Annotated in this window: 44 protein-coding genes and 3 pseudogenes (2 of these 47 running past the window's edge); 26 read left to right on the top strand and 21 right to left on the bottom strand. The window is 69.0% G+C overall.

All coding sequences use genetic code 11. The annotated features are described in order from the left end of the window. The 4 genes from AC07FV_RS24815 to AC07FV_RS24800 form a co-directional block, all read left to right on the top strand. Positions 1 to 630, top strand: the final stretch of a protein-coding gene (locus tag AC07FV_RS24815) for an acyltransferase domain-containing protein (RefSeq protein WP_479089442.1). Its footprint begins 657 nt before the window's first position; only the last 630 of its 1,287 coding nucleotides appear in the window; its start codon lies beyond the left edge, outside the window; the stop codon is at positions 628 to 630. A 44-nt stretch (positions 631 to 674) separates the two neighbouring features. After that, entirely contained in the window at positions 675 to 5,441 is a 4,767-nt protein-coding gene (locus tag AC07FV_RS24810; protein ID WP_479089441.1) for an SDR family oxidoreductase, read from the top strand. Between the two features lie 66 nt (positions 5,442 to 5,507). After that, entirely contained in the window at positions 5,508 to 8,321 is a 2,814-nt protein-coding gene (locus tag AC07FV_RS24805; RefSeq protein ID WP_479089440.1) for an acyl-CoA dehydrogenase family protein, read from the top strand. Between the two features lie 59 nt (positions 8,322 to 8,380). Further along, on the top strand, positions 8,381 to 9,370 hold the full coding sequence (locus AC07FV_RS24800) for a hypothetical protein (protein WP_479089439.1): 990 nt from the start codon (positions 8,381 to 8,383) through the stop codon (positions 9,368 to 9,370). A gap of 37 nt (positions 9,371 to 9,407) precedes the next feature. Here the strand turns inward: AC07FV_RS24800 and AC07FV_RS24795 are convergent, their stop codons facing one another. Together AC07FV_RS24795 and idi are read right to left on the bottom strand one after the other, a co-directional pair. Then, on the bottom strand, positions 9,408 to 10,160 hold the full coding sequence (locus AC07FV_RS24795) for an HAD family hydrolase (RefSeq protein WP_479089438.1): 753 nt from the start codon (positions 10,158 to 10,160) through the stop codon (positions 9,408 to 9,410). Beyond that, a complete protein-coding gene (idi, locus tag AC07FV_RS24790; protein WP_479089437.1) occupies positions 10,148 to 10,741 on the bottom strand; it encodes an isopentenyl-diphosphate Delta-isomerase in 594 nt (197 codons plus the stop codon). The genes AC07FV_RS24795 and idi overlap by 13 nt, the downstream gene beginning before the upstream one ends. Before the next feature lie 1,136 nt (positions 10,742 to 11,877). Here idi and AC07FV_RS24785 point away from each other — a divergent pair. Further along, a pseudogene (locus AC07FV_RS24785) lies at positions 11,878 to 12,518 on the top strand (transposase); the annotation flags it as partial. Positions 12,519 to 12,961: 443 nt separating this feature from the next. Further along, positions 12,962 to 13,702: an SDR family NAD(P)-dependent oxidoreductase gene (locus AC07FV_RS24780; protein ID WP_479089436.1), complete on the top strand. Its 741-nt coding sequence runs from the start codon at positions 12,962 to 12,964 to the stop codon at positions 13,700 to 13,702. A 79-nt stretch (positions 13,703 to 13,781) separates the two neighbouring features. On the opposite strand, the pseudogene AC07FV_RS24775 reads toward AC07FV_RS24780, so the two are convergent. The 5 genes and pseudogenes from AC07FV_RS24775 to AC07FV_RS24755 form a co-directional block, all read right to left on the bottom strand. Beyond that, positions 13,782 to 14,747: pseudogene (locus AC07FV_RS24775) on the bottom strand (IS110 family RNA-guided transposase); the annotation flags it as partial. Between the two features lie 1,364 nt (positions 14,748 to 16,111). Beyond that, positions 16,112 to 17,482, bottom strand: coding sequence for a cytochrome P450 (locus AC07FV_RS24770; RefSeq protein ID WP_479089435.1), 1,371 nt, complete (start codon positions 17,480 to 17,482; stop codon positions 16,112 to 16,114). Positions 17,483 to 17,770: 288 nt separating this feature from the next. Continuing rightward, positions 17,771 to 19,540, bottom strand: coding sequence for a phosphatidylglycerol lysyltransferase domain-containing protein (locus AC07FV_RS24765; RefSeq protein ID WP_479089434.1), 1,770 nt, complete (start codon positions 19,538 to 19,540; stop codon positions 17,771 to 17,773). 163 nt (positions 19,541 to 19,703) lie between these two features. After that, a complete protein-coding gene (locus AC07FV_RS24760) occupies positions 19,704 to 21,236 on the bottom strand; it encodes an MFS transporter (protein ID WP_479089433.1) in 1,533 nt (510 codons plus the stop codon). After that, positions 21,233 to 21,784, bottom strand: coding sequence for a TetR/AcrR family transcriptional regulator (locus AC07FV_RS24755; RefSeq protein ID WP_366252551.1), 552 nt, complete (start codon positions 21,782 to 21,784; stop codon positions 21,233 to 21,235). The genes AC07FV_RS24760 and AC07FV_RS24755 overlap by 4 nt, the downstream gene beginning before the upstream one ends. A gap of 200 nt (positions 21,785 to 21,984) precedes the next feature. On the opposite strand from AC07FV_RS24755, the gene AC07FV_RS24750 reads away from it, so the two are divergent. The 6 genes from AC07FV_RS24750 (at position 21,985) to AC07FV_RS24725 (ending at position 29,099) form a co-directional block, all read left to right on the top strand. Next, positions 21,985 to 23,160, top strand: a complete 1,176-nt coding sequence (locus tag AC07FV_RS24750; RefSeq protein WP_479089432.1) for an FAD-dependent oxidoreductase — start codon at positions 21,985 to 21,987, stop codon at positions 23,158 to 23,160. 97 nt (positions 23,161 to 23,257) lie between these two features. After that, positions 23,258 to 23,812 (top strand): TetR/AcrR family transcriptional regulator, encoded by a 555-nt coding sequence (locus AC07FV_RS24745; protein WP_479089431.1) that lies wholly within the window; start codon positions 23,258 to 23,260, stop codon positions 23,810 to 23,812. Positions 23,813 to 24,291: 479 nt separating this feature from the next. Then, positions 24,292 to 24,969 (top strand): TIGR00266 family protein, encoded by a 678-nt coding sequence (locus AC07FV_RS24740; protein WP_479089430.1) that lies wholly within the window; start codon positions 24,292 to 24,294, stop codon positions 24,967 to 24,969. Between the two features lie 639 nt (positions 24,970 to 25,608). Continuing rightward, complete coding sequence (locus AC07FV_RS24735; RefSeq protein ID WP_479089429.1) at positions 25,609 to 26,964, top strand: flavin monoamine oxidase family protein; 1,356 nt, start codon at positions 25,609 to 25,611, stop codon at positions 26,962 to 26,964. Between the two features lie 369 nt (positions 26,965 to 27,333). Continuing rightward, on the top strand, positions 27,334 to 28,551 hold the full coding sequence (locus tag AC07FV_RS24730; protein WP_479089428.1) for an FAD-dependent monooxygenase: 1,218 nt from the start codon (positions 27,334 to 27,336) through the stop codon (positions 28,549 to 28,551). 92 nt (positions 28,552 to 28,643) lie between these two features. After that, entirely contained in the window at positions 28,644 to 29,099 is a 456-nt protein-coding gene (locus tag AC07FV_RS24725) for a TIGR02611 family protein (protein WP_479089427.1), read from the top strand. Between the two features lie 97 nt (positions 29,100 to 29,196). On the opposite strand, the gene rraA (AC07FV_RS24720) is transcribed toward AC07FV_RS24725, so the two are convergent. Then, positions 29,197 to 29,688 (bottom strand): ribonuclease E activity regulator RraA, encoded by a 492-nt coding sequence (rraA, locus tag AC07FV_RS24720; RefSeq protein WP_161325943.1) that lies wholly within the window; start codon positions 29,686 to 29,688, stop codon positions 29,197 to 29,199. Between the two features lie 189 nt (positions 29,689 to 29,877). Here rraA (AC07FV_RS24720) and AC07FV_RS24715 point away from each other — a divergent pair, with 189 nt between their 5' ends. From AC07FV_RS24715 to AC07FV_RS24695, 5 genes are all read left to right on the top strand, one after another. Then, positions 29,878 to 30,756, top strand: coding sequence for an FCD domain-containing protein (locus AC07FV_RS24715; RefSeq protein ID WP_469643446.1), 879 nt, complete (start codon positions 29,878 to 29,880; stop codon positions 30,754 to 30,756). Between the two features lie 147 nt (positions 30,757 to 30,903). Continuing rightward, positions 30,904 to 33,546, top strand: coding sequence for an aconitate hydratase AcnA (acnA, locus tag AC07FV_RS24710; RefSeq protein ID WP_479089426.1), 2,643 nt, complete (start codon positions 30,904 to 30,906; stop codon positions 33,544 to 33,546). A gap of 105 nt (positions 33,547 to 33,651) precedes the next feature. Beyond that, positions 33,652 to 34,818: an ABC transporter substrate-binding protein gene (locus tag AC07FV_RS24705; protein ID WP_479089425.1), complete on the top strand. Its 1,167-nt coding sequence runs from the start codon at positions 33,652 to 33,654 to the stop codon at positions 34,816 to 34,818. A gap of 54 nt (positions 34,819 to 34,872) precedes the next feature. Continuing rightward, entirely contained in the window at positions 34,873 to 36,642 is a 1,770-nt protein-coding gene (locus tag AC07FV_RS24700; protein WP_479089424.1) for an ABC transporter permease, read from the top strand. Then, positions 36,635 to 37,774, top strand: a complete 1,140-nt coding sequence (locus AC07FV_RS24695) for an ABC transporter ATP-binding protein (protein WP_479089423.1) — start codon at positions 36,635 to 36,637, stop codon at positions 37,772 to 37,774. Before AC07FV_RS24700 ends, AC07FV_RS24695 begins: the two co-directional genes overlap by 8 nt. A gap of 12 nt (positions 37,775 to 37,786) precedes the next feature. Here the strand turns inward: AC07FV_RS24695 and AC07FV_RS24690 are convergent, their stop codons facing one another. Continuing rightward, on the bottom strand, positions 37,787 to 38,239 hold the full coding sequence (locus AC07FV_RS24690) for a cupin domain-containing protein (protein WP_479089422.1): 453 nt from the start codon (positions 38,237 to 38,239) through the stop codon (positions 37,787 to 37,789). A 238-nt stretch (positions 38,240 to 38,477) separates the two neighbouring features. Beyond that, the gene (locus tag AC07FV_RS24685) at positions 38,478 to 39,773 is read right to left on the bottom strand and encodes a CitMHS family transporter (protein WP_393505952.1); all 1,296 of its coding nucleotides are present in this window, start codon (positions 39,771 to 39,773) and stop codon (positions 38,478 to 38,480) included. Between the two features lie 363 nt (positions 39,774 to 40,136). On the opposite strand from AC07FV_RS24685, the gene AC07FV_RS24680 reads away from it, so the two are divergent. The 8 genes from AC07FV_RS24680 (at position 40,137) to AC07FV_RS24645 (ending at position 47,410) form a co-directional block, all read left to right on the top strand. Next, positions 40,137 to 40,850: a FadR/GntR family transcriptional regulator gene (locus tag AC07FV_RS24680; protein WP_161331508.1), complete on the top strand. Its 714-nt coding sequence runs from the start codon at positions 40,137 to 40,139 to the stop codon at positions 40,848 to 40,850. 241 nt (positions 40,851 to 41,091) lie between these two features. Next, complete coding sequence (locus AC07FV_RS24675; RefSeq protein WP_161331509.1) at positions 41,092 to 41,784, top strand: aspartate/glutamate racemase family protein; 693 nt, start codon at positions 41,092 to 41,094, stop codon at positions 41,782 to 41,784. Further along, positions 41,781 to 42,617, top strand: coding sequence for a sugar phosphate isomerase/epimerase family protein (locus AC07FV_RS24670; RefSeq protein WP_469643463.1), 837 nt, complete (start codon positions 41,781 to 41,783; stop codon positions 42,615 to 42,617). The genes AC07FV_RS24675 and AC07FV_RS24670 overlap by 4 nt, the downstream gene beginning before the upstream one ends. A 30-nt stretch (positions 42,618 to 42,647) precedes the next feature. Beyond that, positions 42,648 to 43,727: an isocitrate/isopropylmalate dehydrogenase family protein gene (locus AC07FV_RS24665; RefSeq protein ID WP_478691773.1), complete on the top strand. Its 1,080-nt coding sequence runs from the start codon at positions 42,648 to 42,650 to the stop codon at positions 43,725 to 43,727. A 92-nt stretch (positions 43,728 to 43,819) separates the two neighbouring features. Continuing rightward, a complete protein-coding gene (gene otnK / locus AC07FV_RS24660) occupies positions 43,820 to 45,082 on the top strand; it encodes a 3-oxo-tetronate kinase (protein ID WP_469643469.1) in 1,263 nt (420 codons plus the stop codon). Continuing rightward, a complete protein-coding gene (otnC, locus tag AC07FV_RS24655; RefSeq protein WP_469643472.1) occupies positions 45,079 to 45,723 on the top strand; it encodes a 3-oxo-tetronate 4-phosphate decarboxylase in 645 nt (214 codons plus the stop codon). The genes otnK and otnC overlap by 4 nt, the downstream gene beginning before the upstream one ends. Before the next feature lie 49 nt (positions 45,724 to 45,772). After that, a complete protein-coding gene (gene rraA / locus AC07FV_RS24650; protein WP_469643474.1) occupies positions 45,773 to 46,264 on the top strand; it encodes a ribonuclease E activity regulator RraA in 492 nt (163 codons plus the stop codon). 3 nt (positions 46,265 to 46,267) lie between these two features. Continuing rightward, positions 46,268 to 47,410, top strand: coding sequence for a DUF475 domain-containing protein (locus AC07FV_RS24645; protein WP_479089421.1), 1,143 nt, complete (start codon positions 46,268 to 46,270; stop codon positions 47,408 to 47,410). 204 nt (positions 47,411 to 47,614) lie between these two features. On the opposite strand, the gene AC07FV_RS24640 is transcribed toward AC07FV_RS24645, so the two are convergent. Next, positions 47,615 to 47,923, bottom strand: coding sequence for a type II toxin-antitoxin system death-on-curing family toxin (locus AC07FV_RS24640; RefSeq protein WP_469643988.1), 309 nt, complete (start codon positions 47,921 to 47,923; stop codon positions 47,615 to 47,617). A 90-nt stretch (positions 47,924 to 48,013) separates the two neighbouring features. Here AC07FV_RS24640 and AC07FV_RS24635 point away from each other — a divergent pair. Continuing rightward, positions 48,014 to 48,153 (top strand): annotated as a pseudogene (locus tag AC07FV_RS24635) (IS1380 family transposase); the annotation flags it as partial. A 10-nt stretch (positions 48,154 to 48,163) separates the two neighbouring features. Here the strand turns inward: AC07FV_RS24635 and AC07FV_RS24630 are convergent. The 10 genes from AC07FV_RS24630 to AC07FV_RS24585 all read right to left on the bottom strand — a co-directional run. Next, positions 48,164 to 48,676, bottom strand: coding sequence for an HNH endonuclease (locus AC07FV_RS24630; RefSeq protein ID WP_479089420.1), 513 nt, complete (start codon positions 48,674 to 48,676; stop codon positions 48,164 to 48,166). Continuing rightward, complete coding sequence (locus AC07FV_RS24625) at positions 48,651 to 49,631, bottom strand: hypothetical protein (RefSeq protein WP_479089419.1); 981 nt, start codon at positions 49,629 to 49,631, stop codon at positions 48,651 to 48,653. Before AC07FV_RS24625 ends, AC07FV_RS24630 begins: the two co-directional genes overlap by 26 nt. A gap of 531 nt (positions 49,632 to 50,162) precedes the next feature. Next, a complete protein-coding gene (locus AC07FV_RS24620) occupies positions 50,163 to 50,879 on the bottom strand; it encodes a DUF4839 domain-containing protein (protein ID WP_479089418.1) in 717 nt (238 codons plus the stop codon). A 336-nt stretch (positions 50,880 to 51,215) separates the two neighbouring features. Further along, positions 51,216 to 52,175, bottom strand: a complete 960-nt coding sequence (locus AC07FV_RS24615; protein WP_479089417.1) for a tyrosine-type recombinase/integrase — start codon at positions 52,173 to 52,175, stop codon at positions 51,216 to 51,218. A gap of 185 nt (positions 52,176 to 52,360) precedes the next feature. Beyond that, the gene (locus AC07FV_RS24610; RefSeq protein ID WP_079080635.1) at positions 52,361 to 52,567 is read right to left on the bottom strand and encodes a helix-turn-helix domain-containing protein; all 207 of its coding nucleotides are present in this window, start codon (positions 52,565 to 52,567) and stop codon (positions 52,361 to 52,363) included. A gap of 1,090 nt (positions 52,568 to 53,657) precedes the next feature. Then, positions 53,658 to 54,374, bottom strand: a complete 717-nt coding sequence (locus AC07FV_RS24605) for an HAD family hydrolase (protein WP_479089416.1) — start codon at positions 54,372 to 54,374, stop codon at positions 53,658 to 53,660. Further along, the gene (locus AC07FV_RS24600) at positions 54,371 to 55,870 is read right to left on the bottom strand and encodes a helix-turn-helix domain-containing protein (RefSeq protein ID WP_479089493.1); all 1,500 of its coding nucleotides are present in this window, start codon (positions 55,868 to 55,870) and stop codon (positions 54,371 to 54,373) included. The genes AC07FV_RS24605 and AC07FV_RS24600 overlap by 4 nt, the downstream gene beginning before the upstream one ends. A 261-nt stretch (positions 55,871 to 56,131) precedes the next feature. Beyond that, positions 56,132 to 56,887, bottom strand: coding sequence for a hypothetical protein (locus AC07FV_RS24595; RefSeq protein ID WP_479089415.1), 756 nt, complete (start codon positions 56,885 to 56,887; stop codon positions 56,132 to 56,134). Positions 56,888 to 56,920: 33 nt separating this feature from the next. Beyond that, the gene (locus AC07FV_RS24590) at positions 56,921 to 57,313 is read right to left on the bottom strand and encodes a helix-turn-helix domain-containing protein (RefSeq protein WP_479089414.1); all 393 of its coding nucleotides are present in this window, start codon (positions 57,311 to 57,313) and stop codon (positions 56,921 to 56,923) included. A gap of 6 nt (positions 57,314 to 57,319) precedes the next feature. After that, positions 57,320 to 57,671, bottom strand: the 3' portion of a protein-coding gene (locus tag AC07FV_RS24585; RefSeq protein WP_109296535.1) for an NUDIX hydrolase. Its footprint extends 92 nt past the window's final position; the window shows 352 of its 444 coding nt (coding positions 93–444); its start codon lies beyond the right edge, outside the window; the stop codon is at positions 57,320 to 57,322.

The raw sequence follows: 57,671 nt of genomic DNA, 5'->3' as shown, positions 1-57,671 counted from the left end.
GCCAGGGCTCGCGTCTACTCCCCCATCGAGGGCCGCTTCTACCGGGACGACGACGACTACGCGGCGCTGCTCCCCACCCACCTGTTCCGCCCGGTCCGGTTCGTCGACGCGATACGAGAGCTATTCGCGGCGGGCTACGACGAGTTCACCGAGTGCGCTCCGGTCGCGACGCTGTCGAAGCTGGTGGGCCTGACGCTCCCGCGCGTGGCCACCGGCACGGTAGGTGAGCCCGCCGCCGACGCGCCGGACACCGACGAGATCACGGCGGCCGACCCACTCGACGCCGGCCGGCCGGCCGACAGGCCCGCAGAAGCGGACGCAGTCAGCAACGACACCGGAGACAGCACTGGCGTCGGCGACCCCGGCCGGGAAACGGTCCTCAAGGAGCTCCGGCAGTTCTACGCCGACGAGCTGGGTTACCCCGAGGACGTGATCACTGAGGATGCGGACCTCGAGGCCGAACTCGGCGTGGACTCCATCCAGCAGACGGAGTTGTTCGTACGCACCGCCGCGCGGTACCACCTCGGTGACGCCGGTGAGCACGTCAATATCACCGAGTACCCCACCCTGGCCGCACTGGCCGATTTCGTGGTGCAGCGGATGAGCCGGGAATCGGAGGCCACGAAGTGAGCCACCAGGATGCCGCGCGACCCCTGGAAGGGCAGGTGTGCCTGGTGACTGGCGGCACCAAGCAGGGCGGCGCCGCGATCGCCAGGAAGCTCGCCGAACAGGGCGCCCACGTCGTCCTGAACTACTTCCACGACAAGGCGGCAGCGACTAGGACCCTGGAGGAATTCCGGGCCGCCGGGCTGTCGGCCGAGACCTACCGGGCCTCTGTCGCACGACCGCAGGACGTCGACCGGATGTTCACCTGGGTCGAGGAGGCGTACGGCAGGCTCGACGTCCTGGTGAACAGCGCCGTGTACGGCGTGTTCAAGCCGTTCACGGAGATCTCCGATCGCGAGTGGAAGCGCACCGTCGCGACGTGCTTCGACGGCGCCCGGCTGTGTTCCCGGCGGGCCCTTCCGCTCATGCGCGGCGGCCATGCGTCGATCGTCAACATCTCCTCGCTCGGCGCGGAGATGGTGGTGGGCTACTACGCGGGCGTGGGTCCGATGAAAGCCGCCGTGGAGGCGCTGACTCGCTACCTGGCCGTAGAGTTCGCCCCGCACGGTGTCCGCGTCAACGCCGTGTCGTGCGGCCTGTTCGACGGTGCGTGGACGCACAGGTTCCCCGGCTCCGCGGAAATGCTGCGGGTCACGCGGGAGGCGACGCCACTGGGCAGACTGTCCAGCGCGCAGGACCAGGCGGAGGCCGTCGCCTACCTGGTGTCGGAATCCGCACGGTGGATCACCGGCCAGACGCTGACCGTGGACGGGGGCGTCAGCACCGGCTTCTACGCGCTGTCCCCGCCGGACTACCCCCGCAGGAGCCCTGCGTCCGAGCCGGCGCCGCACGGCGCGCCGGTGGAAGGCGGCTTTGCCGCACCGTCGGGCGACCGCACGGCGCGCCGTGACGGTCCCTCCCCCAGGGGACGGCACCACACCCCCTCGGACGAGAACGGGGAAGTGGCCATCGTCGGCGTGGGGCTACTGGCCCCCGGCATCGGCTCGGCCGACGACCTGTGGGAAGTGCTGGGCAAGGGCGAACCGCAGTACTCAGACGATCCGCCGGGCCTGGACCTCGCGCGATTCTCAGGGGCCGGTGGCGAGGACAAGACGGCGGCGAGGGCTTCGGGGCTGCTGCACGGCAGCCCACTGGTTGCCGTGCCCCATACCCCGGAGACGGAGCCCCGTCTCGGCTCCACCGACTGGGACATCCGTACCTGGATCCGGCACGCCGTCGCACAGGCCCTCTCCACCTGCTCGATCGGCACCGGGCACCGGGCCTACGTGGCCCTGGGGCTGGTCCCCGAGGCCGGGCGACAGTTGGAGGAGTCCCTGGTGCGCGATCAGGTCGTGCGCCTCCTTGGCGGCAAACCGAGCACCGCGCTGTCGCGGCAGCTCGACCGCGCCCTTCCACGCTCCCAGGGCATCCTCGGGGCCCTGCCGCACCACGTGGCCCGTGGCGCCGTGCAAGGGCTGTTACCGCCCGGCACCAGGATCGACACGGTCGACGCCGCCTGTGCCTCCGCCCTCTACACCATCGACTCCGCCACGGATGCGATCCTGCATGGGGAGGCCGACATCGCCCTGTGCGGCGGCGCCTTCGCGACCTCTCCGCGCTACATGGTCCTCTTCGACGCGATGCACGGGCTGAGCCGGTCCGGGCGGCTGAAGGCGTTCGACGCTCATGCGGACGGCACCGTGATCAGCGATGGCTCGGTGGTGCTGGCGCTGAAGAGCCACCGGCGTGCCCGGCGCGACGGTGACACGGTCTTCGGTCTGGTCCTGGGCTTCGGCGGGGCCTGCGACGGACGCGGAAAGGCGATCAACGCCTCGGATCCGCGAAGCCAGCGCTTGGCCCTGGACCGCGCCCTGACCCGGAGCGGGACCAATCAGGACGAGGTCGACTGGGTTCTCGCCCACGCAACCGGCACCCGGGCCGGTGACCGGTCGGAGCTGTCGATGCTGCGGGGTGCCGCGCCCGATAAGGGCTGGACCGTGTCGGCGAACAAGTCGCTGATCGGTCACACCGGGCCGCCCTCCGGTGGCGTCTCGGTCGTGCAGGCACTGCTCGGCCTGCGACACCACCGCATCCCCGCCCAGCGCCCCGCGACGACGCCGGCCGGCGACATCGCACCCCTGGTTGTACCCCGCGCGGACACGCCCTGGTCGCCGAGGCCGGACCGGCCGCGCAAGGCCGCGGTGGCCGCCTACGGCATCGGCGGAGCCAACGCGTTCGTGGTCCTCGGCGAACCGCATCCGGCGTCCCCTCCCCCGGCCCTGCGGCACCTCGACGACGATCCCGTCGTTGTCGTCGCATGGAGCGCGGACCTACCCGGTGAGCCGGGTCCCCCTCAGGTGGAGGACTGGCTGCGTACCGGCTCGTACCCGTGGCCGCTGTCCTACGGCGACGACTACCGGTTCGACGGTGCCGCTTTCCGGATGCCCAGGCGTGCGGTGCAGACGGTTGACCGGACACAGCCGATGGCTCTGCGCTGCGCCGACGGACTCGCCACTGCGCTGGGCCCCGCCCTGGCCGCTCTCCGTGACACGACCGGTGTGGTCTACGCCTCCTCCGGTCCCACCCGTGCCTACGCCGAGAACGCCCTGCGGTGCTACCTGGACCAGCTTGCGACAGCCCTGGACTCGGAGGTCGTCTCCGCGCTGTCCGCGGATGTCCGGAAATCGGTTCCGCCCACCAACGAGGACTCGCTCACCGGGGGGATGGCCAACATCCCCGGCGGTCGCGCCGCCAGCCACCTCGACGTGAAGGGGCTGAGCGTGCGCTTCGACGCGGGCCGTGACTCCGCGCTGGCCGCGCTGGCCGCGACCCGGCGCTTCCTGCGCACGGGCGATCTCGACCTGGTGCTGCTGCTCGGCGCCAACGGAGTCGTCTCACCCGCTCTCGCCGAGGCGATCTGTTCCGGCGACGCGCCGACCAGCATCGCCGAAGGCGCCTTCGGGCTGGCGCTGACCCGCCGGTCGGTCGCCCGCGAGCACGACCTCCCGGTGCTGGCGACCCTCACCTGGCCCGGCCTCGACGACCTGACGACGACGCACTCGGATCCGGATGACGCGACACCACGCGCGCGGTCATGGCTGGGGGCCGACGCCGCGGTCGACGTGCTCGGCGCGGTCGTCCGTGGCGAGCGCCGGCTGGTCACGCCGGTGGAGGACCTCGGGCAGCCGGCCGTGTTCGTCGCACCGGCCGGGCGCGACGCCGTCCGGTCCGACGCGGACCGCCCGGAACGGGCTGCCGGTACGCCGCCCTCGCCGCCGCCACGGATCAGACGGCACACGTTGTCCTGGGTCACCGACCAGGGCACGCGGGGGACGACGTCGGCGCTGGAGGCCCTTCCCGCCGACTGCACGCTCGTGACGAACGTCTGCCTGGAGGGAATCGCCTCCCCACGGCGCGCGGTGATCTGCCCGGCCTCGTACGGGTCGGCACCGTCGGACGCGGTGCGTGTGGATGCCGCCGAGCTGGACAAGGTGGTCCTGGGCGGTCGGCAGAAGCGCCACCTGCGGGTCTTGGTGGACCTCGCCGCCGGCGAGGACGAGGTACTGGCCATCCACGAACTGGTCTTCGCGGCCGTACGCGGGTCCGTCGGCGAGCTGAGCGACGGCGGGTCGTGCGTCGTCGTGGTGTTCAATGCCCGCGGCAGTGCCACGTCCAGCGCGTGCGAGGGCATGTTCACCGGCATGGTGAAGAGCATGGCGCTCGAGCTGCCGGAGTGCCTGAGCCTGTGCGTCGTGAGCGACACCGACCGTCCGCGCGAGGCACTGGCGCTCGTCGGACGCGAGTCGGGCAGGGGGCGCCCCCTGCCCGCGGTGCGCTACGTGGGAGGGGTCCGCCGGACGGAGCGATGGCTGGCGGACAGCGCGGACGGCCCGGACGACACGACACAAGGCCTGGAGCTCGACGGCGATTGCGTTGTACTCGCGGTCGGAGGCGGCCGGGGTGTCACCCGGGTCCTGACCGAAGCGCTCGCTCGCCGGTGGCGCCCGCACCTGTGGGTGCTCGGGACCACCAGGCCGTACGACATTCCCGCCGCCGAACTCGCCGCAAGCCCGCCGGACAGGCGGGAGTACATCGCCGCGCGCCTGCGTGAACGGCCCGGCACACCGCTCACGACTGTCACGGCCCGCTATGAGGCGGTGCAGCGCGCCCGGATGGTGCAGGAGGCACTGACGACCTACCGCCAGGTGTGCGGTGAGGATCGCGTGCACTACCGGGCTTGCGACATCACGGACCGCGTGGCGGTTTTCGACGTGGTCAACCGCATCGTCAACCAGCATGGGCGCGTCGACCTCGTCCTCCAGGGCGCGGGGATCAGCCGGTCGGGCCGGATACCGAGGAAGACACTCGCCGAGTTCACCCGCGTCCGCGACATCGTCGTCCGCGGCCACCGCAATCTCGTCGACGCACTCGTCCCCGTACCGCCCCGGCGGTGGCTGAACGTCGGGTCCTTCGTCGCCCTTGTCGGTTCACCGGGCGCGATCGACTACGCCAGTGCCCACGGCTACCTCCTGACGTCGGCCGAGCACGCCCGCGCCCGGCACGGCTGGCCGATGACCACCGTCGCCTGGCCGTACTGGACCGACGTCGGACTGGCGGCGTCACCGATCCACCGGCAGGCACAGCAGCGGCGTGCCGTCTTCACCGGCATCGACAACACCGAGGGCGCCTCCCTCCAGATGGCCGAACTGCGGACCTCTGGCGACGACCCCGTCGTCATCCTCGCGGGCGACGCCGAACTGCGCTCCTCGCCCGGTACCCGGCCGTCGTCTGCGGCGGACGAGCCACAGCGGACCGTGCCCCCTGTGAAGTCGTGACAGCGGACCCGGCACGCATCTGGAACCAGTCCGTGCTCACACCCCACGACGAAGGCGTCGATGACGATGAACGGGAAAATTGACCCGAGCGGGAAGACCGTCGAGGACCTGGCGCGGCTGCTCCACGGAGAACGTCCCGCCGAGATCCACCGACGACTGTCCGCCGCGCTGTCGGACTCCCTGTTCGAGCCTCAGGAGGGCCTGACCAGCGGCGAACGCTGCGAGTTGTCCTACGCCCGGCTGCGCGCCCTGGGCCGCCACCTGCCCTCGGCGGTATCGGTCGCCCAGGATCCGCGGATTCTCTTCGCGCTCCTGGACGCCACCGCGACGGTGGACACCACGATGGCCGCGCTCGCCGCCATCCACTACAACCTGTGCCTGGGAACCCTGCTCGACCACGTCGCCGACCAGCCCAGCCTGCAGCCGTACATCGACGAACTCGACACACTGGACTCGGTGGGCGTGTTCATGGCGACGGAATTGGGATACGGCAACAACGTCAAGGCACTTGAGACGCAGGCCGTGTTCGATCCGCGCACCGGCACGTTCACCCTAAGCACGCCGACGCCGCGATCCCAGAAGTACATGCCCAACACCGCCGTCGCCGTGCCGAAGATCGCGGTGGTGCTCGCACGGCTCGTCGTGAAGCAGCGCGACCACGGGGTCTTCCCGTTCGTGGTGCGGATACGGGACTCCGCCGGACCGTGCCCCGGCGTCCGGATCGTTCCGCTCCCGGAGAAGCCCGGCCTTGCCCTCGACAACGCCATCACCGTCTTCGAAGGGGTGCGCCTCCCCCGCGACGCCGTCATGCTGGGCAGCCACTCCCGCCTGGCCTCGGACGGAACCTTCCACAGCAGTCTCGGACCGCACCAGCGCTTCCTGGACGCCATGAAGCGAGTGGTGCCGGGAAAGCTCGGCCTCACAGGCGCACACATGGCGTGCGCCAGGGCAGCGGTGTCGATCACCAGCAGGTACAGCACACAGCGGCTGACCTTCGCGCCCGGGAAGTCGTCGGTACCGCTCATCGAGCACCAGGCCCACCGTCGCGCCCTGGTCGGCGCCCTGGCGCGGACCTACGCCATGTCGCTGCTGGTCAACCGGGCCCGCCGGGAACTGGACGCCCACTCCGGTCAGGCCACCTCGGCGGTCGAGCGGCTCGTCGCTGTGATGAAGGTCAACGCCAGCCGGGCCGCCGAGCGGGTGGTGCTGGTCTGCCGGGAGCGGTGCGGCGCGCAGGGATTGTTCAGCCGCAACCGCATCGCCGACTACATCGCGTTCGGCCATCTTGTTGTCACTTCCGAGGGTGACAACGACGTGATCGCCCTCAAGGCCGCCCAGCAGATGGTGATGAGGTCGGGCTACCGGCCGCCGACTGACACCCCCAGGACCAGCGGTGACCTTCGGGAGATCGGGTTCCTGACATGGTGCCTGCGCCAACGCGAGCGGCGACTGCACGAGCACCTGGCGCGGCATGTCACGGCCGGGTTCGAGAAGGGGACCGGCAGCTTCGCCCTGTGGAACGCCGTCGCCGGCGACCTGCTGGCCCTCACCCGCGCGCACGGCCTGCGCATGGCCGGTGAGGAGCTGCAGTCCGCCCTCGACGGCGCCGCCGCAGACACACGGAGCGCGCTACTCCCGGTGTCCACCGTCTTCGCCCTCCAAGAGATCGCCGTTGATGCCCACTGGTACCTCACGGAGAAGATCCTCACGGCCGAGCAGGTCCGGCAGATTCCGACGCTCCTCGACAGCCTGTGCGGTGACGCCGCCTCCTTCCTCGACACACTCGTGGACGGCCTCGATGTGCCGCTGCGCCGCCTGCGGGCACCGATCGCCGGGGACTACCTGCACGCCTACGACTGTCTGTCCGATCCGTCGCCCGCTACCCCGCGGCCGGTCCCGGACGGGACCGCAGAATCGGGCGCGAGGCGCGCCGGCTTCTACGTCGACACGGCGGACCCCCGGGACGGTTGGGGCAGAGAACTCGACTCACGCCTGGACGCAAACCTGCTCGACCACCGCGTCAAGGGCCGGCCGACCCTCCCGGGTTCGCACATGCTCGAGATCGCGGCGGAAGCCGCCGCCGGCGTCGTCCCCGGCCTCGCGGTGATCCGCTTCAGCGACGTGCGCTTCCACGCGTTCCTCCGCATGGACCCCCAGCAGCCGTCCCGATTCCGCGCCGAGGTCGGCGACGTCAGGGAGGAAGCGGGCAGCCGGCAGGTCACGGTCCGCGTCCTGTCCGACGTGGTCCACTCCTCCGGGCGCGTGCTGCGCCATGGACGTCTGCACGCCGAGGCCACCGTCCACCTGGCGCCCGAGGCGGCCAGGCCGGCCCCACCGCCCTGTTCGTCCAATACGGCAGCAGCCGGCACCCGCGTGGTCGACCCGTACTTTCTTCCTGCCGTACCGATGACGCTGCTCGGCGTCTACGACAACACCCGCGGGTGCCGCCTCGGGCCCATGGGCAGCGCCACCGAGCTGGACCTGGGGCGCACGGCGGGCGACAGTGCGTTCACGCGGTTCACCATCCCCTGCCTTGCCGTCGACGCACTGACGCGCGTGCCCTTCCCCGACCCGGACAACGCGCCGCGCGTCGGCGTGGCCGTTCCTCTGGGGTACGGGGGGCTCGACCTGTACACGGGATTCAACGACATCGGGCTGTTCGACGCGTATGGCATCGGCCTGACCCTGCTGCAGGAGCCGATGACTGCCACGAACCCCGCCTTCCACCTAGTTTCCGCGGCCGGCGAGGTCCTCGTCCGCATGACACGGCCGCATCTGCGGGTCGTGGCCTGGGTCCCGGACACCGCCTTGCGGGGCAAGCCCGTCACCCCGGAACAGGTGGTCGCAGCGGTGCCCGCTTCCACACCGGCCGCTCCCTGAACGGTTGTACCTCGGAGGTCCTCAGGTGCGAACCCGCCCGCCGGGGCCTGGGTTGCCGAATGGCGTCGCTGCGCTACGACCGCACCACGGTCACCCACTGGCTCGCGGGCTCCCGTCCCAGGGGGGCGGTCCCGTACTTCGTGGCGGAGGCGTTGACGCGCAGGATCGGTCGTCCGATCAGCGTGGCGGAGACCGGCCTGGCCGGGCGTACGGAGGAGGAAGAGGACCACGGGCCAGGCGCAGTCTGGCGCGGGCGGCCGGACAGCGACCCCGTGAGAAGTCTGATCGCCCTGGCCAGGACGGACGCCGATCCTACGCGTAGCTGGCGGCTGCTACGTCCTGTCTTCCAGCAGTTGCCGGTGCCTGACGGTGAGGTCTTGGGCTGGCAGCAGGCCAGTGACCGCAGCGGATCCCGTGCCGTGATCGGCGACGCCGACATCGAAAGGGTCCGGTTCATGCTCGACCAGTTCGCCGCGAACTGGTCGAGGTTCGGCGGCGGCCACGCCCGTGCCCTGGCCGCCTGCTACCTCGGCGACGACGTCGGGCGGCTGGTGGTGCGGCCGGCGCCGCCGGCCCTGCGCCGTGACCTGCTGACGGTGACGGCGCAAGTCGCTCATCTGCTGGGGGAGAGGTCCGTCGACGCGGGCCGTCATGGGCTGGCCCAGCGCTATTACTTCGCCTCCCTGCGCACCGCTGCCGCGGCCGGCTGGTCCTACAGCAAGGGGCGGGTGCTGCACCATCTGGGAGACACACAGGCTGCCCTGGAGGCGCTGCGACACGCGGCGGGGGGACGCCCTGCCCACGACCACCGCGGGACAGCCATCAGCCAGGCGCGGGTGGCTCTCGTCCTCCTCGACCTGGGCCTCGTCGAGGAGGGGTGTTTCCACGGTCGCCTCTTCGTGAACGGATGCATACCACTGCGCTCCCACCACGCCGCGGTGCTGCTGAGAGAGTTGCAGGCACGGCTGTTGCGCTTCCCGCGGGTTCCCGAGGCCGTCGTCCTCGTTCACCGGATATCGCACCTCACGTCCACTCCACGCTCCCCGTGAGAGTCAGACCGCGCGAGTGCAGGCCCTGGCCATGACATCACAGGCCATCGCCCTCGCGGCCAGGGGCGGCACTCTGGCAACGTGGCATCGCGCCCACACAGGCCCGCTCGGCGGTGGTGCGGTCGACCGCGGGCCAGCCGTGGCGACGGGCGAGCACGGCAAGTTCAGCATCCGGCTCGAAGGCGATCGGGTGGCCCACGGCCGCGAGCAGTTCGGCGTCGGCCAGGCTGTTGCCCAGGGCGACGGAACGGGCGAGGTCGAGCGGCTGACGCTCGCCCAGGTCGTGCAGACAGCGAATCTTCTGCCCGAGACGTCCTGGCGCACGGAGCAGACGGGCACGACAGCGTCCCTCGACCGTCTCCGCCCGGGCTCCGTAGCCGTGGGCGATGCCCAGGTCCGCCACTGCCCGAGCCACCGCTTCCTCGGGACTGCCAGAGACGACGACCGTGACGTAGCCACATCTGGCCGCTGCGGACAGCACCGGCCGTACGAACGGGAACACGCCGGCCCGGCACTCCCGCCAGGCGCGGTGAGCAGCCTCCTCGAGGACTTGGTGAGGCAGCCCGCCGATCGCGGCCGCATAGTGCGCGTAGACCGTCTCGACCGTGTCGCGAAAGGATTGTGGGGCCGCGTCGCGGTCGGCCACAGCCGCCAGGGCCGCACCGACTGCGTCGTCTCGGACGGCCTGCGCCCCAACCAGCTCGCGCAAGACGGCGGCCCCGAGGGTGCCGGAGTGGATCGTGCCGTCCAGGTCGAACACGAAGGCCGGGCGCCGGTTCAGTCCCGGCATTGCAAAGCGGAGGGAAGGTCCCGCACGTCCACGACGGTCCAGTCCCGGGGACGCGGACCGAGGCGGCGCAGGCGCTCGATCGTAATGACGCTCCACGGGGAGAGTTCCAGGCGGTGCTGGTCCACTTCCGCCAACACCACGTCCCACGGCGCCCACCGCACGCAGTCGACTTCGTCGGAGTTCGGGGCGAGCGGAGCCGCCTGCAGTACCCGTACGGCTGGTCCCACCTCGTTTTCGACGATGCCGTTGTCCATCGTGGCCCGGTAGCGCACCGCACCCAGCACGGGGTCGATGCGCTCCGCCGTCGTTCCCAGTTCTGCCCGGAGCCTGCGTCGTACCGCGTCCACCAGCGACTCGCCGGGGACGGGGTGCCCGCACAGGCTGTTGGTCCACACGCCGGGCCACGTGTGCTTCGACAGGGCCCTGCGCGTCAGCAGGAGCCGGTCGGCCTCGTCGAAGATGTAGGCGGTGAAGGCGAGATGCAGCGGCGTGTTCCGGTGGTGTGCCCGCACCTTCGGAATGCTGCCCACCGCGTTCCAGCCGTCGTCGAGCAGTACGACATGCTCGTTGTCACCGGTCATCGTGCCTCCGAGGTCTTCCCGGGCAGTGATTGACCAGGCGCTTCCCGGAGGGGCCTCTTGCGCGGGCTGCCGGGCGCCCGGAGCCGCCTCTCGCCGTACGAGGGCGGCGACGTGGTCGAACAAAGGGTCGTCCATGGACGTCAGGGAACGTCGACGGGCAAGGGACCGGACATGTCGGTGGACCAAGTGCCACACACCCCAGGAGACCGAGGTTGAGTGATGACGATCGTGTGTCCCGCGCAGTCACCTTGGGTGATCGGGCCGGTCGTGACGAGAACCGTCATGCCGTCGGGCCGGAGCGTCAGGGAACTGGTGAAGGCGACCCCGGGGGCTGCCTGCTGGGATCGGCCCGGAGGATCTGACCGGTGCCGGCGCTGCCGCCTCGATGCAGTTGAGGTCGCCGCTCCGGAGGAAGGTGTACGTCCCCGCGGCGTGGTGGAGGTCCGGGCGCGACGCAGGGGCCCAAGGTGCCGGAGGAACACACGTCGGCGTGTGAAGGGGGCGTTGTGAGCATGGGGCGGGGCGCGTGGGAGGTGTTCGGCATGGCCAAGAGACAGCTGACGACACCGCTGCCATCCGCGGCAGTCGCAGCCGTCGCGGCCGCCGCAGGCAGGCGAGCGGAGGCGCCGGGCGCCGAGGCGGCGACGAACGAGACGATGGCTCTACACATGGCACAGACCGTCCTTCGACGACGGGGTCCGGTGCGGACCTGGACTCGGCGCGAGCCAGTGCGTGGAGCGGCTCGGCGTGCTTTTTCCAGCGGACCGCCGGCCTGAGCCGACGCGGTCGGTAACCGCCATGTGGCGGCATACCTGGACCGGGCGCTGAGGACTCATGGTGTCCGCTGCCGTATCTGGCTGTGCCAGGTAAGCGCACGACCGAGCACCTGTACAACACCAACGCCGTCACTTTCATCGCGTTCACGCCTTACTGCGCCCCGGCGCCATCCGTCCTGGCCACCCAGCGGTGAGCCCCCGGCTCCGCCCGCATCCTGCTGCGGGTGCGGCCCCTTGACCCGCGGACGGCGGACGCCAATGGTCACGTTCAGCAGACGGGGGCCGCTCACAGCTAGTAGCGCTTCGCTCTGCTGAGTGATCACCGCTGGTGGTGGGCAGCCTTCCTGGGTGAAGCTCAGGGAGTGTTATCTGCGGGGCCTGATGCTCGACGGCTGACGGAAGTCGATACAGCCGATGGCGGAGCGTCTGCCGGACGGGAACATTTGCAGGCCCTGCAGCACTTCGTGAACCAGTCACCGTGAGATCCGCTGCCGGTGCGGCGGCGGATCGCCGAGCGGCTCTCCGAGGTGATGGCGCCCGAGGTTCGGGGGGTCGACGATGTGTCGTTCCCCAAGTGCGGGCGGGCGTCGGCCGGGATCGCCCGCCCGTACTGCGCTGCGGTCGGGAAACGAGCGAATTGCCAGGTCGCAGTCAGCGTCCACGAGGCCACCGATACGGCGTCCCGCGGCGGCCGCAACCACTGGAACGGCATGCTGCCCACCCGGACACGTCTGGTCGAGTGGCCGGACGGCCAGGACGCCCCAATGGACTACTGGATATCGAACCTGACCGCCACGACTTCGGTCGCCGACCTGGTCCGGTGGGCGAAGATGCGTTGGCGCATCGACCACGACTACCGCGAACTCAAGCACGGCCTCGGCCTGGACCACTTCGAGGGCCGCACCTGGCGCGGCTGGCACCATTACGTCACCCTCGTCACCGCCGCCCAGGCATTCCTCACCCTCCGGCGGCTCGACCCAAAAGTCCCTACACCGGCCTGACCCTCTACCAAGTCCTCGACGCTCCACAGGACCTGCTGAGGTGCTGGACCAGTACCTGCACCACCTGCGGACGACCCCTGCCCGGCCGCCGGAGCAGCCGCAGACAGCGCAGAACCTCACGGGCACTACTAGGGCGCGTATCGAGTCGTGATCAATCTGCGGGAATTGCCCTCACTGCAGCCTGGATCGGTAGATCTCGTGCATCACGCAACGTAACTGACCAAGCGAGTGGGAGAGCTCGGCGAGCCGTAGCATCCGGCGCTGTTGGGGTCGGCCGGAAACGGCGGCCCGGACAAGCCGCCTTCCGGTCGCTATGACCACGACCACCCGCATAAAGGCCGCACCTCGGGAGCTGGGGGCGGGGGTTGATGGGGAAACCGTATGAGTAGAGTGATGTTTGATCGATCATCGATCATTTATCTATCCAGCTCAGAGGAGCGGACATGGTGGAACAAGGAGAGCGGCAGCAGGTGACCGTGGTCACCGGTGGCAGCCGAGGCATCGGCGCGGCGATCTGCTTGCGGCTGGCGGCCGAGGGACACGACGTCGCCGTCGGCTACCGGTCGGACGCCGAGGCGGCCGAGAACGTGGCCGAAGGAGTGCGCGCGCTGGGCCGGGCAGCCGTCACGGTCGCGGTCGACACCGCCGACGCGGCGAACGTGGACCGTCTGTTCGACACCGCTGCCGCGCAGCTCGGCCCGGTCACCGGACTGGTGAACAACGCCGGGGTGAGTGGGCCGGTCGGGCCACTGGCCGGTGCCGACCCGGAGGGGATGCGGCAGGCCCTGGAGGTCAACATCCTGGGCTACCTGCTGTGCGCCCGCCGGGCCATCGGCGACATGACGGCGGGCGGGGCGATCGTGAACATCTCCTCCGCCGCCGCGACCCTCGGCAGCCCCGGCACCTACGTCCACTACGCGGCAGCGAAGGCCGCCGTGGACGCCATGACGGTCGGGCTGTCCAAGGAGGTGGCGGCCGACGGCATCCGGGTCAACTGCGTCGCCCCCGGTACGATCTGGACCGACTTCCACGCCGACCCGCAGCGCCCCGCCAAGATCGCGGCACTCGTCCCCATGGGCCGCGCCGGCCAGCCCGAGGAGATCGCTGGAGCGGTCGCCTGGCTGCTTTCGGACGACGCCTCGTACGCCACCGGCACGGTGATGAGGATCGCCGGCGGAATGTGAGCGCAGGCGGCTCCCCCGTTCGGGGGGTGCCTCTATGTCTTTCGTCAAGGCACCTCTGTCGCGTTCGGGGTTGCTGGGGTCATGCGGCGAGCTCGACGTCCTTCGGTGTTCGGGATTCGTAGAAGGTGCCGTCGCGGAGCATGGCGAACAGGACGCTGATGCGGTGGCGGGCGAGGCGGAGGAGGGCCTGGGTGTGGGTTTTGCCGCGGGCTCGGCAGCGGTCGTAGTAGGTGCGGGAGGCGGGATCGTGGAGGGCTGCGAAGGCGGAGAGGAACATCGCCCGTTTCAGCTGCCGGTTGCCGCCTCTGGGGGCGTGCTCGCCGTGGATCGACGTGCCGGACTGCCGGGTTGCCGGGGCGAGGCCGGCGTAGGAGGCCAGGTGGGCGGCGGTGGGAAAGCTGCTGCCGTCGCCGACGGTAGCCAGCAGGACTGCGGCGGTCCTGACGCCGATGCCGGGCATCGAGGTCAGGACCTGGGAAAGAGGGTGGGCCTCCAGCAGGGCTTCGATCCGGGTTTCCAGGGCTCGGCGCTGTTCGTGGACGGCGGCCAGCGACTTCGCCAGCGACGGGACGATCACGTCGAGGGTGCCGGTGCCCGGGACGACGGCGGTCTGCTCGTCGAGCGCGGTGAAGATGTCGTCGACGAGCCGCTCGGCCATGCGTGGTGCCCGGGGCCGAACAACTTCGACCAGCTTGCGGCGGCCCGCTTTGCGGAGTGCTTGCGGGGATCCGTAGCGCTCGAGGAGCCAGGTCACTGCCGGATGGTCCAGGCGCGGGCCGAGGACGCGTTCCAGGCTGGGGTGGAACTGGGTGAGCAGGCCGCGGATGCGGTTGGAGGTGCGGTTGGCCTCGCCGGCGAGGTCCTGGTCGAAGCCGACCAGCATGGCCAGTTCCGCGGTGACCTCATCGGTCAGGTCGAGGGTGCGCAGGGTGTGGGGCATGGTGCGGGCGGCGTCCGCGATGACCACGGCGTCCTTGGCGTCGGTCTTGGCCTCGCCGGGGTAGAGGTCGGCGATCCGGCGCATCGCCAGTCCGGGCAGGGATGCCGTCCATGGAGAAGAGCGCATCGGCGGACGCGATTCCCCGCTCCACCGCAGCCGTTCGAGGCACCGCATCCCCCGTGCTCATCTCCGCTCCCACGTACCTTGCCACTCCCTGCGACACAAGGTAGCGAGGCCAGCGCAATCAGCACACGTCCCATCCGAGACCTGTCGCCGTATGACCCAAGCCCAAAGAACAGACCTAACGCGCTACTCGACGGGTTGAGGCCGCCAAGTCGATTGACCCGCGCCATCTGGTCCAGAAAGACCACCTCACACACTCCGTCAGAAACAGCGTCAAACGAGCGTCAAGACATTTCCCGAACCCGTCTCTGACGGAGTTGAGCAGAGCGTTCTGGACTCATGCTCCCGCTGCGAAACCGCAGGTGAGCCACGTGGCGGCTACCTACAACATGCTCCACGCGGTGAGCTTCCGGAAAGAGGTCGAGCACCACCGGCCACATCTGGAAAACACAAGAAAGCCGCAGGTCAGAGTCCCTTTGCAGTAGGCTCCAAAATCGCCACGCACTCAACATGCGAAGTCATCGGAAAGATGTCAGTATGCGACTGCTACGAGAAAGGCCAGGTCAGAGTGGGTTTTCCGGCTCGCTGTGTCGCGCGTGGGTGCCCTGAGCGTCAAACGGGCGTCACGGTCGGCAGACCAGGAACGTGGTGAAGAGCTGTGGAGCGGGCCCCGGCCTACCGAGGACCTGGTGCTCGCACGAGCATGGGCCACCACCCGTATTCACGACGCCGATCCGGGTGGCAGGACGGGCTACGGACAGTGGGCGGGATCACTGCGGGACTGCTGGTCTGGGGCGTGCTCGCGGTGGCCGGCCTCGCCGCGTCCACCACCGCGTATACGGCGGTCAAACCATCTGACCCGAACGACGCCACAGCGACATGTCACGTACCGGCTGCCGGCGTCGCGGTGGTCGGTACGGGCGCAGACCTGACCGGTATCGAAGTGGCGCGGTCGAGCCGCGTTCACTGGTAACGCGGAGTCGAAGGGGGTCGCTCGCAGCGCCGGCGGCGGCTTCCGCATCGAGCGTTAGGATTCGCCAAACACCTCTCCGAAGGCGTCGCCCATGCAGGCACCTCGTTCACGAACCCGCAGGTCGGCAGGGCGCAAAGACTGATCCGTCCGCTTGAACCGCTGCACGGAGAAAACAGGTCGAGAAACCCACCCGGACAGCAAAGACGCTGGTCAGGGCCCCTTGCCCGCAGATCCGAGGATCGTCACGCACGCCACGTGCGACGCTGTGTGGAGGAGGTCCGCCATCCACGGCGGCGGATCACCGCTTGCGCCTCGGGCTCATCGGCCGCCTGTCTGCCGATGGGCCCGTTCGTCTCGCGCGGCGAGACTCCCTTCATCCAGTTGCGGACAGACGGAACGGCAGACGGGTGAAGCCGCTGACTGCTCCGCCAGGTCTGCGGACCGCCCGCCCCGCCGGTCGCAGGTGTGGCAATCGGCTGGCCAGGGTCCACAGGGCGATCTCTCCCGCCAGCCGAGCCAATGAGATCTCCAGTCTCATGGCACCGTCCGCAGTGAGGTGACTGGGCTGGGAACTCCGTGCGAGGTCGAAGCGGGCAGGGTAGGGGAATTGCAGACCGTCGCGGTGGGCCGCGGCGAGCACAACCAGAACACCGCTGCGAGGTGGCAGGGGGCGACCCCCCACCTCGGCCTGCTCGGAGGCTATACGCAGGATGAACCGGCGCGGAGGATCGAAGCGCAGGGTTTCGCCGACCGCCTTGGCCGCGAGGTTCGGTGCTGCCCTGAGTGTCTGCCATTGCTCAGGGCGGGCCGCCAGCGCGGCCACCGCGTTACCGATCAGACAGACCGCGGTGTCCAGGCCGGAGGCGAGCAGAGTCCTACAGACTTCGGCGGTCTCTTCCAGACTCGGCTTGTCAGGGACGATGCCCGACTGCTCCGGACTCGTCGATGGCGTCTCATGGCGGTCACGCCGTTGCACGTGGTCGATCAGCCTGGTCAGGTCGTTCCCTCTCTGGTTTGCGCTACGGGGAGCGGTGAGTCGGCTGATCAGGTCGCCTCCAGGGCTCTGTCGCCGCTCACGCTCCAATCGAATGACCAGGGCTGCCAGGTCCTCATGCGCGTCCTCGACCGCTTCGGTCCGTGCTGCTGAGGGCGTCCCGTGGACGGATCTGCCGATGACATTGCACATGTCGGCGAAGCGTGCTGAGTCCGCTGACGGAATACCGAGCACTTCACCGAGGCAGGCGACAACGAGTGGAAAGGCGAAGTCGTCCACGAGGTCTATGAAGTCGGCTTCAGCGTGCCGGCGAAGCAGGTCGTGCGCGACGGTGTCGATTCGCGTGGCGGCCTGGTGCAACGCCGGGCGCAGCAGCGGTTCGGCGATGGCGTACGCCTCGTCGGATCGCTTCACGGATGAGCGGTACCCCTCAGTGCGAGCCGGCGCCGAGCACGCGAGCGCGCAGGTGTCCGCGGGGTGGGTGAGTGATGCGCAGGTCGAAAAGCGCGGATCCTGGAGGACTTGGTGACAGCCGTCGTACGAGACCACGGCGAACAATCCCGTGCGACTGCGGTGGACTGGCCCCTGAACTCTCATCTGCTCGTACAACGCACAGGCGTCACCCCGGAAGCCCGGCGCGATGAGCTTGGCCACAGGGTCACCGGTGCGGGCCAGGAACTTCGCCTTCATGCTGCGCGGGCCGAGGGTGCCTGCGCAAGGCGGCTCGATGTCGTTGGGGCGGTGGTTCATGGTCTTCCCCTCAGAGAGCGACTTCGGGCTGGTCGCGGCTGATTTCCGCGGGCGTCCGGAGCTGGGGTCGTCGTGCACTCGTCATTGATGCGAGCTCTGCCGGGTTGGCGGCAAGGACTGAACGACACGCTCCGCAGGTGCGGTGGTGGGTGTGAGCAGGTCGGTGACGACGCGGCTCTCGTTCTGACTCACACCTCATGAGTCAACAGTATTCCAAGTGAGACATAGATGTATCAGATGAACCGTAAACGACCCATCGCTTACTCCTCCTGAGCGAAGCCCCCTCCGCTAGCGCTGGGCTTGCAGGCGTCGGCGGTGGAGCCATTTCGGTAGTCCAGGGGCCTCCAGGAAGCCCTCCGCGCGGGCCGATGCCAGTCCTATGCGAGGCAGATCTGCGCTCTTCTCGAAGAGCAGGAAGCGTGGTTCCCAGATCGGGCGGTACTTCGCGTTGGCGCGGTAGAGGGACTCGATCTGCCACCAGCGGGAGAAGAAGCTCAGCAGCGATCGCCACAGGCGCAGTACCGGCCCGGCACCGAGCCGTGCTCCGCGCTCGAACACCGAGCGGAACATCGCGAAGTTCAGGGAGACTTGGATGGTGTCGATCTCGTCTGCCCGGCGCAGCAGTTCGATGACCATGTACTCCATCAGGCCGTTGTCGGAGTCGCGGTCGCGGCGCATCAGGTCGAGGGAGAGCCCGTGAGGGCCCCATGGCACGAAGGACAGCAGGGCCCGCAGTGTGCCGTCGGCGTCGTGGCATTCGACCATCACGCAGCGCCCGTCCTCCGAGTCTCCGAGCCGGCCCAGGGCCATGCTGAATCCGCGCTCGGTCGCGCCGTCGCGCCAGTCGTCGGCGCGCTCGACGAGACGCGCCATCTCGTCGGCGGTAATGTCCTCGTGGCGCCGGATGCGCACGGTGTACCCGGCTCGCCGCACCCGGTTGTGCGCCTGCCTCACGGTGCGCATGGCGCGGCCCTCCAAAGTGAAGTCGGCGACTTCGACGATGGCCTCATCGCCGAGTTCGAGTGCGTCCAGGCCGTGCCGGGCGTAGACGGTGCCTGCTTCCTCGCTCGCGCCCATGACGGCCGGGACCCAGCCGTGTGCGCGTGCTTCGGCGAGCCACGGGGTGATGGCCCCCGGCCAGGCTTCCGGGTCACCGATCGGATCCCCGGATGCCAGCGACACGCCGCCCACCACGCGGTAGGCGATTGCGGCCTTCCCGGTCGGGGACCACACCGCGCTCTTGTCCCGGCGCAGTGAGAAGTAACCGAGGGAGTCGCGCTCTCCGTGGAGCTCGAGCAGTGTCCGCAGCTGTTCGTCATCGTGCTCGGTGAGCGGGTCGACGGCGCGGCGGGCGCGGAACGCGGCGTAGGCGACAGCGATGACGAGCGCGGTGCCCAGCACGTTGATGGTGACGTTGGCCCAGTGCGGGACGGCGATCCCCGGGAAGCGCGACTTGTCCACCGTGACCGTGATCAGCTGCCACGTACCGTAGCGCCAGCGCTCTGTGATGGTGGGCCGGCCCTCGTGGGGCGACTGGTTGGTGGCGGTTACCAGCAGCCAGGCAAGCAGGGAAGCCGTGGCCAGACCGCCGACGGCCACGACGGCGGCGAGCTTGGGGTTGGAGCGGTCGCCCTTGGCGTAGAACTCTCGCCGTCCTGCCAGCAGCACGACGACGAACGCGGCAGTGAGAAGAAGTGAGATCCAGTTCTGCGGGTGCCGCCGCCACTGCGGGAAAAACATGGCGAAGCAGACGAGCGCCAGGAAGAGCCCGCTGAGCGCCAGGTTGAGGATCCATGCCGCGCGTTTGCGGCGCCGCATCGTCACCGCGAGGAAGGCCGTGACCACGCCGGAGGCGAATCCGGCGGTCAGCAGGTACGGCGTGAACAGGTCCTGTTGGTTGTGCCGCCGCAAGTCCTGGCCGAGGGAGACCCATACGGCGCTGAGGAAGTTGATGAACGCAACTACCCGCAGATACCAGACGGCGTAGGAGGCGGCCCGCTGCGACAGCGGGGACTCTCGGCCTGCGTCGGTCTGGGGTTTGGCGGGACGGTTGCTCATCGTCTCTTCCGTGTCGTGTCGTCAGGGGGCAGGGCATGGGACAAGGGCACCTCGCCCCTGCGTCGGAGCCACCGGTGATGCGGGCCCAAGCACGAGGGCCCGCATTACCGGTACAGCTTCTGTCTGGGGCGGCAGATACTGCGTCCGCCGTTCAATCCGCTGGTCAGTGCTGGACGGGTTCGTTCGTCAGCTTCTGGCCGCGCAGCAGGAACCAGGCGACGGCAGAGGCCAGGAGGAGCAGCACGGCGCCGACGCCGGCGGCGAGTGCCACACCGTCGACGAAGGACTCGCGTGCCGCCTGCAGCAGCGCTGCGGCCGCCTCGGCGGGCATGTGCACGGCGGCCACGACGGCTCCGGCCAGCGATTCGTGTGCCGCCTCCGGGGTCCCGGCCGGTCCGGTGAAGTCCTGGTAGATGTTGGTGACCACGGAACCCAGCAGGGCGATGCCCAGAGCGGTGCCCAGCTCGTAGGCCGTTTCCGAGACCGCCGAGGCGGCGCCGGCCTGTTCCTTGGGGACGGCGGTGAGGATGATGTCCGAGGTGATCGTGAACGACAGGCCGGCGCCGAACCCGACAAGCAGCAGGGTGGTTCCGATCAGCGGGTAGCCGGTGGTCTGGGTGATCGTGGTCAGCGCGGCCAGGGACAGGCCGATGACGGCCAGGCCACTGGAGACCACCGCGCGCACCGAGAGGCGCCGCGCCGCGGCGCCGGCGACCAGACCGGCCACGACCGCGCCTGCGGCGGCCGGCAGTTCGGCGATGCCCGCTTCGATGGGCCGCCGGTCCTGGACGAGCTGCAGGTACTGGGAGAGGAAGAACAGCAGACCGGAGAGCCCGAGAATGGTCAGTACGTTCGCCAGGACGGCGCCGCTGAAGCCGCGGTTGCGGAACAGCCGGACGTCCACCAGCGGGACGGGCAGAGTGCGCTGGCGCCGGACGAACCCGTAGAGAGCGGCCGCACCGAGCACTCCTGCGGCGAGGGTGAGCCAGGCGAACCCTTCGGCCGCGGCCTCCTTGACGCCGTAGACGACACCGACCATGCCGATCAACGACAGGAAGACACTCGGCATGTCCCACGGCCCCGGGGAGGGGTTGCGCGATTCCGGCAGCATCTTGACCCCGACAACGACCAGCAACGCCATCACGGGCAGGTTGATCAGGAAGACCGAGCCCCACCAGAAGTGCTCCAGCAGCACACCGCCGACGATCGGGCCGACCGCCATGCCCGCCGAGGCGGCGGCGCTCCAGATGCCGATGGCGAGGCTGCGCTCACGCGGGTCGTGGAAGAGGTTGCGGATCAGCGCGAGCGTGGAGGGCATCAGCGTGGCGCCGGCGACACCGAGCAGCGCCCGGGCGACGATCATCATCTCGGGAGTCTGCGCGTAGGCGTTGAGTACCGAGACCAGGCCGAACGCGGTGGCTCCGATCAGCAGCAGACGCTTGCGGCCGATGCGGTCGCCCAGGCTGCCCATGGAGATGAGCAGACCGGCGATCACGAACGAGTAGGCGTCGCCGATCCACAGCAGTTGAGTGCCCGAGGGCTGCAGGTCTTCGCTGAGGTAGGGCGTGGCCAGGCCGAGAACGGTGGCGTCCACCGCGACGAGCAGCACGGCCAGGACCAGGACGCCCAGGGCGATCCAGCGGCCCGGAGCCCGTTGGGTGCTGCCCCGCTCGGCCGTACGCAGAGGATGGGTCATGATGCGTCCCTTCGCATCGTGCCACCGAGCAGCAGCTCGGCGATCATGTGAGTGAAGTCGTTGCGGGCCACCCGGCCCTCGATGACGGCCCAGCCGCCGGCGGCCAGCAGGCCGTAGAGGGCCTCGGTAAGCCACACCGCACTGAGGTCGATGCGGAACTCGCCATCGGCCTGGCCGCGCCGGAACAGGGCGGTGAGCTGCTCGTCGATACGGGCCCAACCCGCGTGCTGCCCGTCGCCCTCGAAGAGCTGGTTCTCGGAGTAGAGGAAGGCGAGCAGGCTCGTGCAGGGTTCGAGGGCACGGACCAGGCGGCGCACTGCGTCCTCCGCCGTGCCCTCCGCCAGGCGAGCCGAGTCCAGAGCTGCCTCGCACTCAGCGATGCCGAGCTCCTCCAGGGCGCGCACCAGGGCGTCACGTCCGGGGAAGTGACGGTTCAGCGTCGCCCTGCTGATCCCGGCGGCCCGGGCGACCTCTTCGGTGGTCGCCGTTGCCTTGCGCGTCAGCAGATCGGCAGCGGCACGTAGCACTTGATCACGATCGAAGCTCATGAGTCAACAGTAACCCACATGAGACACGAACGTCTCATGCGACACAGAACCGTCTCTCAATGTGGGTCGATGACCTTGAACGACACCGCGCCCCCTCTCGACACGGCCAAGCCGCCAGGCGCGTCGATTCCGGCATTGACAGTCATCGACTTCACCATAAACTAGACTGACAAGTCAGACTAGTTTCGTCAGGAGCGCGTATGAACTTCGGGACCGTGGAGCCCGTCCGCCACCGACGGGCTCTCGTCGTGGGGTGCGGAATGGCCGGGTGTGCCGCGGCATGGTGGCTGGAGCGTGAGGGATGGGAGGTCGTGCTCGTCGACAAGGAGACCGAGCCGTACCCGAGCAGCTATCTGCTGCAGCTGGATGCTGAGGCGACGCGGGTACTGCGACTCATGGGCGGCCAGCAGATCGTCGACGAGGTGACCTTCGCGGCGCCGGCGATGTCGGTGCGGTGGGGCACGCGCAGGGTCCGCGAGCTCAAGATCGACGGTGCCGACGACTGGCGTCTCGCTCGCCGTTCGGTTCTGCTGTCCAGGCTCTTCGCCCACCTGCCCGCAGCGGTCGAGAAGAGACTGGGAGTCGGGCTCGAGGCGCTGGAGCACCGTAGCGACGACGTCCTTGCCCGGTTCAATGACGGTTCAACGGAGTCGTTCGATGTGGTGGTCGGGGCGGACGGGCTGCACTCCACGGTGCGCCGGCTGACGCTGGCATCCGAAGCGCACAGCGTGTACCGCAATGGCCTGACACACGTATGGATCAACGCCGACGTGCCGCTGCCCGACGGGCGTGCGGTGATCGCCTCCCGTGAGGGGATGCTGTCGATGATCTGGCCGTTCCTGGACACCGACCAGACGTCGGTCATGGCGGTTGTTCCCGTGCCGGGCTCGACCGTGCCGGACGAGCCGATGCTCGTCGAGCGGGTCTGCGACATGGTCGAACGCCTGGGCCCGGACATGCGCGCTGTCGCGGCGGCGGCGCGGAAGTCCGAGGACACCAAGCTGACCCGGTTCTCCCAGGTGAGGCTGCCGCGCTGGTACACCCGTCGGGTCGTGCTCCTCGGCGACTCGGCGCACTGCATCGACCCGGTGTCCGGCATGGGCGCGCACGCGTCACTGCCGGGCGCGAAGGCACTGGCCGAGTCCCTGCGGGACACCGATGACGTCACTCTCGCGTTCGCGCGGTTCGAGGCCGAGGTCCGGCCCTTCGCCAAAGCGGCGCAGAGCATCACGGCGCGGGCCGTGGAGTTCAGCACCAGGGCCGAGGGACGCAGCCGCATGGCCACCCTCGCCGGAGGGGTCGGCGACCTGGTGTCCGCCATCCCTGCGACACTGACGAGGCGCAGCATCCGCAGGCAGGCCACCCTCCGGGCCTGAGCCCTCCCGCCTGGCAGGCCACCAGCGTCATGAGGTCGTGTTGCAGCCGGGCACACTGGTCGCCGAACGACGTCGCTACCGCACATGAGAGAGATCAATGGGACGCACAGCAGGACGAGGGCCCGAGAACACCAAGCGGTTGATCCTGGACTCCGCAAGGGGCGTCGTCGTGGCACAGGGAGCCCGGGCGACCCTCGATGACGTGGCAGTCGCGGCCGGGCTGACTCGGGGAGCGGTGATCTACCACTACAGCTCGAAGAACGCGCTGTGGCTCGCGCTGGCCCAGGACGTGCTCGCCCAGTTCCACCAGGCGGTGCAGGACCGTATCGAGGACGGCCAGGAGCCCGGGCGGCTGGCGCGCGCCTTCATCCGCGCATCGCTGGAAGGCGACGCGATCGAACTGGTCGGCGAGCGGCTTTTCCTGCTGGCTGCCCTCGCAGTGACCCCTGGGGTCTCGGAGATCGCCTCCGAGGACGGTGCGCGCTGGAAGGCCAAGATGGCCGAAGACGGACTCTCCGTGGGAGCACGCACCGTCATCCTGAACGCCGTCGACGGCGCCGGCCTCATGGCCGGATGGGGGCTGAGGCCCGACCGGTCCGAAATCTCCGCTCTGCGTGCGGAGTTGGAGAAGCTGACTACTCCCGGCACATAGCACTGTGCCGGGCATGCCATCTCGGCGCCCTGCTGACCGCATCGTTGGGCGTCTGTCTGTTGAGCGACTGCCTCGTGCACGGCGAGCCGTGACCCAGCTCGGGGCCCGAACACAAGTCGGACTCACGGGTGGGGCAGGCGGGTGGAGGTGCCGCGGAGACAGCCGAGCTAAGCCTTGCCGCTTTGGCGGACGTCCCCCGAGACCGTCGAGGTCTTCACCATCTACCGCACCGGTCGCCACAACCATGATCGGGCCCGGACTTACAACGGTCGGACGACATCGGCAGGCCGCCGCTTGCATTCCGGGGGGCATCCTCCCGCAGGATGAGCCTTCCGCAGAATGACTACCTCTCTGGTACTCGTCGGGGTCGGAGCGCTGACTGACCTTCGGTACCAATACCGCCGCGACAATGGATAGCTCCTCCGGGCACGGTCGGTTGCCGGACCGCCAAACCACACTCGCCATCGAGAAAGGCCGTCATGCAGATAGACATCCGCCATAGCCCCTCCTTCAGCGTCGCCAGGGTCCACCTGTGCGCGGGTGAGTATGTAAGGGCGGAGTCCGGCGCGATGATGGCCACCTCCGCGGAGGTCACCGTCGAGGCGCAAGCGGAGGGCGGGCTGATCAAAGGGCTCAAGCGCAGCGTCCTGGGTGGAGAATCCCTGTTCATCACCCGACTGACCGCGGGACCCGGAGGAGGCTGGGTCGATCTCGCCGCGAATTTGCCCGGCGACTTGGCCAGCCTCGACGTGAACGGCGGCATCAATCTCGCGCGGGGCTCATGGCTGTGCTCCTCCGAGGGTGTCGAGCTGGACACCAAATGGGGAGGCTTCAAGAGCCTGGCGGGTGGCGAGGGCGGCTTCCTGGTTCGAGCCGAGGGCACCGGCCAGGTGCTGGCCTCCTGTTACGGAGCCTTGGACCGCATCGACCTCGCAGCGGGCGAGGGTATGGTCCTCGATTCCGGCCACCTGGTCGCGTTCGACGACACCACCACCTACACCACCCGGAAAGTGACCCGCAGCCTCATGCAGTCCCTCAAGTCCGGTGAACGACTCGTCTTCGAGTTCACCGGCCCCGGACGGCTGTGGACGCAAAGCCGCAACCCCTCCGAACTTGTCACTTGGCTTACCGCAAAACTGCCTTTCCGGCGGAACTGAGCAATTCGAGGACGCTCGCGCTCCGAACCGTGGACCTCGGGTGGCCTTCCTACCAACGTAAACGCGGCTTGCGGCGTGTGGCAGCCGCAGGGGCACCGTCACTCGTTGATGACCGCGATTCGGAAGACTGCCGCGTAGCGGACGGCGAGCTCCTCATGGCACGTGGCGACAGCACGATCGTCCGATCACGACCGTGACGGACACAGAGGCGAGCGAGCCGACGTCAGGGCGGGGCGAAGCCGGGATCTCCGCCGTGACCTGGGCCGGGGCGAGTATGCCGCCCACAACAATGGTGAACATCGGCGTCGTCGACGTCCAGCCGAAGACAGTGCAGCCCGACGGCATCCGCTTCGGCCCAGCCGTCATGTCGGCAGCACGACACTCAAGGCCGTCCTGTCGACTGTGACGGACGGCGCAACGGAGCACGGCCGCTCACCGCCCGGGCGCCGCGCCTGCTCTCCCGGAGGCGTCGACAGCCAGCGGCAATCTCTCTCACAGCCCTACCCTCCTACCCGCCCCGCGGCTTCTCCGGTGCCCATACCGGAGCTGGCTCCGACTTGAAAACTGTACTGACATGTCAGTACAGTAAATGGAAACGAGGTAGACGGCCGGCAGGCCGCATACGAACGGAGCGCGACCATGACCAGTGTCAGCACCCGATCCGCCGACGTCGTTGTCGTCGGTGCCGGGCTCGCAGGGCTCACTGCAGCGGACCAGCTCTCCCGGGCCGGTCACGATGTCGTCGTCGTCGAGGGCCGTGACCGCGTCGGCGGACGGATCCACACGGTCGAGGTCGCGGGCGTCCCCGTCGACGCCGGCGCGACCTGGGTCGCACCGGGTCACACCGCGGTACGCGACCTTGCACGCCGATTCGACTGCGAGTTCGTGGCCCAGTCCCAGCCGGGCAAGGGCGTCATGTCCTTCGGAGGCAAGCGCAAGATCGAGAGCGCCACATCCATGGCACCCTGGGCGATGCTCGACCTCACGCGGATCATGGGGGTCCTGCAGAAAATGGTCGACGGCCTCCCCGTCTCGTCTCCCTGGGAGCACCGCCACGCCGCGCACTTCGACTCGATGTCGCTCGGCGAGTGGCTGACCTTGAAGCACGCCCTCAAGGACACCCGGAAGTTCATGAACATGTTCAGCCTCGTGCACTGGGGTGCACCCGTAGGCGAGGTCTCACTGTTCAACGTGATGCGGTACATCAAGAACCTGGGCGGCATCGAGCACATGCTCGCCGTCGAGGGCGGCGACCAGCAGGACCGGTTGCTGGGAACGATGCACACGCTGGTCAGCAGGCTCGCCGGCACGCTGGAGGACTGCTTGCTCGTCGCCTCCCCGGTGGAGCGCATCACCACGGCCGGAGAACGCGTCACGGTCGAAACCAGCAAGCACGCCATCGATGCCCGGTACGTCATCGTGACGGCATCGCCGACACACCGATCGACCATCGAGTTCACGCCCGCACTCCCGGAGCGTCACTACGGGCTCTCGCGCAGCTGGCGACTCGGAGCACTCAGCAAGGCTTTCGTCGCCTATGACCGCCCCTTCTGGCGGGACGAGGGTCTCTCGGGAGAAGGAATGTCCGACGACGAGACCGCCTTCCTCACTTTCGACGTCAGCCCGGCCGCCGATGGCCCCGGCATCCTCATGGTCTTCTGTGACGCGCGCGGGTTCGACGCATACGACGAGGCCGAGCGCCGCCGCCGCGTCATGCGGCACCTCATCCACCTGTACGGGGCGCCCGCGCGCCAGGCCATCGACTACACCGACTTCTCCTGGGGCAACGACAGCTTCGCACCCGGAGGGCCGAACCCGGCGGTCGGGCCGAAGACGTGGACCACCTTCGGACCGTTCCTGCGCGAGCCGGTCGGACGCGTCCACTGGGCCGGCACCGAAACAGCCGACGAGACCTCCGGCACCATGAACGGCGCCATCCTCTCGGGCCAGCGCGCAGCCACCGAAGTGGCAGCACGCCTCGACTCCGGTCAGTGACCCTACCTGCCCCCGCTGTCCTCGCCCCCGGACCGTCGGCGCCGGCCTCCGGTCCAACAAGCCACCGCTCCCGATAGTTCGGCAGAACGGGCCACGAGCAGACAGGGGGCCGGAGCCGATCCGTCCCGGACGGTCGTCCTCGTCCTACCCGCCCAGAGCCCTCGACGTGCGCGCCCTGAGCGGCGACTTCTTCTCCCGCACGCGGACCGTCGCTGTCCGACTCCGCCGGAACCGACGTCCGCGGCCCGCTTCTCCACCGCGCCCACACTCAGGACCTCGACGCCGCACCCACCGTCCCCGTGCTCCCCCGGCAGCCCCATGCCGTAACGACCTCCCAGTCACGGAACCGCACCGAAGAGGAGACACCCGTTGAACAAACCCGCACCCCGAGCCCTGATCGTCGGCATGGGCATCGGCGGCCTCGCCACGGCGATGCGCCTGCACGACATCGGCTGGGATCCCGTGATCGTCGAGCGAGCCTCCGAGCGCCGCGCCGCCGGCTACTTCATCGGCCTCTTCGAAACCGGCCGCGCCACCGCGAAGCGCATGGGCATCCTCGACGCCATCGGCAACCGCACCGACCCCACCACCATCACCTATGACGTGGAGCGGGACGGACGCCGCCGTCCCGGCATGGGGTACGGCGACCTCCCCGGCGGACCACGCCTGATCCTGCGCGGCGACATCGAGACCGCCCTCCACGACGCGGTCGCCCTCCGTACCGAGATCCGCTACGGCACCACACCGACCGCCCTCGACGAACACCCCGCGGGAGTCGACGTCACCCTGCGCACCACCACCGGCGAGGACATCGCGGAGACCACTGAGCACTTCGACCTCGTCATCGGCGCCGACGGCGTGCGCTCCACCGTCCGCCGCCTCGCGTTCGGCCCCGACAGCCGCTTCATGCGCCCGCTGCACCACATCGTCGCCGCCACCACCATGAAGGAGCCCGTTCCCGGCTACCGGCCCCAGGACGGCGTCGTCCTCGCCGAACCGGGGCGCTCGGTGTGGACCTTCCCCTTCACCGACCACCAGCCCGGTCTGCTGTTCAACTACCGCACCGACGACGAAGACGCCCAGTTCCGCCGTCCGCCCATCGAGTCGCTGCGCGCCGCCTTCGGGCCAGAGCCCGTCGGTCCCGTCCTCGGTCATCTGCTCCGGCAGTTCGAGCAGGCCGACGACTACATCTTCGACTCCGCCCACCAGATCGAGATGGACACCTGGCACACCGACCGGGTCGTCCTGCTCGGTGACGCCGCCTGGTGCCTGACCCTCTACTCCGGCATGGGCGCCTCCACCGCGATGGCTGGCGCCGACCTGCTGGGCACCCTGCTCCAGCGCAATCCCGGCAACACGCTCCGGGCCCTGCGCGAATGGGACCAGAAGCTGCGCCCCTTCATGGCGCTCCAACAGAAGTTCGCACGCACCGAGGGCCTGCCGACATTCGTCCCCCAGACCCGCAAGGACAAGATCGTGCGCACCGCCATGCAGAAGGTGCTGACCAACCGGGTCGGCAAGAAAGTCATGACGGCCATGATGGACAAGGCGTTCAAGGAGATGTCCATCGATATCGCCGCTGTCTGACAGCCCCCACCACGAAGTTCGTTTTCACGTGTGCCCCACTGGGGGCACACCTCCATTCCGATGAAGGTCTCGGTTCCGACAGGTTGGGCTGCATGAACGCGGAGAATGACAAGCAGAACAAGGTCGCCGTGACGGTGACCGCTGATTCCGTTGCGGGGGACGAGCGGGCGGCGGCGCGGAGACTGGGCTCGCGGGCCCCTGAGTTCATCCGGAAGTCACGCTTGCTCCGCACGGGCTGGCAGGTCGGAATCTTCGTCGTCGGTCTCGCCGTGGTCGGGGCCGGCGTCGCGATGCTGGTACTGCCCGGCCCGGGCTGGCTGGTGATCTTCGGAGGCATGGCCATCTGGGCGACCGAATTCACCTGGGCACAGATCGTCCTGCGCTGGACCCGACGCAAGGTCACCGAAGCCGCCCAGCGCGCACTCGACCCCAAGGTACGGCGGCGCAATATCATTCTCACCACGACGGGGCTCGTGATCATTACGGCGCTGGCAGGAATATACCTCTGGAAGTTCGGCATAGTCGTACCGTGGAAAATCAAGCAGTGATTCAGCAATGGTCCTGCGATGCAACTGCCAAAGGACAGAGTATGTCGCCCGGATCTGCTGCAGGGGAATTGCCTGGATCACCACGTGAGACCACGTCTCAGGAGAGGTGATCGACCGGGAGCAGGACCACTCCGTCCTCGTCCGCATGCAGGATGTCACCCACGCCGAACGACACACCGCCGAAGGTGACGGGCACGTCCACCTCTCCTCGCCCAGCCTTGCCCGCTCGCCGCGGATTGGTCCCCAGTGCCTGCACACCGAGCCGTGTCGCGGAGAGTGAGGCGCTGTCGCGGACAGCGCCGTGCACGATGACACCCGCCCATCCGTTGTCGCGGGCCCTGGTGGCCATCCGGTCACCGAAGAGCGTGGTGGCGAGGGACCCTCCGCCGTCCACGACCACGACGGCCCCACCCCCGGGCATGTGCAGCAGCTCGTGCAGCAAGGCGTTGTCCTCACGGCACGAAACGGTCCGCACCGGACCCGCGAAGGAGCGCACGGCCCCGTAGCCGGTGAACTGCAGGGAACAGACACGGAGCCGGTCGCCGTACTGGTCGGCGAGGTCGGCGGTGGGGACGGGAGTCGTGTGCATCGTCGGAAGCGCTGCCTCTCATCGAGTGAACTCGGGCTGGAGAGCCGGATCGACACCCCGACCGACACTTTGCATCAATAGACGTCCCAATACAATGCTGGTGCGAGATGAGCCCTCCATCACCGCGTACGCCGGGACCCAGCCCATAGGATGGAGCGTCCGACGTCCCCGTTCGAAGAGCGCAGCCTGATGCCGCGGCCGAATCTGACCACCTCCACCGCCACCCGCCTGGTGGACCTCCTGCGCCGCAGCGGCCTGGAAGAGGGTGCGCACGTCACCGAGCAGTGGGCGGCGGACGAGCTGGACGTCTCCCGCACACCTGCGCGCAAGGCGATGGCCTTCCTCGCCGAGGTGGGCATCCTCAGGCGTGAGCGGAACCGGGGTTACTTCCTGAACCGCGCCGCTGCCAGCCTGACCGGAACGGACCTGGCGGGGGCTGCCGATCTGGAGGAGGAGGCGTACTTCCGGGTCGCCGACGACTACATCGGGGGTCGTTTCACCGGGGCGTTCACCGCGGCCGACATCGGTCGCGGCTACGGCCTGACGCCACGCCAGGCCGACCGGGTGCTGGCGCGCATGGAGTCCGAGGACCTGGTGCGCCGCAAGGCCGGCGGGCGCGGCTGGGAGTTCCAGCAGGTGCTCTCGACGGTCGAGGCGCACGACCAGAGCTACCGGTTCCGCATGGTCATCGAGCCGAACGCCCTGCTGGAGCCCGGCTTCAGGGTCGACCCACAGGCCGCGGCCCTGCACCGCGGGCAGCAGGAGTCCTTGTTGCGCGGGGACATCCTGCTGCTCCCGCGGGCCGAGTTGTTCCGCGTCAACGCCTCGTTCCACGAGATGCTCGTGGGCTTCTCGGGCAACCAGTTCCTCCTGGACGCCGCCCGCCGTCAGCACCGGCTGCGCCGCCTCATCGAGTACCGCCACCAGGTCGACCGCTCCCGTCTGGCCGGCCAGGCCCGCGAGCACCTGCACCTGCTCGACCTGGTCGAGGACGGGAAGCTGGAGGAGGCGGCCGCCTACCTGCGCCACCATCTGGACAAGGTCCGCATCATCAAGACGCAGGGCTGACCACCCCGCGACCGAGGACCTGCCTCCCTCGCCGCAGCCGGTGAAGTTTCCGCGTTCCAGTGGTTGTATCAATCAGCGGCTTGAGACAATATGGGCCGCGCCCGGAGCCATGCGCCCGTCGGCTCCTCCGGAACGACAGCAGGGACTATGCGTACAGACCCCACCGCCACCGCCGTGCTGACCGTCGACGGCCACTCGTACCGGTACCAGCCACTGGCCGGGCTGCTGCCTGCCGGGCGGCTCGCCGAGGTGCCGTACTCGGTCCGGGTGCTGCTCGAGAACGTCGCCCGCCGCTCCCCCGCCGCTCTCGACGACGTACTCGCCCGCGCCCGCTCGGGCCGCGGCGACTGCGAACTGCCGGTGTACCCGAACCGGATCATGCTGCACGACACCACGTGTCTGCCCGCCCTCGCCGACTTCGCCGCCCTGCGCGACAGCGTCGCCGAACTCGGCGGCGACCCGGAACGACTCCAGCCGGCCGTCCCGGTGGACCTGACCGTCGATCACTCGGTCATCGTCGAGGAGTACGGGCTGTCCGACGCCGTCGAGCGCAATCTGGCGATCGACTTCCGCCGCAACGGCGAGCGCTACGCGTTCGTGAAATGGGCCGAGCGCAGTCTGCGCGGCTTCCGGGTCGTACCGCCCGGCACAGGCATCATCCACCAGGTCAACATGGAGGTGCTGGCCCGCCTGGTCTGGCGCGAGGAGGCGTCTGAGGGCGGCCTGCCGTGGCTGCACCCGGACGTGCTGGTCGCCACCGACAGCCACACTCCGATGATCAACGCTCTGGGCGTCGTCGGCTGGGGCGTGGGGGGCCTGGAGGGACAGGCCGCCATGCTGGGCGAGCCCGTCACCATTCCCTACCCGCGGGTGGTGGGCGTGCGCCTGACGGGGCGGCTGCGGTCCGGCGTCGGCGCCACCGATCTCGCCCTCACCCTGACCGAGCTGCTGCGCGCCCGGGGCGTAGTGGACCGGTTCGTGGAGTTCTGCGGCCCCGGCGCGGCCACTCTGGGGTGGGCGGAGCGGGCCGCCGTCTCCAACATGGCACCCGAGTACGGGGCGACCTGCGTCTACTTCCCCTATGACGACGAGACCGCCGCCTACCTGAAGCTGACCGGCCGCGACGAGGCACACGTACGACTGGTCGACGCGTACCTCACCGCGCAGGGCCTCAAGCGCACCGCCGACCGGCCCGAACCGCACTACGACGACGTCATCGACCTCGACCTCGCCACGGTGGAGCCGAGCCTGGCCGGCCCCGATCTGCCCCACCAGCGGCTTCCGCTGTCACGAGTGCCCGGCTCCTTCCGCACTACCGCCGGACGGCCCGCGGACACCGCCCACTTCGGAGCGCCGCTGCCCGAGGGACCGGTCGCCATCGCCGCCATCACCAGCTGCACCAACACCGCCAATCCGTCCCTGATCGTGCAGGCAGCCCTTCTCGCCGAGCGGGCCCGGCAGTCCGGACTCAGAGCACGGCCCTGGGTGAAGACCTCCCTTTCCCCAGGTTCACGGGTCGTCGAGGACTACCTGCGCGCGGCCGGGCTCCTGGACCCGCTCGCGGAGACCGGCTTCCACATCGTCGGCTTCGGCTGCATGACCTGCATCGGCAACTCGGGCCCCCTCCACCCCGAGCTGGAGCGGCTCACCGCCGAGGCCCGCGTCGACCCGGTGGCCGTCCTGTCCGGCAACCGCAACTTCGCCGGCCGCGTCAACCCGCGCATCGCCCAGTCCTACCTCGCCTCACCCGCGCTGGTCGTCGCCTACGCGCTGGCCGGCTCGATCCTGCACGACTTCGCGCGCGAACCGCTCGGTACCGGCACCGACGGCAACCCGGTGTTGCTCAAGGACCTGTGGCCCACCGACGAAGAGGTCGCCGCTCGCGTCACCGCCTCCGTACGGCCCGAGATGTTCCGGGCCAACGCCGCCCGGCTGCGCGAGGGCACCCGGGCGTGGCACGAGATCGAGGCCGCGGACGGCGTGCGCTTCTCCTGGGATCCGGACTCCACTTACATCCGTCGCCCCCCGCACCTCACGGGTCTGCCCGCCTCACCGCCCGACCGGCTGCGCGTCGAACGGGCCCGGGTGCTGATGGTGCTGGGCGACGACGTCACCACGGACCACATCTCCCCGGCCGGTGCCATCCCGGCGCGCAGTGCCGCCGGACGATGGCTGGCCGACCGCGGGGTCGCGCGGCGCGACCTCAACCAGTACTCGACGCGCCGCAGCAACCACGAGGTCATGCTGCGGGGGGCGTTCACCAACGCCGCAGTCCGCAACCGGCTCCTCCCGTCGGCGAGCAACCTCACGGGCGGCCACGCGTACACCGCGGACCGTTCGGCCGTCCTGCCCGTCCACGAGGCGGCGCCGACCTACCGCGCCGCGGGCCACGACCTGGTCGTCGTCGCAGGGCGCAACTACGGTGCCGGGTCCAGCCGCGACTGGGCCGCCAAGGCCCAGGCACTGCTGGGGGTGCGGGTGGTGATCGCCGAGTCCTACGAACGCATCCACCGCAACAACCTGATCGGCATGGGTGTACTGCCCCTGGAGTTCCAGGACGGCGACCGTGCGTCGGCCCACGACTTCACCGGAGAAGAGGACCTCGCCTTCCACGGCCTCGCCGAGCTGTGCGTCGGCACCAATCCCGTCTCACTGTCCCTCACCCGCCCCGACGGCTCACGCAGCACGCTCCGCCTCCGTCTGCGCCTCCACTCGCGCCAGGAACTCGCCTACCTCCGGCACGGCGGAATCCTGCCGTACGTGGTGCGGCGCGCCATCGCGGCACCGTGACCGAACCGCCTCCCCGCCCACCCCTCCGCTCCGTCGGCGCCCCGGCCCCGCCGACCTCTCGAAGCAGCTGACAGCGCCGTCGTGCCCCCTACGAGAAGAGCCGCCATGTCCTCCAGCCCTCCGCCACCCGCACCGTGCCCAGCCCTCCGGCCCTCCCGCCGCCGACTCCTGCGGGGCGCCGCGGCCGTCGGCACACTCGCCGCCTTCGGCGGCACGCTCTCCGCCTGTACCCCCGACGAGGCGAACGCCGCCTCGCCGACCGCCCCCGCGTACTACCCCGCCACCTACGACACCCTCATCGAAGCCTCACGGCGGGAGCGGAAGCTCCTGATCTACTCGAACACCTCGCAGACGAACTGGCAGCCCGTCTTCGACGCCTTCACCCGGCGCTACCCCTGGCTGTCCGACATTCGCGCGACCAACCTCGGAGGCTCCGCCGTCTACGAGCGGTACTACAGCGAATCCGCCGCCGGCACGTCCCCCGCCGACGTGCTGGCCAACAACGCCGGTCCGCTGTGGGGCGACTACGCAACGCGAGACGTCGCCGCCGACTACCGCTCACCGGAGAAAGACCACTTGCCCGACTGGGCCGAGCTGCTGCCCGGCGTATGGACCATGTCGACGGACCCGGTCGCTCTCATCTACAACCGCAAGACCCTCTCCCCCGACCAGTTCCCCGACGGCCTGCGGTCGCTGGCGGCGATCGTCGAGGCACGGCCCTCCCGCTTCCGCGGCAAGATCGGTGTCTACGACCCGACCAACGCCTACGGCTACGCCAGCAACCAGGGCTACACCTCGAACGTCGCGGGCGGCTGGGACACCTTCCGGCGCCTGCTGCCGTTGGCCCACGCCGACCACTCCTCCGGCACGCTGGTGGAGAAGGTCGTCTCCGGCGAGTACGACTTCTCCATCAATCTCAGCGGCGGCGTCGCCATCCCGGCCGCCGAGCACAGCGGGGGCCTGCTGGGCTGGAGCTACTACGCCGAGGGCACCGTCGTCATGCCGCGCGCGCTGTCGATCGTGAAGACCGCCCCGCACCCCAACGCGGCCCGCCTCTTCCTCGACTTCCTGCTCTCCGCCGAAGGGCAGGCGGCGGTCGCCGAGGGCGGCCTGGTGCCCTACCGGCCGGACGTGCGCCAGGACGCCATGGACAGCCTCCAGGACATGCGGCGCAGGCTCGGCGCGGAGCGCGTCCACCTCTACCGGCCCGTGCGGGTGCCGGAGCGCGTGCAGGAGGCGTACGTCGCGCGCTGGCAGAAGGCAGCCGGCTGAGCCGCCCCCGCCCAATGCCTCTGCCCCCACCCCATTCGTTCGTACGGAGTCGCCATGGCCATCCAGACACCCCCGGCGCCACCAGCCCAGTCCCGCGCCCCACGCGCGGGCGAGCTCGGCACGCCCCGGTACCGGCGCCTGTTCGGCGCCGGACGTGAGGTCACCATCCACTGGCTGACGTTCCTCGTCACCGCCGTGCTCGTCCTCGCCCCCGTCGTACCGATCCTCTACCAGTCGGTCCGCAACCAGCCCCTGTATGCCGCAGGCGGCGCCTTCACCCTCTCGAACTACACCCACCTGTTCACCCAGGCGGGCTTCGGTTCGATCATCCTCGACACCCTCCTCTTCGCCGTCCTGACGACCGTGTTCGCGCTCGCCATCGCGGTGCCCATGGCGATCCTGCTGGAACGCACCCGCTTCCCCGCCGCCCGCCTGTTCGGCCAGGTGCTGCGCTGGCCCATCTACATCTCCCCGCTCGTCCTGGCCTTCGGCTGGATCGTCGTCTACGGCCCGGCCGGCTTCCTGACCAGCGCAGTGCGCGAGAGCTTCGGCTGGGTGCCCTGGAACCTGTACTCACTGCCCGGCATGGCCTTCGTCGAGGCCGTCGCCCAGGTCCCCATCGCCTACCTGTTCTGCGCCAATGCCCTGGCCGCCTCCGACACCTCGCTGGAGAACGCGGCCCGCAGCGTCGGCGCGGGACCTCTGCGCGTCCTGCGCTCGGTCGTGGTGCCGATGCTGCGTCCACCGATGCTCTACGCGGGTCTGCTGATCTTCGGCACGTCGATCGAGACACTGTCCATCCCGCTCATCCTGGGCGAGCCCGCCGGCATCACCCTCTTCTCCAACTTCCTCTACGAGCAGGGCATCGACTCGATCAACCCGGACTACGGCCTGCTGGGCGCGGCGTCCACCTTCATGCTGCTCACCACGATCGCCCTGGTCGTGCTCCAGACGCGACTGCTCAAGCACGCCCAGCGGTTCGTGTCGGTGCGCGGCAAGGCGACCCGTTCCGACCTGCTCGACATCGGTGCCTGGAAGTGGCTGGGCTTCGCCTTCGTCGGCCTGTACGTCGTCTTCGGTGCACTGCTGCCGATGCTCGCGCTGGTCCTGCGCGCGTTCACGTCGCTCCTCACCCCGCTGGTGAACCCGTTCGACCTGCTCACCCTGGACAACTTCCGTCTGATCTTCGACTACGCGCCGTACACCGAATCGATCGTCAACAGCATCACCGTGGCCTTCGTCGGGGCGGTGGCCGTGACCCTGTTCGGCACCGTGGTCGTCCTCGTGGCACGCCGCTCCGACTTCCGCTTCGCCCGTCTCCTGGAGACGACAGCGCAGTCACCGCACGCGGTCCCGGGTCTGATCGTCGGCATCGGCCTGTTCTGGGCCTTCACCTGGGTACCCGGCGGCGACCTGCTCCGCGGCACGCTCTTCGCGCTGATCATCGCCTTCGGCATCCGGGCACTCCCGTCGGCGTACGGCGCGATCTCACCGGCGACCATGCAACTCGGCGCCGAACTCGACAACGCCGCACGCGTCGCCGGCGCCGACTGGTGGCGCACGGTCTCCCGCATCATGCTCCGTCTCCTGGTGCCCGCGATGCTCGCCTCGTTCCTGCTCATCTGGACCCAGATGATCCGCGAGTACGCCCCCGCCATGTTCCTCGCCGGAGCCGAGTCACAGGTCATCGGCACCACCGCCATCGACCTGTGGACCCAGGGTGAGACCGGCTCCGTCGCCGCCCTGGCCACCCTCCAGATCGCCGTCACCGCCGTCGTCGCCGGCCTCGCCGGTCTCCTCCTGAAGGGGAAGAAGCATGCCTGAGCTGGTCGTCGAGAACATCAAGAAGTCCTTCCACGGCACCACCGTCCTGGAGGACATCGACTTCACCGTTGCCGACGGGGAGTTCTTCACCCTGCTCGGCCCGTCCGGCTGCGGCAAGTCCACCACGCTGTCGTGCGTCGCGGGCCTGGAGACCCCCGACTCGGGCACCATCCGCGTCGGCGACCAGGTCTTCTTCGACGGCATCCCACGCCACACCGTCCCCCCGGAGGGCCGCAACCTCGGTCTGGTCTTCCAGTCGTACGCGCTCTGGCCGCACATGACCATCGCCGACAACCTCGCACTGCCGCTCAAGCTCCGCAGGGTCCCCAGGGACGAGCAGCGCCGCCTCATCGACGACGCACTCACCAAGGTCGACATGGTCCACCTGCGCGACCGCTATCCGCACCAGCTCTCCGGCGGCCAGCAGCAGCGCGTCGCCCTCGCCCGCGGCATCGTCTACTCCCCCGGCGTCCTGCTCCTGGACGAACCGCTTTCCAATCTCGACGCGAAGATGCGCGACCAGGCCCGCGTCTGGCTCAAGGACCTCCAGCGCGAGGTCGGCATCACCACCGTCTACGTCACCCACGACCAGGTCGAGGCCATGTCCCTGTCCGACCGCATCGCCGTGTTCATGCACGGCCGCCTCCAGCAGGTCGGCACCCCCACCGAGATCTACGAGACTCCCGCCACTCCCGAGGTGGCCGGCTTCATCGGCCGCTGCAACCTGCTGGAGGGCCGCGTCGACTCCGCAGAGGAAGGAAGCGTCCAGGTCGAATTGGGCACGACGGGCCAACGCCTGAAGGTAACCGGCACCGGCTGCGCGGGGACGTCCGCCACCGTGGGCCTGCGCTCCGAACGCATCACGCTCACCGACCGCGTGGACGCCCCGCACGACGGTGGCGTGAACGTCCTGCGAGCGAGGATCGAGCAGTGCTCGTACACCGGTGCCCGTTTCGAGTATGAACTCAGCCTCGGCGACCTGCGCGTCCACGCCGAAAGCCCCGTCCAGCACACAGGCCGGGAGATCAACCTCCTCATCCGTCCCGACGACTGCCTGCTCTACCCGGAAACCGTCCGACTGTCGACCCAGTCGGTCTCCCCGAGCCATGCGTGGACGAACGCACGGATCTGAGTCGGGTCGGTCTCAGCCTGTCGCGGCGGCCCCGTCGTGCTCGGCGTCGACCCGTACGGTGACGCCTGTCTCCACGATGGTGCGCGTGGCGTCGACCGACCCGTAGATCCACAGGATGCGCATCGGCTCGGTGGCGGAGGCGTTGCGGAAACGGTGGGGCGTGCCCGCGGGGACGTAGGTGGTGTCGAAGCGGGTGAGGTGGTGCTCGGTGCCGTCGATCTCCACGAGGGCGTCGCCTTCGAGGATGGTGACGCTCTCGGGGCAGTTGTGGGTGTGCAGCGCGATGCCGGCGCCGCCGTCGAAGAGGGTCTGGCCGGTGAGGAAGACCTCGGCGCCGACCGCCTGGGTGACCAGCGGGACGGTGCGGGCGCCGCCGCCTCGGCTGAAGGAGGGCAGTTCGGCCGGGCGCAGGACCGCGGGCTCGAAGTGGCTGAAGCAGGGCGCGTCGGTGTCGTGGTGGTGCATGGTGTTTCCCCTGAGGTGCGCGGTGGTCCGGACCGGACTTCTCGATGCCCCCGAAGGGCCCCGAAGGGCAGGCGCGGGTCCGATGCGTCGCCGGTCTCGTGGTGATCGTCATGGTGGCGTCCGCCGTCGCCCTGCTCGTCAAGGGTGACGAACCATCGGGCCCCGGCACGAACCCGGTGGGCCGCACCGACATGGGGTGCGGCCCACCGGGCACTGGGCGCAGGGCACAGGGTGCGGCTCAGGTGACGCTGATGGCTCCGGTGATGACGGCGAAGAGGATGTAGGCGGCGGAGACGAGGACGCCCCAGCGCAGGGCGTGCCGCTGGAAGTCGCCAAGCTCGGCCTTGACCAGTCCGAGGAGGACCCACAGCGGGGCGCTGGTGGGGCCCATCATGTGCAGGATCTGGCCGATGGCGCCGGCCCGGGCGATCTCGTTGGCGGGGATGCCGTAGTGCGCGGCGGACTCCGCGAGCACGGGGACGACGCCGAACCAGTAGCCGTCGTTGGACATGAAGAAGCCGAGCGGCAGGGCGAGGATCGCGGTGAACAGCGGAATGATGTTGCCCCAGCCCTCGGGGACGATGGCGAGGGCCGCGTCGGCCATGGCCTTGATCATGCCGGAGTCGGTCATGATGCCGGTGAAGACGCCGGCGGCCAGGACGAGGATCATCACCGGCACGGCGTTGGCGGCCTGCCGCTTGATGAGTTCCTGCTGGTCCCCGATGGCTCGGATGTTGACGAGCAGGGCGATCACGAACGCCACCATGAACAGCACCAGGAGGTCGGCGACCTCGGCGATGAGGAGCACCATCAGCAGCAGGGTGAGCGCCGCGTTGAACCACATCCGCCAGTCCGCCTTGACCGGCTCGAACGCCTCGCCGGAGGCGATCTCCAGCTTGTAGGCGGCGAGCTTCTCGCCGTCGATCTTGTGGCGCTCGCGCAGACCGAGCCAGTAGGCGACGGCGATGATGGCCAGGCTGGTGAGGGCCATGGGGCCGATCATGTGGACGAAGTACTCGGTGGCGCTCAGGTGCAGGACGCTGATGCCTCGGGTGGCCGCGCCGCCCCAGGGGGTGGTGCCGGAGATGGTGCCCAGCGCCATGGCCGCCAGCGTCGCCAGGATGAGGGGGTTCATGCCCAGGCGCCGGTAGATGGGCAGGAACGCGGAACAGACGATCATGTAGCTGGTGGTGCCGTCGCCGTCGAGGGCAACCAGGAGGGAGAGCACGGCGGTGCCGACCACGATCCGGACCGGGTCGCCCTTGGAAGCCCGGACGATGGCCTGGACGATCGGCTCGAAGAGCTTGCACTCCATCATCAGGCCGAAGTAGAGGACGGCGAACAGCAGGAGCGCCGCGGTGGGCGCGACGGTGTCCAGGCCGTTCATGATCATATCGCCGAGCTTCGTGCCCTTGCCCGCGATGACGGCGGCGGCGATCGGGGTGAGCATGATGGCGGTGAACGCGGAGAGGTATTTCCGCATCACGAGCAGCATGAAGCTGCCCAGGGTGGCGAAGCCGAGGACGGCGAGCATCGTTGCTCCTTGGGGCAGGGCTGAGAGCCGCCGGTCGGACGGCGGCGCAGGACGGCGCGTGGGATCGGTGCGGGTCGGTTCAGGCGGCGACCGGAAGCGCACGCGATGTCTTGCTCGGCTCGTGCGTCGGATCGGTCACGGGGGCTGCGGGCTCCTGTACGGCGATTCGGCCGGCGCACGGCCGCGGCGGGCGATGGCCCGATGCGGTGGTGAGCAGTGCGCCTGGCATGGCTGGGACGACCGGGACACCCGGTCGCTCAAGGATGGCGGATTGGCTCGCCTACTTCCGGACAACCGGTTTACCGGATTGCCGGTAGGTAACTAGAATCCGGCCATCGCGTCAATACCGAAGTGAGGAAATCGATGGCCGAACTCGCCAGGATCACGGTCGAGCCGCGCGAGCCACTGGCCGCCGAGGTCTCCCGCCGCCTGATCGACTACCTGATGTCCGGCGAGGTCCAGCCCGGCGACCGCATCCCCTCCGAGCGGCAGCTCACCGAGATGCTGGGGGTGAACCGGCCCACGGTGCGTGAGGCGATCAAGTCGCTCGGATTCCTCGGCCTGCTGGAGATCCGGCAGTCCAGCGGGACGTACTTCCGCGGCACCGACTCCGACGTGCTCTACCGCCTCTTCGAGCTGGGCCTGGTCCTGGGCGAGCGGGGCGCCCGCGACATGGTGCAGGCCCGGGCGGAGCTGGAGGTGATCGTGGCGGGGCTGGCCGCGCAGGCGCGCGACGAGGCGGGCGTCGAGCTGCTGCGGGCCCGACTGACGGCGATGCGGGAGTGCCCGGACGACGAGTTCGCCGAGGCGGACACGGCCTTTCACGCCGCCCTCGGCGAGCTGGCCGGCAACACGGTGCTGCGCGACATGCTCAAGGGCATGCGGGCGATGATCCAGCGCGGCTGGGTCGAGCGTACGGGCGCCGTACGGTCCCGCGAGGTGGCCTATGCGGACCACGTGCCGATCTTCGAGGCGGTCGCGAAGGGTGACACCGAAGCCGCCCGCGCGGCGATGGCCCGGCACATGGAGGGCGCGTCCCGCCGCCTGATGAAGGCACTCGAACAGCGCGAGGCGTAGTGGGAAACCGCGAGCAGCCGGTCCCGGATGCCGGCGCTCGCGGGCTTCGCACCGATACAACCGGTTGACCGGTTGACCGGTTCGACCTACAGTGACGGCACGGCACCGCGACACCACGCCGCCGTCCCCCATCTCGGGCCCGCGCCCCCGCCGTCGGGAAACATGTCCCAGGTCGGCCGGAGGCAGGCCCGCGGTCGGGACCCTTGCCGGTCCCCGCCTACCGGAAGAGGTAAGAACCCCGGTGATCGAACCCCAGCCTCTGGTCGCCATGATCCACGCCGTGCCGCCCGCGCACCGCATCGCCGAAGAGGCGTTCGCGCAAGAGTTCCCGCAGGCCACGGTCTGGAACGTGCTGGACGACCGTCTCCTGGACGACGCCCGCGTGGCCGGCGAACTCACCGGCGCCCTGCGCCGGCGCATGCTCCGCCTGATCGGCCACGTGATGGACGGCGGCGCCCAGGCCCTGCTGCTGACCTGCTCCTCCTACGGAGAAGTCGTGGACACCGCCCGTACCCTGTGGAAGGCGCCCGTCCTGAAGTCCGACGAGGCGATGTTCAAGGCCGCCCTGGCCGGCCCGTACAGCCGTATCGCCGTCGTCGCCTCGACGCCGCCTGCCGTACCGGCGGCCGTCGCCCAGCTCGAAGCGCTCGTCCCGGCCGTACGCCCGGACCGGCCGGTCGACATCGTGACCGCCCTGAGCGAGGAAGCCGCCGGGGCCCACCCCGGGGAGGCCGCCCGATACCTGGCGGACGCCCTGCGCGCAGCCGGGGGCGCCGACGCCGACGTTGTGCTGCTGGCGCAGTACTCGCTCACCCCGGCCCGCGACGTCCTGGCCGACCTGTTGGGCGTGCCGGTGCTGGACGGCGCGGGCGCCGCCGCACGCGAACTGCGCGACCTGCTCGTTCCGGCAGGAGCACCGGCGGTCGCGTCATGAGTACGGGGCTGCCGTGGCCGCTGGCCTACACCGTCTCCGGTCACGACTGCTCCGCGCCGATGCCGCTCGGCTTCACCGCGCCGCCGGCCGAAGCAGTCCGCCGACTCGCCGAGCTGGGCTACGACGGGGTGGAGGTGCAGGTCCGCGAGACCGGCGCGCACGCCGCCGGGGAACTGACCCGCACGGTGGAGGCGGCCGGCCTGAAGGTGCTGGGTATCGGCACCGGCCCGGTCTGCGCACAGGACCGGCTGACGCTGACCGACCCGTCGCCCGACGTACGCCGTCACGCCCTGTTCCGCCTGCTGGGCGCGGCCCGTCTCGCCGGCGAGCTGGGTGTGCCGGTCACCCTCGGGCAGACCCGCGGCACCTTCCTGCCGGGGCTGGAGGACATGCAGCGCCTGTGGGCCGAGCGCGCCGTGCAGCAGCTGGCCGAGGAGGCGGCCAACCGCGGCAGCCGGCTCCTGCTGGAGCCCCAGTCGCGGGCCAACACCTCGCTGTGGCACACCCCCGGGGAAGCCCTCGCCTTCATCGACTCCCTTGACGCCCCGGCCGGACTGGTACTGGACACCCACCACCTCGATGCCGAAGGTGTCGACGTGGTCCGGGCGATCACCGAACACGCCGCCGTCACCGGCTGCCTGCAACTCGCCTCGCCCTCCACCCGAGGCCCGCTGACCATCGGTGATCCCCGCCTCCCTGCCCTGTTCAGCGCACTGCGCGAGGGCGGCTTCACCGGCTGGCTGACCCTGGAACACACCCAGGACGACGACAGCACCAAGGCCGCCGCCCGCTCCTGGACCGCGCTCACCGACGCCGCCTCGGCACTGTTCTGACCACTTCATGTTCTGAGAGGAACTCGCACCATGAGCAGCAAGACCTACCGCCTCGGCGTCCTCGAGGGCGACGGCATCGGCCCTGAGATCGTCCCCTCCTCCGTCGAGATCGCCACCGCCGCAACCGAAGCCGCCGGCGTCTCCGTCGACTGGGTGACCCTGCCGCTCGGCGCCTCCGCCATCGAGACCCACGGCACCCCCGTCCCCGAGGAGACCAAGGACGCCCTCGCCGCCCTGGACGGCTGGTACCTCGGCCCCCACGACTCGGTCTCCTACCCCGAGCCGCACAAGTCCGCGCTCAACCCCTCGGGCACCCTGCGCAAGCACTTCCAGCTCTTCGCCAACATCCGCCCCGCCAAGAGCTTCCCCGGCGCGCAGGCCGTCTGCGACAACGCCGACCTCGTCATCGTCCGCGAGAACACCGAGGGCTTCTACGCCGACCGCAACACCTTCGCGGGCACCGGCGAGTTCATGCCCACCCCGGACACCGCGATCATGCTGGGCATCATCACCCGCGAGGCCACCGAGCGCGTCGCCCGCGTCGCCTTCGACCTGGCCCGCTCGCGCCGCAAGAAGCTCACCATCGTCCACAAGGCCAACGTCCTCAAGCTCACCACCGGCCTGTTCCGCACGGTGTGCCAGGAAGTGGCGAAGGACTACCCGGACGTCGCCGTGGACGACTTCCACATCGACGCCATGACCGTCCACCTGGTGCGCCGCGCCCAGGACTTCGACGTCATCGTCACCGAGAACATGTTCGGCGACATCCTCTCCGACCTGGCCGGCGAGATCTCCGGCTCGCTCGGTACCGCCCCGTCCATCAACTCCTCCGCCACCACCGCCATGGCCCAGGCGTCCCACGGCTCGGCCCCCGACATCGCCGGGCAGAACATCGCCAACCCGGTCGCCATGATCCTCTCCGGCGCCATGCTCTTCGAGTGGCTCGGCGCCAAGCACGGCGACGACAGGCTCGCCGCCGTCGCGAAGATCATCGAGCAGGGCGTGGCCGACGCGATCGCCGCCGGCACCTCCACCCGCGACCTCGGCGGCTCCGCCTCCACCACCGAGTTCACCGCCGCCGTCATCAAGGCCATCGGCGCTGCCCGGTAGCAGCCCCCCGGTCGTCCGGGGCGGGTTTCACGCCGCCCGCCCCGGGCCCCACAAGCCGCACGCGACGCACAGCCCGAGGAGAGAGCCCGACCATGACCCTGCGCATCGGCTGCATAGCCGACGACTTCACCGGCGGCACCGATGTCGCCGCCGCCTTCCGGCGTGCCGGCCTGCGCACCGCCCTGGTCTTCGGCACCCCGGACGACACCACCACCCTGCCGGCCGACTGCGACGCGGCCGTGGTCGCCCTGAAATCCCGCTCCACGCCCGCCGACGAGGCCGTCGCAGACTCCCTCACCGCCCAGCGCTGGCTGTGGGACAAGGGCGCGGCCCAGGTGTACTTCAAGTACTGCTCCACCTTCGACTCCACCCCGCAGGGCAATATCGGTCCGGTCGCCGACGCGCTCCTCGACGCCGCCGGCGGCGTCGTCACCGTGCACTGCCCGGCCTCCCCGCCCAACGGCCGCACGGTCTACCAGGGCCACCTGTTCGTCCACGACCAGCTGCTGTCCGACTCCCCGCTGCGCCACCACCCGCTCAACCCGATGACGGACTCCGCGCTGGTGCGCCTGCTGTCCGCACAGACCCGCCACCCGGTGGGCCTGGTCGACTGGGCCACGGTGCGGCGCGGGGTCGAGGCCGTCCGCGAGGCGATCACGGCGCACCAACAGGCCGGTGTCCGGCACGTCGTCGCCGACGCCCTCACCGACGAAGACCTCGCCGTGCTCGGTGCCGCCACCCTCGAACTGCCCGTCGTCGCCGGGGCCGCCGGTCTCGCCGAAGGACTCGGGCACGCCTATCCCGCCACCGGACCGTCATCCGTCGAACCGAAGCCGTCCGAGGGACGGGCCGCCGTCCTGGCCGGCAGCTGCTCGGCCCGCACCCTGGAGCAGATCGCCCAGTTCTACGCCGCCGGTCTGCCCTCCCTGCACCTCGACGTGCTCGCCGCCGCCACCGGCCGCGACGTCACCGGCGAGGCCCTGGCCTGGTATGCCGAGCAGGATCCGGCACTGCCGGTGCTCGTCTACGCCTCCGCCTCCCCCGAGGAACTGGCCGCCGTCCAGGCCCAGCTCGGTGTCGCCGAAGCCGCCGCACAGGTCGAGGAACTTCTCGGCACCCTCGCCTCCCATCTCGTCGAACGCGGCGTCCGCCGCATGCTCGTCGCGGGCGGGGAAACCTCCGGCGCCGTCACCACCGCCCTCGGTATCCGCGCCGTCCTCGTCGGCGAGGAAGCCGACCCCGGCGTGCCCTGGACCTACGCCACCACCAACAGCGGCGACCTGGCCCTGATGCTGAAGTCCGGCAACTTCGGCGCTCCCGACCTGTTCACCCGGGCCCTGACGGAGACCAAGTGACCGCCTACGCCGACGAGTCGGCCGCCCGCGCCCTCATCGTCCGTACCGCACGCTCCCTGTTCACCCGCGGACTGACCCACGGCTCCACCGGCAACCTGTCCGTCCGCCTGGCCGACGGCACCCTGCTGCTCACCCCCACCGGTTCCAGCCTCGGCACGGTCGAGGAAAGCGAACTGTCTCGCACGGACCTGCGCGGCAAGCACCTCGACGGACCACGGCCGACCAAGGAGGCATTCCTGCACGCCGCCTTCTACCGGGCACGGCCCGCCGCCAACGCCGTCGTCCATCTGCACTCCACCCACGCCGCCGCTGTCTCCTGCCTCGACGGTGTCGACCCCGCCAACGCGCTGCCCCCGCTCACCGCCTACTACGCCATGCGCGTCGGCACCCTCCCCCTGCTCCCCTATCACGCCCCCGGCGACAGGAGCCTGGAACCGCTCGCCGAACGGACGGCCCGCACCCACCACGCCCTCCTCCTCGCCAACCACGGGCCTGTCATCGCCGGCCCGTCCATGGAACAGGCCGCCGACGCCATCGAGGAACTGGAGGAGACCGCCAAGCTGCACCTCCTCCTGCGCGGACACACCACCCGCCCCCTCACCCCCGAGCAGGCTGCCGTGCTCGCGCCCCCATCCCCCTGACGGCCGGATGAGCCGCGAGCACGGCAGCCACCCAGCGAAGAAGGAACCCATGATGGTCACCCCCGTCCCCACCGCCGACCTCGTCGACCAGTACGGCACCGACCTGCGCGTCTGCGACCTGCAGTTCCGCCAGTTCGGCGCCCACCGGACCTTCGCCGGGCCGGTCCGCACCGTCTCCTGCCACGAGGACAACGGCCTGCTGCGCGACCTGCTGCGCACGCCCGGTGAAGGCGCCGTCCTGGTCGTCGACGGCGGCGGCTCCCTGCGCACCGCCCTGGTCGGCGACCTCATCGCCGGCGCCGCGCAGGACAACGGCTGGGCCGGCCTGGTCCTGCACGGTGCCGTCCGCGACAGCGCCACCCTGGCCGGTCTCCGCCTCGGCATCAAGGCACTGGGCGCCATCCCCCGCAAGAGCGCCAAGGAAGGCGCCGGAGCCGTCGACGTGGCCGTCACCTTCGGCGGCGTCACCTTCCGTCCCGGCGACGTCCTGCACGCCGACGACGACGGCATCGCCCTCCTCCCCGAGGGCACGGTGAACTGACCGGTGCTTCTGAAAACCTTCGGGTGGTCGTTCGCGGTCACCGCGCTCGGCCTGGTGGCCGCGGTCTTCTACGGGGGGTGGGCCGCCTTCGGCGTCGTGGCGATCCTGTCCGTCCTGGAGATCTCGCTGTCCTTCGACAACGCGGTGGTCAACGCCGGGATCCTGAAGAAGATGAATGCCTTCTGGCAGAAGATCTTCCTCACCATCGGCATCCTGATCGCCGTCTTCGGCATGCGCCTGGTCTTCCCGGTCGTCATCGTCGCCATCAGCGCGTCGCTCGGACCGATCGAGGCCGTTGACCTCGCGCTCACCGACAAGGACCGCTACCAGGAGCTGGTGACGGACGCCCATCCGTCGATCGCCGCCTTCGGTGGCATGTTCCTCCTGATGATCTTCCTCGACTTCATCTTCGAGGACCGGGACATCAAGTGGCTGGCCTGGCTGGAGCGGCCGCTGGCCAAGCTCGGCAAGGTCGACATGCTGTCGGTCTGCATCGCCCTGATCGTGCTGCTGGTCTCCGCCATCACCTTCGGCGCCCACGCCCACCAGCACGGCGGCACCCACGCCGACAAGGCCGAGACGGTCCTGCTCTCCGGCATCGCCGGTCTGATCACCTACCTGATCGTCGGCGGTCTCTCCGGCTTCTTCGAGGACAAGCTCGAAGAGGAGGAGGAGCGCGAGCACGAGGCGGAGGAGGCGGCCGAACGGGCCGGCAAGCCCAAGTCGGCCGTCAAGCTGGCCGGCAAGGCCGCGTTCTTCATGTTCCTCTACCTGGAGGTCCTGGACGCGTCGTTCTCCTTCGACGGCGTCATCGGCGCCTTCGCCATCACCAACGACATCGTCCTGATGGCCCTCGGCCTCGGCATCGGCGCCATGTACGTCCGGTCCCTGACCGTCTACCTGGTCCGCCAGGGCACCCTCGACGACTACGTCTACCTGGAGCACGGCGCCCACTACGCCATCGGCGCCCTCGCCGCCGTCCTCCTGGTGACCATCCAGTACGAGATCAACGAGTTCATCACCGGCATGATCGGCGTGGTCCTGATCGGCGCCTCCTTCTGGTCCTCGGTCCGCCGCAACAAGCGGCTCGCCGCGGCCGGTGGCGAGAGCGAAGGAGAAGAGACCGAAGCGGTTCCCACGGCATGAGCCCCATTGGGGTGGCGAGCCCCGGTGGCCGACCTGTGCATGGACGGTGCGGTGGCACGCGCGTCATGACGTCGGCCGTCCCTGCCCCGGGAAGCGCGGACGGCCGCCGGTAGTGCCCGACGAGCGGAATCAACCTGCCCGGCGGATAGCCTCGATCCAGCACCCTTACGACTCAGTCCGACCCCGAACCCACGACGTCGAACGTCACGGAACGGGGAACCATGTCGAGAGGCGTTTGGCGATGGCCGGTACCTCGATGCTGTCCTGCGCGACGTCCTCGACGAACGGGCCGGCCACGGAAACGGGCGGCGGAACGGTACGCGCGCTGACGCTGTTGAACCGCAGGAAGACGCGCATGGCGAGCCAGGCGGTGCGCTTGTTGCCGTCGATCAGCGCGTGGTTGCGGGCGACGGAGTGCAGCAGGGCCGCGGCCTTCTCGTGCAGCGTGGGATACAACTCGGCCCCGAACACGTTCGTCCGGGGTCGCTCGATCGCCGACACGAGGAGGCCCATGTCGCGCACGCTGTGTTCGGTACCGTTGACCGTACGGGCGATGGCCAGGATCTTCGAGTTGCACTTCGCTCACCTGGACAGCTGCGGGCGGTGCGGCCCGGGAACGCCGGCTCCAACACCACGGCCGACACATCGAGACCGCCCGGATCATCCTGGACCAACTACCGAAGACCTACCGGCGCGGACGCCGGACACTCATCCGCACCGACTCCGGAGGCGACATCCATGACGGGCCTTGAGTCAACGCCCTTCGATCACAGACCGGAGGTCGTGGGGGTGCTTGGCGTTCTTGCTGCTGTTGCAGCGGCGATGCGCGGCACGCATGTTGCTGTAGACGTGATGGCCGCCCAGGGCGAGCGGCATGTGGTGGTCTACGGTTGCGGCCTGCGGATCGAAGCGGTCGACGAACCGTGGTATTTCACCGCCGCATAGTTCGCATCGCCAGCCCGCTGCCTCGATGATCTCAAGTGGGTCCACGTCTTCGAAATAAGCGCCGGCAAGGGCTCTATAGGCGGCAGTGGACCGGAAGCTGGCTATGCGCGTGGCCGGTGAGCTGTTGATGAACGCCGGCACCGGCTCGCTCAGGTCTGGACGACATGAGTCACCGCAGTACTCCTCTTCGGAGGACGGATTGAGTTCAGCCGAACAGCCAGCGCACTGGCGGCTGAACCAAGATTCCTGCGCCTTGGCTGCCAGATGCTTGTGGAGCCGTTGCAGAAAGGGAGGTTCACAGTTCTGCTCCGTCCGGCCCATAGACGGGATGCCGCCCGCAGTCGCAACTGCGGGCGCGGCGCAGACTGATGCCGAATTGACTCGGGCGCGGGATCCTGATCGCCACGCCGTCGATGCCTTTGAGGAGTACGCAGGTATCTCCGAAGACGTTGACGAGCTGCTGCAGCACTGTCTGGGCCGTCTCCTCCGACACTGCGGGGGTAAGAACCACCATGCGCTTGCTCTGCACTCTGTGACCAATCCCGTGCAATGCTTCGGCGACCTGGTCGCCGACCAGCTGGAGATAGTCCACTTCACACATCGGCTGGAGCTTTCCACCGGGCAGCGCGCTCGCGGCCTCCACGGTCTCTTCGCGGATGCGCCGCTCCCGGTCGATTGCCTGCCGAGCGGTGTCAGGGGCATCAAGGATGTCAGCAGCCATGCTGGTGGAGAAACGTTCGCTCGGCTCACGCGCAACGGTGACATACACGTCTGTCAGGTGCGCGGCCCTGCTCTGTGTCTTTGTGCGAGCTGTGGAGGCCGCGACCCGCGCGAGCCTGGTGGCTGCCTGCCGCAGAATTCTCTGCTCTTCCCGAGCCAGCTCGTTCGTGTTCACCCTGCATTTCGTCCGTAGCCTGGACAACGCCTCCGCGTCGAGTCCGACGGAGTGTGCTGCCTCAGCTTCCAACTGGTCGAGCAGCGCTTGTTCCTCACTCAAGGACGGCGGTGTCGGCTCGGACTTGGCAGCGGCAACGTGCGTCGGTGCGACCCACAGAGGCATGGCCCACTTCTGCCGTTTCCGGGTACGGTCGATGAAGAAGCCGAGCTCCTCACCCCCTACGGCCTGTGTGGTCTCTTCTTCGGCGATGGTGAGCAGCCCGGAACTCGCTGCCTTTTCCAGACGTGTCACCCGAGCCTTGAGTGTCTTGACTCGCTCCATGCTGAGAGCGATGGGAACTAGCCCTCGCAGTGAGTGGAACGGCAGCTCGTCGAACATGGTCCGACGACCACCTTCGTGAGGTTCTACCGTGCGGCGTCGGGCCACCCTTGACAGCTCGTTGCCAGCGTGCAACAGGAAGGTGAGCGAGACACGGGCGGCTTCCTCGTGAGGGTCCACCTCATGCGTGTGAGGCAATGCTTTGACCAGCTGACTCAGACGATCGGCCTCGTGTAGCAGGTAAGCGAGTACGCCTCCCGGGCCTTGCCGCACGGGAGCTACGCGGAGCTTGAGACGGAAGTCGCTGTCTATGCCCTGAAGGCAACCAGCGAGAACTTCGCGTATCCGACTGTTCGTCGAAACAGCATCTCGATCTACTTCGTCGCGCTCGTCGCTCAGCAGCCGTACGGCTTCAGCAAGCGCGGCAAACAGGGGCCTTGTGGTGCTCTTCATGGTTGACACGGCCCGATACTCCCAGACCAACTAATGCGACGCGTGTGAGGTGGCGGAGTTCGAGGAGCCAGACACGGTCGCAGTCGGCAATCTGCCGGAACCTGTCCCTCCTCCATGATGGGAAGGCTGCCCTTTCGGCTACCGGGTCTCCGTCGAGACCGGGGCGAGGCGGAAGACACACTGGACCGTGTTGAACTCGATCACCTCGGCGACGAAGCGGAACTTGTCGCCAACGGCAACAGTGGCAGGGACCTGCTTGCCGGTCAGGTGCAGATTGCCGGTGTTGACGTCCTCATACTTAAAGTTCGGGCCGTCCGTCGTCTGCGGCCCCTTGTCGCCCGGGCCGAGAAGGAAGTCGTAGCGGGTCCGGTCATCCGCGTGGGCCGCCATGTGCCTGATTGACCCATCGAAGGCGACCGTTTGCCCCGCGTGCTTGGTGGCGAAGTTCACGTTCGCGCCGCCACACGGATCCGCCTTCAACAACGTCGCGAACTCGGGGCTGTTCTGCGCCGTGATCACCTCAGCGGTGGTCGGGGCGTCTGCGGGCGGCGTAGCGGAAGACTTCTCACTGGCGGCCGGCGAACTGGCTGACGCGCCCTTCTCCTCGTCGCCGTCGCCAAGTGCAACGCCTGTGCCGATGATGGCGGCCAAGACCACGAGGGCGGCGGCCCCCGCCCCGATCAGACGCCAAGGCAGTGGCCTCTTAGGCCGACGAAAGTTGAGGGTGGTGCGAAGTCTGCCTGGGAGCGGTTCCACGAGCTCCCATCCGTCCTTCTGCATCTTCGAGATCACCAAACCGTCGGTGCCCCGAATGGTCTGCACGGCCTTGTACTCGTAATTGATCTCATCGGCCATGCGGCTCTCTGCCCCCTGAAGCGAACTGGTCATACCGACTGGGCGCGAGCATAGATGACTCCGCGGGAGACGAACGTCGCCTTCGGCCCCTGCTCTCCCGCTCGGCCGGGTCGCTCGCTGCCGCGCCTGAGCGGCGCGTCTCGGTTGCGGGTGCGGGGCATAGAGACGCCGTCGATGCCTACGCCTATCCGTGGCCGTTCGGCGCTGTCGGCCGCAGGGTGCTCCCCCACGATGAGCCGCCCGACTCGAAGTCGCGATCGTGAGCGTGATCGTGTCCATGTTCCGCTCGCAACCGGCTTCGCCCCTGTCCAAGCAGGACAGGGGCTAAGGAACCGTTTATGCAGCGATCGTGAGCGGGGTTTCCATCCGTTCCCAGGCCCCGAGGACGGCCTTGTGCGCATCCGGCTGCAGGTGGGCGTAGCGCTGGGTGGTCTGGAAGCTCTCATGGCCAAGGAGGTGTTGGACCTCGTAGAGGGAGACCCCTTTCTGGACCAGCCATGAGGCGCAGGTGTGGCGCATGGAGTGGGGCGGGTAGTGCGGGACGAGTTGCTGCTCGCCGTCGTCATCGAAGTAGCGGGCTCCCTCGATGGCTGGCCACCAGGTCTGTCGGCGCCAGTTACCGTCGTCGAGAAGCCGTCCGGACCGACCCTTGGTGACGGTGGTGAACACCACGGCGTCCCGGTCGAGCCGGTATATGTGACGTTCAAGTGCTTCAAGGACATGGGCCGGGAGTGGGACCTCCCGGCGGCTCCTGGAGCTCTTGGGATACTCCTTGATGCCCTGCTTGGTGTTGACCTCGACCACGAAGAGGCGCGAGCGACGCTGGTCGATGCGGTGACGGTGAAGGCCGGAAAGTTCGCCCCATCGCAGTCCTGTATAGACGCCCAGTAGGCACATCGTCTTCCAGGGTGCGGCAAGCTCGTCGAGGATGCTCTGCGCCTGGTCGGTCGTAAACCACTGCGGCGGCTTGACGGCGATCTGAGGCAGGTCGATGCGGCGGCACGGGCTCAACGCGATCACATCGTCATCCACGGCCGCGCGCATGATGGACGAGGTCAGGTTGTACGCCCGCTTGATCGCGGCGGCGCCCACGCCCTTCTCCACCAGGGAGCGGATCCAGCTCTGGACGTCCATGCGAGTAACGGCCCGCATCTCCCAGTCCGCCCAGTGGGGCATGACGTGGTTTTTGATGGTGGAGGCGTCGCCGCGCAGGGTGCGGGGCTCAACGATGCGGGCATCCCACCAGCGATCGTGCCACTCACGGAAGGTGATTTCGCCGGCGCGTGGGTCGCGCATGCCTCCGCGAGCGGACTGTGTCTCCATCTCGGTGCCCCAGGCGCGGGCTTGCGCCTTGAGGGGGAACGACTCGCTGTACCGGCCTCCTGCCCGGTTGCGTACGGTTACTTGCCAGTTGCCGGACTTCAACTTGCGGAGGTACAGGTTCTACTCCTTGCTCGACTACGGGGCTGCCGTGATCGGGATCAGCGGCGTGTCGTCGGCATGACAACGGCGCGACGGCTGAGGAACTCGTCCAAGCTGGCCGCTGGGACCCGCACACGGGAGCGGCCTGGCCCGGTGCGGAGATCGACGACAGGCAGGTCGCCGGCTGCGATGAAGCGATAGACGGTCCGACGGTCGACGTCCAGGGCAGCGGCGACGGTGGGTATGGACAGCAGGCGTGCGGGCATAGCGGGGGCCTCGAAGTACTAGGGGAAGGGCTGGGCATCCGGCGAGACGGCTATCAGAACGTCGGCCGGTGTAAGGGGCGGTCAGTCAACCCTGTCAGGGCAAGCAGAGCTCGAACCTGCTCCTCGGAATACAGCCACTCTTCTTCCATGGCTTCGACCGACATGCTTTTGAACTCCTTGCGGGAACGACGGAACACGCCCGGCAGATCAGCGGGTAGTTCAATGGTCTGGAGAAACGCCGGTTTGGCTAACCGGCGATCGTCGGCTATATTGCGCCCGGCTCGATGCTCTCGCCCCCCTGACGCAAACGCGTGAAAGCGGCGCGTAGTCGCGCTGCTGCGGACTGTTCTAGGTTTGCTTGCTTCGACGCGTCATTCCAGTCAAATGCGCCCTCAATGTGTCTGCCGTCGGCGAATCAGCACAATCAAGCACCGCGTTGGGGTACTGCCAGCTTCACCAGCGCCGGGTAGTGAGGAGCTGTCTGCCGTGGGCGAATGTCACTCCCGGCTCGGCTGGAAACCCTCCCGGGTGTTCTTCGAGCACGCGGAGCCCGCCCTCGCTTTCGGCCGAGCCGGACGGATGTCCGTGCACGACATCACCAGCTATGACTGTCTGCCAGGCCGCCCACGAAGCCCGCTTCGGTTACGAGAACAAGCACTTCCCGTGCTGGACACGGGGCGTCAAGCCGGGCTCGGTGTACTGCGAAGACCCCGGTTCAATTCCGTTAACCGCCTGCCGCGCAGCGCTCCCGACGGGGACTGCGCCTCGACCGGGTCCGCCAGACGATCGTGATCCCCCGGCAAATCCTTCTGCCTGAACAGACCGTCCGAAAGGCCAGAATGTGCGAAACCGAAGCGGCTGCGCTCTACTTGGCCCCCGGAATACTCGGTGTTCCCGGCGACGCGACATCACTGCTCGCGAACTCCTCAACGCCGCAGCAGGTTTCCCCTCTGTGGACGCGTGAGCCGGTCACAGCGATGAGGAAGCGTGCTGCTTGCCTCACCAATGATTGGTCTGTCACGAAGGAAGGACCGTGGCTCGACTGGCGCGACAACACGGTCCGCAGGGAACCACCCCGGTCAGATGAGACCTAGAGAGCCTCGTCCTGGTCGATGAGGCGGAGCAGGGAGGTGGTGGATGTGAGGTCGGCCAGAACGTGTTGTGCGCCTGCAGCGCGTAGTTGCTGTTCGGTGGTGGTGCCCGAGGCGACCGCGATCACCCTGGCGCCTCCTTCCAAGCCGGTTCGCACGTCTTCCAGCGAGTCACCTACGATCACGGTGTTGTCCCGGTTAAACGAGTAGCCATGCTTCGCGGTAGCCCGCTCTTGTGCGATGCGTACGAGAGCCGGGCGGTGAGGGTCGTCGGACGCGTAGCCGCCGATGGTGGTGTCGAGGTGGTCGATGAGGCCAAGCGCGGACAGCTTGGTCTCGGCGCTGCCCCGTAGGTTTCCGGTGACGACAGTTGGGATCAGGTGCTCCGCCTGCTGGACCGCGGCGAGCGCGTCCATGGCGCCCGGCATGATGACCCCGTCGGTGAACAGCAGCTCCCGGTGGCCAGCGAGGCGTTCGGGGAGTTCGTCGACGATGCGGGCTGCGAACGTCTCCACGTCCTGTTCGGGTACCTGGTTGACGCGTAGAAGTTCACGGACGGCCAGGGGCATGGTGACTCCGGTCCCCCGGGCCGGCAGGGCTATCGGGGAACGGCCGACGACGCTGGTGAAGGTCTCCTTGTAGACACGTCGGTCGATGTCACCGGTGTAGACGAGAGTGCGGTCGATGTCCCACAGGACCAGGATCGTGCGCTTCATGCGGCGCGTTCCTCCATGACGGCCTGACCACGCTCCAAAAGCTCCCGGGCGGGAGTCGCCGAGGAGTAGCGGCGGGCCTCGGCGAGCATCGTGTCTAGGTTGTCGTCCAAGCGTGCGGAGCGGACTCCGGAGACGAGAGCGAGGACTTCGTGTCCGGTGGCAGATCCGGCGTCGACGTCGCCGGCGCGCATCTGGGCGGTGGCGGCGCGGGAGAGGAACTGGGCGCGGGTGCGGATCTCGTCCGGGCTGAAGACGTTGCGGGCGTCGGCGAACGCCTGGGCGGCCTGGTTGGGGCGGCCGAGGTCGAGCAAGCAGCTGCCGGTCTGACCCATGATCTCGCCGGGGTTGATCCAGTAGAGCCAGTGTGGGTCGTCCTCTCCGCGTCCGCGGGCGCACAGTGCCTGTGCTTCTTCCAGGGCAGTGCGAGCCTGGCGGTCTTCGCGTAGACGGGCGTGCCCGCGGGCCTGACGGGTGAGGAGCATCGCGTTCAGGGCGGGCGCATCTTGGTCGGCAATCACCTGGCGGGCGGTGCGCGCGGCGGTGACTGCGTCGCGGGGGTCGCCGGCGGAGTAGCCGTGGATGGCGATGAAGGACAGCGCCCCGGCCCGGAGCCTGCTGTCGCCGCTGGCATGAGCGGCGCGGAGGGCTCCGACGAGGAAGTTGTGGGCGACGGTGTGGGCGCCGCTGTCGAAGTGGTACCAGCCGGTCTGGATGGCGGTGTCCGCGGTCACCGCTGCGAGGCGCTTCCCGGTCGCCTCGTTGAAGTCCCCTTCTTTCAGGAACCGGAGGAGGACCTTGAGGTGCGCTGTGGCTGCTCGGGCGAGATTACCGCTGCCATGACTGGCGTCGGCTTGGCGCAGAGCGTCGGTAGTGGATTGCAGGCTGGTGAGGAGCTGCTCGGAGACGCTGATTCCGTTCCGGGCGGTGGAGGCGACGGCCTCGGGAGGGGCGACGGCTGCTTGCAGGATGTACTGCGTGAGGCCGGCCCCGCCCAGGGCGATCACGCTGCGACGGTTCAATCCGGTCATGGCTCCTCCGACTGCTGCTTCCAGTGACGTCACCATACGAGCCGCCGTCCATGGCAGAGCCGGGTCGATGTCCTCGACAAGTCGCTGCGATTCGGCCTGCGCGAAAGGGGCAAGGAGGAGCGGGCGAAGGTCGGCGGGAAGCCCCAGTCCGGTCAGGAGGTCGATGATCGTCTCGCGGCCGTTGACCTGTTTGAGGCCGCGCTCCAGGTCCGAGATGAAGCCCTGAGTGAGTCCGGTCAGCTCCCGTACGACCTTCTGCGAAAGCCCGGAGCGGCGGCGGACCAGACGCACAACCGTCCCGAAATCCCAGGCAGCAAGGGCCCTGTGCACTTCCTCGTCGCGCCAGGCCCGGTCCGGGATCGTCGGTGTCGCATCGGTCCGGGCGCAGGTGGAACAGCGTGTCTCCGGGTTGTACCGGCTGATCGGCAGTCCGCACCGCACGCACGTGCGCCCTGGTCCCCCTGACATGGTCACCTCGGCTCTCCTTCTCGCGATCCAGCTCGCCCCAGCCGTGAGAACCAGGCTAGGTGGAGATCGATATCGCTGCAGCGATATCGCCACAGCGATGCCCTTGAAGCCGACGCGGCTTCAAACTCATGACACTGCACCGGCCACTCAGCGTCCAACTGCGCTGGTGGCAAGTCGTTTTCAACCGCCGGCCCGGAGAGGAGACGCCCGATGGGAACAGGACACCTGGCTGTGTACCCGTCACATGGCACCTACCCTCGGCTATGCCGCGATCTCCGTGCGGAGCTGGGCCAGGGCACAAGTGGCGGCGTCATGGATATCGGGGAGCCTGCCAACGGTGGTGCGCTGGACGCGCTGGAGCTGGTGCGGAAGACGCTGGGCCTGTGCTTCCCGTACAGCCGCGGCGAGAAGCTGGGTAGCACCATGACTGTCGCCGGCGAGAAGGCGGACGCGGCCCGTGGTGATGAGTTCGATGACACGCCACTGGGGTGCGACCGCGATGGTTGGGGCGGGCGGAGCCGCCTCAGCATGCCGTATCGCATCGCGGGTGCGGCCGGTGGAGATAAGGCCCCGAAGATGGATCTCGTAGAGAGCACTGGGGTTGACGAGGCTGGTGTGCTCGACCGTGTCAAGGAGCTGGTGGGCCTCACGGACGGCTTGGTCGAACAGCACCGCATTGCCGAGGGCACCGGCAGCACGGGCCAAAAGCGGCAGCACCGCGGCTCGCTGCTCGGTGCCGGGTGCGGTGACCGCAGCCTGGTTGAGCCGGTCGACGGCCGCGCCGAGCAGGCCGGCCTTGCGCAGCTCGTTGCCGTGCATGCGCAGAGCGGTGGTAGTCAAAGCCCGGTCATTGAAGGCGCGCACCACGTCCAGGCTCTTGGCGGTCCAGAGCGCGGCGGTGGCCAGCCGTTCCTCGGGCAGCGCGTTTCCCAGAGCCGTCCCGAGACTCAGCCGGGCGTGCGCAAGGAGCCGAAGGACACCTCGTTCGGTGCTCCCGTCCCGGGCGCGGGCTTCCAAGCGAGCTACAAGCGGCCACAGTTCGGCGACGGCCTAGACCGCTCGCCCGCACTGGCGGGCGACTTCGGCGAGCCGCACGGTGGAGGTGCCGAACTGGATCATCGCCCGGTGGTCGGTGTCGGCCGGATCGGTGACGCCCAGGACATGCGCGGGCAAAGCGAGTCGCTCGGCGACGTGACGCAAGCTCCCGACATCGCTCAGATGCCGTTTGCCCAGTTCCAGGGCCGAGATGTAGGTCTTGTCATAGCCCAGGAGCTCACCGGTCTCCAACTGGCTGGTGCCGTGGACGTGCCGGTAGTACTTCAGGATCGAAGCAAGGTCGCGCGTAGCGAGGACGGCCTGAGCCTCCGGCGTCGCCCAGCGCCAGGAGACCAGCCGCGCCGACCGGCGCGTGGCCGGCCCGGAAACAGAAGTGAAGGCGTCCATGCCGGGTCACCTTCCGGGGTGGTCGTACCAGGCCGCGATCGACTGCTTGTAGCCCTCGGGCATGGTCAGGCCATCGACCTCGTGCCGGTCGAAGAGCCCGATCTCCTTGTGCTCGTGGCTCAGGACCGGCACACGGTCTGGAGACAGGACCGTGCAGCCGTAGGTGACGATCAGGACCCGACGGTCGGGGATCGGCTCGTAAATCCAGGTCCCGCCGCCGAGCAGAGGCCCGGCCTTCACCATCCAGCCGCTCTCCTCCGCCACCTCGCGCTCCAGCGCCGCACCGGGACTCACGTCGGCCGGCGCCGACCCATTACCTGCGGGACCGATCTCCAGTCGGCCGCCCGGCAGTTCCCAC

The sequence above is a fragment of the Streptomyces sp. NPDC045956 genome (assembly GCF_056430705.1).
Note: the sequence above shows the minus strand (reverse complement) of the source record. Positions and strands in the feature narration are given on the sequence as shown.

What these genes read in the sequence shown, in the direction of transcription:
- AC07FV_RS24630 (WP_479089420.1), bottom strand. Translation starts at nt 48,676, where the DNA reads ATGGGCCGGACGGAGCAGAACTGTGAACCTCCCTTTCTGCAACGGCTC.
- otnK (WP_469643469.1), top strand. Translation starts at nt 43,820, where the DNA reads ATGACCCTGCGCATCGGCTGCATAGCCGACGACTTCACCGGCGGCACC.
- AC07FV_RS24615 (WP_479089417.1), bottom strand. Translation starts at nt 52,175, where the DNA reads ATGCGCGACCCACGCGCCGGCGAAATCACCTTCCGTGAGTGGCACGAT.
- AC07FV_RS24795 (WP_479089438.1), bottom strand. Translation starts at nt 10,160, where the DNA reads ATGCCGGGACTGAACCGGCGCCCGGCCTTCGTGTTCGACCTGGACGGC.
- AC07FV_RS24725 (WP_479089427.1), top strand. Translation starts at nt 28,644, where the DNA reads ATGAACGCGGAGAATGACAAGCAGAACAAGGTCGCCGTGACGGTGACC.
- AC07FV_RS24770 (WP_479089435.1), bottom strand. Translation starts at nt 17,482, where the DNA reads ATGAACCACCGCCCCAACGACATCGAGCCGCCTTGCGCAGGCACCCTC.
- AC07FV_RS24715 (WP_469643446.1), top strand. Translation starts at nt 29,878, where the DNA reads ATGCCGCGGCCGAATCTGACCACCTCCACCGCCACCCGCCTGGTGGAC.
- AC07FV_RS24740 (WP_479089430.1), top strand. Translation starts at nt 24,292, where the DNA reads ATGCAGATAGACATCCGCCATAGCCCCTCCTTCAGCGTCGCCAGGGTC.
- AC07FV_RS24705 (WP_479089425.1), top strand. Translation starts at nt 33,652, where the DNA reads ATGTCCTCCAGCCCTCCGCCACCCGCACCGTGCCCAGCCCTCCGGCCC.
- AC07FV_RS24605 (WP_479089416.1), bottom strand. Translation starts at nt 54,374, where the DNA reads ATGAAGCGCACGATCCTGGTCCTGTGGGACATCGACCGCACTCTCGTC.
- AC07FV_RS24625 (WP_479089419.1), bottom strand. Translation starts at nt 49,631, where the DNA reads ATGTTCGACGAGCTGCCGTTCCACTCACTGCGAGGGCTAGTTCCCATC.
- acnA (WP_479089426.1), top strand. Translation starts at nt 30,904, where the DNA reads ATGCGTACAGACCCCACCGCCACCGCCGTGCTGACCGTCGACGGCCAC.
- AC07FV_RS24780 (WP_479089436.1), top strand. Translation starts at nt 12,962, where the DNA reads ATGGTGGAACAAGGAGAGCGGCAGCAGGTGACCGTGGTCACCGGTGGC.
- AC07FV_RS24755 (WP_366252551.1), bottom strand. Translation starts at nt 21,784, where the DNA reads ATGAGCTTCGATCGTGATCAAGTGCTACGTGCCGCTGCCGATCTGCTG.
- AC07FV_RS24620 (WP_479089418.1), bottom strand. Translation starts at nt 50,879, where the DNA reads ATGGCCGATGAGATCAATTACGAGTACAAGGCCGTGCAGACCATTCGG.
- AC07FV_RS24600 (WP_479089493.1), bottom strand. Translation starts at nt 55,870, where the DNA reads ATGTCAGGGGGACCAGGGCGCACGTGCGTGCGGTGCGGACTGCCGATC.
- AC07FV_RS24610 (WP_079080635.1), bottom strand. Translation starts at nt 52,567, where the DNA reads ATGCCCGCACGCCTGCTGTCCATACCCACCGTCGCCGCTGCCCTGGAC.
- AC07FV_RS24670 (WP_469643463.1), top strand. Translation starts at nt 41,781, where the DNA reads ATGAGTACGGGGCTGCCGTGGCCGCTGGCCTACACCGTCTCCGGTCAC.
- AC07FV_RS24685 (WP_393505952.1), bottom strand. Translation starts at nt 39,773, where the DNA reads ATGCTCGCCGTCCTCGGCTTCGCCACCCTGGGCAGCTTCATGCTGCTC.
- AC07FV_RS24695 (WP_479089423.1), top strand. Translation starts at nt 36,635, where the DNA reads ATGCCTGAGCTGGTCGTCGAGAACATCAAGAAGTCCTTCCACGGCACC.
- AC07FV_RS24640 (WP_469643988.1), bottom strand. Translation starts at nt 47,923, where the DNA reads ATGGGCCTCCTCGTGTCGGCGATCGAGCGACCCCGGACGAACGTGTTC.
- AC07FV_RS24690 (WP_479089422.1), bottom strand. Translation starts at nt 38,239, where the DNA reads ATGCACCACCACGACACCGACGCGCCCTGCTTCAGCCACTTCGAGCCC.
- AC07FV_RS24760 (WP_479089433.1), bottom strand. Translation starts at nt 21,236, where the DNA reads ATGACCCATCCTCTGCGTACGGCCGAGCGGGGCAGCACCCAACGGGCT.
- rraA (WP_469643474.1), top strand. Translation starts at nt 45,773, where the DNA reads ATGATGGTCACCCCCGTCCCCACCGCCGACCTCGTCGACCAGTACGGC.
- AC07FV_RS24805 (WP_479089440.1), top strand. Translation starts at nt 5,508, where the DNA reads ATGAACGGGAAAATTGACCCGAGCGGGAAGACCGTCGAGGACCTGGCG.
- AC07FV_RS24745 (WP_479089431.1), top strand. Translation starts at nt 23,258, where the DNA reads ATGGGACGCACAGCAGGACGAGGGCCCGAGAACACCAAGCGGTTGATC.
- AC07FV_RS24590 (WP_479089414.1), bottom strand. Translation starts at nt 57,313, where the DNA reads ATGGACGCCTTCACTTCTGTTTCCGGGCCGGCCACGCGCCGGTCGGCG.
- AC07FV_RS24680 (WP_161331508.1), top strand. Translation starts at nt 40,137, where the DNA reads ATGGCCGAACTCGCCAGGATCACGGTCGAGCCGCGCGAGCCACTGGCC.
- AC07FV_RS24665 (WP_478691773.1), top strand. Translation starts at nt 42,648, where the DNA reads ATGAGCAGCAAGACCTACCGCCTCGGCGTCCTCGAGGGCGACGGCATC.
- rraA (WP_161325943.1), bottom strand. Translation starts at nt 29,688, where the DNA reads ATGCACACGACTCCCGTCCCCACCGCCGACCTCGCCGACCAGTACGGC.
- AC07FV_RS24750 (WP_479089432.1), top strand. Translation starts at nt 21,985, where the DNA reads ATGAACTTCGGGACCGTGGAGCCCGTCCGCCACCGACGGGCTCTCGTC.
- AC07FV_RS24735 (WP_479089429.1), top strand. Translation starts at nt 25,609, where the DNA reads ATGACCAGTGTCAGCACCCGATCCGCCGACGTCGTTGTCGTCGGTGCC.
- AC07FV_RS24765 (WP_479089434.1), bottom strand. Translation starts at nt 19,540, where the DNA reads ATGAGCAACCGTCCCGCCAAACCCCAGACCGACGCAGGCCGAGAGTCC.
- AC07FV_RS24800 (WP_479089439.1), top strand. Translation starts at nt 8,381, where the DNA reads ATGGCGTCGCTGCGCTACGACCGCACCACGGTCACCCACTGGCTCGCG.
- AC07FV_RS24700 (WP_479089424.1), top strand. Translation starts at nt 34,873, where the DNA reads ATGGCCATCCAGACACCCCCGGCGCCACCAGCCCAGTCCCGCGCCCCA.
- idi (WP_479089437.1), bottom strand. Translation starts at nt 10,741, where the DNA reads ATGACCGGTGACAACGAGCATGTCGTACTGCTCGACGACGGCTGGAAC.